Annotated in this window: 56 protein-coding genes and 1 pseudogene (1 of these 57 cut by a window edge); 25 read left to right on the top strand and 32 right to left on the bottom strand. The window is 69.0% G+C overall.

The features are described 5' to 3' along the window. Positions 1-1,093 carry the start of an exodeoxyribonuclease V subunit gamma gene (gene recC / locus QAA18_RS00950; protein WP_279410311.1) on the bottom strand. It extends 2,228 nt beyond the left edge of the window, so the window shows 1,093 of its 3,321 coding nt (coding positions 1-1,093); the start codon lies at positions 1,091-1,093; the stop codon falls past the left edge of the window. Positions 1,094-1,165: 72 nt separating this feature from the next. Between recC and QAA18_RS00945 the strand changes: the two genes are divergently transcribed. The 6 genes from QAA18_RS00945 to QAA18_RS00920 are packed head-to-tail and all read left to right on the top strand — an operon-like array spanning position 1,166 to position 5,202. Further along, positions 1,166-1,954, top strand: coding sequence for an ATP-binding cassette domain-containing protein (locus QAA18_RS00945; RefSeq protein WP_279410310.1), 789 nt, complete (start codon positions 1,166-1,168; stop codon positions 1,952-1,954). Then, positions 1,954-2,700 carry an MlaE family lipid ABC transporter permease subunit gene (locus tag QAA18_RS00940; protein WP_279410309.1) on the top strand — a complete coding sequence of 249 codons (747 nt, stop codon included), beginning with the start codon at positions 1,954-1,956 and terminating at the stop codon, positions 2,698-2,700. Before QAA18_RS00945 ends, QAA18_RS00940 begins: the two co-directional genes overlap by 1 nt. Before the next feature lie 9 nt (positions 2,701-2,709). Next, the gene (mlaD, locus tag QAA18_RS00935) at positions 2,710-3,228 is read left to right on the top strand and encodes an outer membrane lipid asymmetry maintenance protein MlaD (protein WP_279410308.1); all 519 of its coding nucleotides are present in this window, start codon (positions 2,710-2,712) and stop codon (positions 3,226-3,228) included. A 5-nt stretch (positions 3,229-3,233) separates the two neighbouring features. Further along, on the top strand, positions 3,234-3,884 hold the full coding sequence (locus QAA18_RS00930) for an ABC transporter substrate-binding protein (protein ID WP_279410307.1): 651 nt from the start codon (positions 3,234-3,236) through the stop codon (positions 3,882-3,884). Continuing rightward, positions 3,871-4,170: an STAS domain-containing protein gene (locus QAA18_RS00925; protein WP_279410306.1), complete on the top strand. Its 300-nt coding sequence runs from the start codon at positions 3,871-3,873 to the stop codon at positions 4,168-4,170. The genes QAA18_RS00930 and QAA18_RS00925 overlap by 14 nt, the downstream gene beginning before the upstream one ends. 42 nt (positions 4,171-4,212) lie before the next feature. Further along, positions 4,213-5,202: an MlaA family lipoprotein gene (locus tag QAA18_RS00920; protein ID WP_279410305.1), complete on the top strand. Its 990-nt coding sequence runs from the start codon at positions 4,213-4,215 to the stop codon at positions 5,200-5,202. 91 nt (positions 5,203-5,293) lie between these two features. On the opposite strand, the gene rmuC is transcribed toward QAA18_RS00920, so the two are convergent. Continuing rightward, positions 5,294-6,601 (bottom strand): DNA recombination protein RmuC, encoded by a 1,308-nt coding sequence (rmuC, locus tag QAA18_RS00915; RefSeq protein ID WP_279410304.1) that lies wholly within the window; start codon positions 6,599-6,601, stop codon positions 5,294-5,296. Positions 6,602-6,684: 83 nt separating this feature from the next. Between rmuC and QAA18_RS00910 the strand changes: the two are divergent. Continuing rightward, positions 6,685-6,918, top strand: a pseudogene (locus QAA18_RS00910) (hypothetical protein); the annotation flags it as partial. Positions 6,919-6,989: 71 nt separating this feature from the next. Here QAA18_RS00910 and QAA18_RS00905 read toward each other — a convergent pair. Beyond that, a complete protein-coding gene (locus QAA18_RS00905) occupies positions 6,990-8,156 on the bottom strand; it encodes a class I SAM-dependent rRNA methyltransferase (RefSeq protein WP_279410303.1) in 1,167 nt (388 codons plus the stop codon). Positions 8,157-8,224: 68 nt separating this feature from the next. On the opposite strand from QAA18_RS00905, the gene QAA18_RS00900 reads away from it, so the two are divergent. Together QAA18_RS00900 and QAA18_RS00895 are read left to right on the top strand one after the other, a co-directional pair. Beyond that, positions 8,225-9,010 (top strand): rhomboid family intramembrane serine protease, encoded by a 786-nt coding sequence (locus QAA18_RS00900; RefSeq protein WP_279410301.1) that lies wholly within the window; start codon positions 8,225-8,227, stop codon positions 9,008-9,010. 35 nt (positions 9,011-9,045) lie between these two features. Beyond that, positions 9,046-10,734, top strand: a complete 1,689-nt coding sequence (locus QAA18_RS00895) for an amidohydrolase (protein ID WP_279410299.1) — start codon at positions 9,046-9,048, stop codon at positions 10,732-10,734. A gap of 3 nt (positions 10,735-10,737) precedes the next feature. Here QAA18_RS00895 and QAA18_RS00890 read toward each other — a convergent pair whose 3' ends face one another. Further along, entirely contained in the window at positions 10,738-11,199 is a 462-nt protein-coding gene (locus QAA18_RS00890; RefSeq protein WP_279410334.1) for an Lrp/AsnC family transcriptional regulator, read from the bottom strand. 127 nt (positions 11,200-11,326) lie between these two features. Here QAA18_RS00890 and phhA point away from each other — a divergent pair, with 127 nt between their 5' ends. The 3 genes from phhA to QAA18_RS00875 all read left to right on the top strand — a co-directional run bounded on the left by phhA (position 11,327) and on the right by QAA18_RS00875 (position 13,874). After that, positions 11,327-12,217, top strand: coding sequence for a phenylalanine 4-monooxygenase (phhA, locus tag QAA18_RS00885; protein WP_279410333.1), 891 nt, complete (start codon positions 11,327-11,329; stop codon positions 12,215-12,217). Positions 12,218-12,422: 205 nt separating this feature from the next. Next, the gene (locus QAA18_RS00880) at positions 12,423-12,737 is read left to right on the top strand and encodes a hypothetical protein (RefSeq protein ID WP_279410297.1); all 315 of its coding nucleotides are present in this window, start codon (positions 12,423-12,425) and stop codon (positions 12,735-12,737) included. Positions 12,738-12,830: 93 nt separating this feature from the next. Then, entirely contained in the window at positions 12,831-13,874 is a 1,044-nt protein-coding gene (locus tag QAA18_RS00875) for a class 1 fructose-bisphosphatase (protein ID WP_279410295.1), read from the top strand. A 175-nt stretch (positions 13,875-14,049) separates the two neighbouring features. Here QAA18_RS00875 and QAA18_RS00870 read toward each other — a convergent pair whose 3' ends face one another. Continuing rightward, a complete protein-coding gene (locus tag QAA18_RS00870; RefSeq protein ID WP_279410293.1) occupies positions 14,050-14,487 on the bottom strand; it encodes a response regulator in 438 nt (145 codons plus the stop codon). Next, positions 14,484-15,233 (bottom strand): ATP-binding protein, encoded by a 750-nt coding sequence (locus tag QAA18_RS00865; RefSeq protein WP_279410292.1) that lies wholly within the window; start codon positions 15,231-15,233, stop codon positions 14,484-14,486. The genes QAA18_RS00870 and QAA18_RS00865 overlap by 4 nt, the downstream gene beginning before the upstream one ends. 100 nt (positions 15,234-15,333) lie before the next feature. Here QAA18_RS00865 and QAA18_RS00860 point away from each other — a divergent pair, with 100 nt between their 5' ends. After that, positions 15,334-17,136 carry an SLC13 family permease gene (locus QAA18_RS00860; protein WP_279410290.1) on the top strand — a complete coding sequence of 601 codons (1,803 nt, stop codon included), beginning with the start codon at positions 15,334-15,336 and terminating at the stop codon, positions 17,134-17,136. Between the two features lie 139 nt (positions 17,137-17,275). Here QAA18_RS00860 and QAA18_RS00855 read toward each other — a convergent pair whose 3' ends face one another. Then, positions 17,276-18,355: a PA0069 family radical SAM protein gene (locus tag QAA18_RS00855; protein ID WP_279410289.1), complete on the bottom strand. Its 1,080-nt coding sequence runs from the start codon at positions 18,353-18,355 to the stop codon at positions 17,276-17,278. 65 nt (positions 18,356-18,420) lie between these two features. On the opposite strand from QAA18_RS00855, the gene cls reads away from it, so the two are divergent. Both cls and QAA18_RS00845 read left to right on the top strand, forming a co-directional pair. Continuing rightward, positions 18,421-19,872: a cardiolipin synthase gene (gene cls / locus QAA18_RS00850; protein WP_279410331.1), complete on the top strand. Its 1,452-nt coding sequence runs from the start codon at positions 18,421-18,423 to the stop codon at positions 19,870-19,872. A 25-nt stretch (positions 19,873-19,897) separates the two neighbouring features. Continuing rightward, entirely contained in the window at positions 19,898-20,650 is a 753-nt protein-coding gene (locus QAA18_RS00845; RefSeq protein ID WP_279410288.1) for a pyridoxine 5'-phosphate synthase, read from the top strand. A gap of 229 nt (positions 20,651-20,879) precedes the next feature. On the opposite strand, the gene QAA18_RS00840 is transcribed toward QAA18_RS00845, so the two are convergent. The 10 genes from QAA18_RS00840 to dnaA form a co-directional block, all read right to left on the bottom strand. Next, positions 20,880-21,293: a biopolymer transporter ExbD gene (locus tag QAA18_RS00840; protein WP_279410286.1), complete on the bottom strand. Its 414-nt coding sequence runs from the start codon at positions 21,291-21,293 to the stop codon at positions 20,880-20,882. Between the two features lie 12 nt (positions 21,294-21,305). Next, positions 21,306-21,731: a biopolymer transporter ExbD gene (locus tag QAA18_RS00835; RefSeq protein ID WP_279410284.1), complete on the bottom strand. Its 426-nt coding sequence runs from the start codon at positions 21,729-21,731 to the stop codon at positions 21,306-21,308. A gap of 26 nt (positions 21,732-21,757) precedes the next feature. Further along, a complete protein-coding gene (locus QAA18_RS00830; RefSeq protein ID WP_279410283.1) occupies positions 21,758-22,531 on the bottom strand; it encodes a MotA/TolQ/ExbB proton channel family protein in 774 nt (257 codons plus the stop codon). A 78-nt stretch (positions 22,532-22,609) separates the two neighbouring features. Beyond that, positions 22,610-23,269 carry an energy transducer TonB gene (locus tag QAA18_RS00825; protein WP_279410282.1) on the bottom strand — a complete coding sequence of 220 codons (660 nt, stop codon included), beginning with the start codon at positions 23,267-23,269 and terminating at the stop codon, positions 22,610-22,612. A gap of 138 nt (positions 23,270-23,407) precedes the next feature. Further along, positions 23,408-24,559, bottom strand: a complete 1,152-nt coding sequence (locus QAA18_RS00820) for a hypothetical protein (RefSeq protein ID WP_279410281.1) — start codon at positions 24,557-24,559, stop codon at positions 23,408-23,410. Positions 24,560-24,669: 110 nt separating this feature from the next. Beyond that, positions 24,670-25,476, bottom strand: a complete 807-nt coding sequence (locus QAA18_RS00815; RefSeq protein ID WP_279410279.1) for a M48 family metallopeptidase — start codon at positions 25,474-25,476, stop codon at positions 24,670-24,672. A gap of 60 nt (positions 25,477-25,536) precedes the next feature. Next, the gene (gene gyrB, locus QAA18_RS00810; protein WP_279410277.1) at positions 25,537-27,978 is read right to left on the bottom strand and encodes a DNA topoisomerase (ATP-hydrolyzing) subunit B; all 2,442 of its coding nucleotides are present in this window, start codon (positions 27,976-27,978) and stop codon (positions 25,537-25,539) included. A gap of 132 nt (positions 27,979-28,110) precedes the next feature. Continuing rightward, positions 28,111-29,202: a DNA replication/repair protein RecF gene (gene recF / locus QAA18_RS00805; protein WP_279410276.1), complete on the bottom strand. Its 1,092-nt coding sequence runs from the start codon at positions 29,200-29,202 to the stop codon at positions 28,111-28,113. A 91-nt stretch (positions 29,203-29,293) separates the two neighbouring features. Beyond that, entirely contained in the window at positions 29,294-30,394 is a 1,101-nt protein-coding gene (gene dnaN, locus QAA18_RS00800) for a DNA polymerase III subunit beta (RefSeq protein ID WP_279410275.1), read from the bottom strand. A 270-nt stretch (positions 30,395-30,664) separates the two neighbouring features. Next, positions 30,665-32,002: a chromosomal replication initiator protein DnaA gene (gene dnaA / locus QAA18_RS00795; RefSeq protein ID WP_279410274.1), complete on the bottom strand. Its 1,338-nt coding sequence runs from the start codon at positions 32,000-32,002 to the stop codon at positions 30,665-30,667. Positions 32,003-32,095: 93 nt separating this feature from the next. On the opposite strand from dnaA, the gene rpmH reads away from it, so the two are divergent. The 5 genes from rpmH to QAA18_RS00770 all read left to right on the top strand — a co-directional run bounded on the left by rpmH (position 32,096) and on the right by QAA18_RS00770 (position 36,874). Next, positions 32,096-32,236, top strand: a complete 141-nt coding sequence (rpmH, locus tag QAA18_RS00790; RefSeq protein WP_031374044.1) for a 50S ribosomal protein L34 — start codon at positions 32,096-32,098, stop codon at positions 32,234-32,236. Between the two features lie 28 nt (positions 32,237-32,264). Continuing rightward, positions 32,265-32,663, top strand: a complete 399-nt coding sequence (rnpA, locus tag QAA18_RS00785; RefSeq protein WP_279410269.1) for a ribonuclease P protein component — start codon at positions 32,265-32,267, stop codon at positions 32,661-32,663. 36 nt (positions 32,664-32,699) lie between these two features. Next, positions 32,700-34,409 carry a membrane protein insertase YidC gene (gene yidC, locus QAA18_RS00780; RefSeq protein ID WP_279410267.1) on the top strand — a complete coding sequence of 570 codons (1,710 nt, stop codon included), beginning with the start codon at positions 32,700-32,702 and terminating at the stop codon, positions 34,407-34,409. Next, positions 34,384-35,760 carry a tRNA uridine-5-carboxymethylaminomethyl(34) synthesis GTPase MnmE gene (gene mnmE / locus QAA18_RS00775; RefSeq protein ID WP_279410266.1) on the top strand — a complete coding sequence of 459 codons (1,377 nt, stop codon included), beginning with the start codon at positions 34,384-34,386 and terminating at the stop codon, positions 35,758-35,760. The genes yidC and mnmE overlap by 26 nt, the downstream gene beginning before the upstream one ends. 100 nt (positions 35,761-35,860) lie before the next feature. After that, positions 35,861-36,874, top strand: a complete 1,014-nt coding sequence (locus QAA18_RS00770; RefSeq protein WP_279410264.1) for an energy transducer TonB — start codon at positions 35,861-35,863, stop codon at positions 36,872-36,874. A 50-nt stretch (positions 36,875-36,924) separates the two neighbouring features. Here the strand turns inward: QAA18_RS00770 and QAA18_RS00765 are convergent, their stop codons facing one another. The 6 genes from QAA18_RS00765 to QAA18_RS00740 form a co-directional block, all read right to left on the bottom strand. Then, on the bottom strand, positions 36,925-38,115 hold the full coding sequence (locus QAA18_RS00765) for an ABC transporter permease (RefSeq protein ID WP_279410330.1): 1,191 nt from the start codon (positions 38,113-38,115) through the stop codon (positions 36,925-36,927). Next, a complete protein-coding gene (locus QAA18_RS00760) occupies positions 38,091-38,852 on the bottom strand; it encodes an ATP-binding cassette domain-containing protein (RefSeq protein WP_279410262.1) in 762 nt (253 codons plus the stop codon). The genes QAA18_RS00765 and QAA18_RS00760 overlap by 25 nt, the downstream gene beginning before the upstream one ends. Positions 38,853-38,856: 4 nt before the next feature. After that, on the bottom strand, positions 38,857-40,401 hold the full coding sequence (locus tag QAA18_RS00755) for an alpha/beta fold hydrolase (protein ID WP_279410261.1): 1,545 nt from the start codon (positions 40,399-40,401) through the stop codon (positions 38,857-38,859). Positions 40,402-40,440: 39 nt separating this feature from the next. Beyond that, entirely contained in the window at positions 40,441-40,638 is a 198-nt protein-coding gene (locus tag QAA18_RS00750; RefSeq protein WP_279410259.1) for a helix-turn-helix transcriptional regulator, read from the bottom strand. A gap of 5 nt (positions 40,639-40,643) precedes the next feature. Next, positions 40,644-41,066, bottom strand: a complete 423-nt coding sequence (locus tag QAA18_RS00745; protein WP_279410258.1) for a hypothetical protein — start codon at positions 41,064-41,066, stop codon at positions 40,644-40,646. A gap of 72 nt (positions 41,067-41,138) precedes the next feature. Further along, positions 41,139-41,831: a ferredoxin--NADP reductase gene (locus tag QAA18_RS00740; RefSeq protein WP_279410329.1), complete on the bottom strand. Its 693-nt coding sequence runs from the start codon at positions 41,829-41,831 to the stop codon at positions 41,139-41,141. 114 nt (positions 41,832-41,945) lie between these two features. Between QAA18_RS00740 and QAA18_RS00735 the strand changes: the two genes are divergently transcribed. Together QAA18_RS00735 and QAA18_RS00730 are read left to right on the top strand one after the other, a co-directional pair. Further along, a complete protein-coding gene (locus QAA18_RS00735) occupies positions 41,946-42,905 on the top strand; it encodes an ABC transporter ATP-binding protein (RefSeq protein ID WP_279410257.1) in 960 nt (319 codons plus the stop codon). Continuing rightward, the gene (locus QAA18_RS00730) at positions 42,902-43,708 is read left to right on the top strand and encodes an ABC transporter permease (RefSeq protein ID WP_279410256.1); all 807 of its coding nucleotides are present in this window, start codon (positions 42,902-42,904) and stop codon (positions 43,706-43,708) included. The genes QAA18_RS00735 and QAA18_RS00730 overlap by 4 nt, the downstream gene beginning before the upstream one ends. Before the next feature lie 27 nt (positions 43,709-43,735). Here the strand turns inward: QAA18_RS00730 and QAA18_RS00725 are convergent, their stop codons facing one another. Then, positions 43,736-44,524: a TatD family hydrolase gene (locus QAA18_RS00725; RefSeq protein WP_279410254.1), complete on the bottom strand. Its 789-nt coding sequence runs from the start codon at positions 44,522-44,524 to the stop codon at positions 43,736-43,738. 20 nt (positions 44,525-44,544) lie between these two features. Here QAA18_RS00725 and hrpB point away from each other — a divergent pair, with 20 nt between their 5' ends. Both hrpB and QAA18_RS00715 read left to right on the top strand, forming a co-directional pair. Beyond that, complete coding sequence (gene hrpB, locus QAA18_RS00720) at positions 44,545-47,049, top strand: ATP-dependent helicase HrpB (protein ID WP_279410252.1); 2,505 nt, start codon at positions 44,545-44,547, stop codon at positions 47,047-47,049. An 87-nt stretch (positions 47,050-47,136) separates the two neighbouring features. Further along, positions 47,137-47,421, top strand: coding sequence for a hypothetical protein (locus QAA18_RS00715; RefSeq protein WP_279410251.1), 285 nt, complete (start codon positions 47,137-47,139; stop codon positions 47,419-47,421). Here the strand turns inward: QAA18_RS00715 and QAA18_RS00710 are convergent. The 3 genes from QAA18_RS00710 to QAA18_RS00700 all read right to left on the bottom strand — a co-directional run bounded on the left by QAA18_RS00710 (position 47,381) and on the right by QAA18_RS00700 (position 50,032). Beyond that, positions 47,381-48,505, bottom strand: coding sequence for a hybrid sensor histidine kinase/response regulator (locus QAA18_RS00710; protein ID WP_279410250.1), 1,125 nt, complete (start codon positions 48,503-48,505; stop codon positions 47,381-47,383). The two genes, QAA18_RS00715 and QAA18_RS00710, sit on opposite strands and share 41 nt — an antisense overlap. A gap of 62 nt (positions 48,506-48,567) precedes the next feature. Next, on the bottom strand, positions 48,568-49,116 hold the full coding sequence (locus QAA18_RS00705; RefSeq protein WP_279410249.1) for a pseudouridine synthase: 549 nt from the start codon (positions 49,114-49,116) through the stop codon (positions 48,568-48,570). 7 nt (positions 49,117-49,123) lie between these two features. After that, positions 49,124-50,032, bottom strand: a complete 909-nt coding sequence (locus tag QAA18_RS00700; RefSeq protein WP_279410248.1) for a LysR substrate-binding domain-containing protein — start codon at positions 50,030-50,032, stop codon at positions 49,124-49,126. A gap of 108 nt (positions 50,033-50,140) precedes the next feature. Between QAA18_RS00700 and QAA18_RS00695 the strand changes: the two genes are divergently transcribed. Further along, complete coding sequence (locus tag QAA18_RS00695) at positions 50,141-50,347, top strand: hypothetical protein (RefSeq protein WP_279410246.1); 207 nt, start codon at positions 50,141-50,143, stop codon at positions 50,345-50,347. Between the two features lie 15 nt (positions 50,348-50,362). On the opposite strand, the gene QAA18_RS00690 is transcribed toward QAA18_RS00695, so the two are convergent. The 5 genes from QAA18_RS00690 to QAA18_RS00670 all read right to left on the bottom strand — a co-directional run. After that, positions 50,363-52,555 (bottom strand): NADP-dependent isocitrate dehydrogenase, encoded by a 2,193-nt coding sequence (locus QAA18_RS00690; RefSeq protein ID WP_279410245.1) that lies wholly within the window; start codon positions 52,553-52,555, stop codon positions 50,363-50,365. A gap of 52 nt (positions 52,556-52,607) precedes the next feature. Continuing rightward, positions 52,608-53,096 (bottom strand): hypothetical protein, encoded by a 489-nt coding sequence (locus QAA18_RS00685; RefSeq protein ID WP_279410243.1) that lies wholly within the window; start codon positions 53,094-53,096, stop codon positions 52,608-52,610. Between the two features lie 35 nt (positions 53,097-53,131). Continuing rightward, positions 53,132-53,377, bottom strand: a complete 246-nt coding sequence (locus QAA18_RS00680; RefSeq protein ID WP_279410242.1) for a LysM peptidoglycan-binding domain-containing protein — start codon at positions 53,375-53,377, stop codon at positions 53,132-53,134. Positions 53,378-53,454: 77 nt separating this feature from the next. After that, positions 53,455-54,270: an NADPH-dependent 7-cyano-7-deazaguanine reductase QueF gene (queF, locus tag QAA18_RS00675; RefSeq protein WP_279410239.1), complete on the bottom strand. Its 816-nt coding sequence runs from the start codon at positions 54,268-54,270 to the stop codon at positions 53,455-53,457. Beyond that, positions 54,267-54,673, bottom strand: a 407-nt coding sequence (locus QAA18_RS00670) for a hypothetical protein (RefSeq protein ID WP_279410238.1), incomplete at its 5' end; no start/stop codon positions are given. The genes queF and QAA18_RS00670, both read right to left, overlap by 4 nt.

Genomic DNA, 54,673 nt, shown 5'->3' with positions numbered 1-54,673 from the left:
CGGGCGCCAGCACCGCGATCTCGCGCGGCTGCAGCGGCGGATCGAAACGTTTGTCCTCGAGCAGCGCGCGCAGGCGGTCGTGCAGCACCTGCAGTTCGCGCAGGCGGGTGTGGCAGGCATGGAACTGCAGGCTGTTGTCGCCGGCGTCAACCGCGGCGCGCGGCATACCGGAGGGATATGGCCGGTTATGGAACAGGTCCGCCTGCATGCGGTGCAGCAGGCGATCCTGCTTGCCCGTGGCCGCTTCGGGATCCGCATAGGCCGGGATATCGCCCGACGGATGCACCACCTCGTAACTTCCGAGCAACGCCATGAAGTCGCGCCCGGCCGCGCCCCAATCGCGCAGCAAGGGATTCTGTCCCTGGTCGCCGAAGTCCTTCGTCGGCGTCGGCAGGTAGAAGTGCAACGTGCCGGCGCGCGCCTGCGTCGCCATCACGCGAAGCACGTCGGGCGACACGTTGAGCGTGGCGAACACGAACAGGCGCGGCGGCAGGCCGGCCGGGATGGGGCCGTCCACGCCGTCGAAGCGTGCCAGGTATTCCTGGATGCGGCGCGCGCGATGGTCATGGCCGCTCGCGACCGCGCGCCACAGGATCGCCTGCGGGTCGTCAAGGTCGGCGCCGCCCTCCCAGCGCAGCAGCCAGTCGCGGCGCCAGGCCTGGTACTTGCCGAACACGCCAGCAAGCTCGCCGGCCAGGGTCCAGGGCTTCAGGGGGTCGTCGCCGGCCAGATAGGCCGCCAGCTGGGCCATTGCCGGACGCGCGCGGAGGACGGGATCGCATAGGGTCGCGTACAGGTGCCAGTGCAGGCTGTCGGCATCGAGCTCGGGGCCGGCCGGCGCGCCCGGGTTGGCCTGCAACGCGCGGGCGACAAGTTCCCCCGGGGTCAGGAACTCCAGGTTGGCGGCGATGCCATGGCGTTCGGCCAGCGTGGCCTGCAGCCAGCGCCGCATCGACACCTGCGGGACCAGGACGGTGTCGGGCGCCAGCAGCGGCTGGCCAGGCGCGGGCGCGCGCAGTTCCTCCGCCAGCAGCCCGGCCAGCACGTCCAGCGCATTGGAGTGGTAGAGGCGGAAGTCGTGCGCCGTGGGCATCCATGAATGATGCCGCAGGCCCGTCGCAGCCGCTGGGATCGCGATCGAAGCCGGGAATGCGACAATCGCCCCATGAGCGACGCCACCCCCATCGTCCGCCTGTCCGGCCTGCGCCTGGAGCGCGGCGGCCGCGTGATCCTCGACGGCATCGACCTGACGGTGCCGCGCGGCAGCGTGACCGCGGTGCTGGGCCCTTCGGGCAGCGGCAAGTCGACCCTGCTGGCCGCACTGACCGGCGAGCTAGAGCCCGCGGCCGGTTCGGTCGAGGTGCTCGGCGCGCCGTTGCCCCGCTCGCGGCGCGCGCTGCTGGAAACACGCAAATCCATTGGCGTCCTGCTCCAGGGCAACGGCCTGCTCACCGACCTCACCGCGGCGGAGAACGTGGCGCTGCCGCTGCGCGCGCACACGAAACTGCCGGCGCCGGTGATCCGCCGCCTGGTCGAGATGAAGCTGCACGCCGTGGGCCTGCGCGCCGCCGCCGACCTCTATCCGCGCGAGCTGTCCGGCGGCATGGCCCGGCGCGTGGCGCTGGCGCGCGCGCTGGCGCTGGACCCGCCGATCGTGATCTACGACGAGCCGCTCACCGGCCTGGACCCGATCGCCAGCGGCGTGATCATGAACCTGGTCGCGCGCCTCAACGACAGCCTCGGCCTGACCAGCATCATCGTCAGCCACCACGTGCACGAAACCCTGCCGGTGGCCGACCGCGCGCTGGTGATCGCCAACGGCCGCATCGTGTTCAGCGGCACGCCGGCGGAACTGCAGGCCTCGACCGATCCGCTGGTGCAGCAGTTCCTGCGCGGCGAGCCGGACGGCCCCATTCCTTTCGACACCGCTTCCCGCCGGGTGGAGGCTGCCTGATGCCGTTCATTGCCGCAACCCGCTCGCTCGGCCGCGCCGGGATGTTCTCGCTGTCGGTGCTGCGCGCCTCGGTGCCGACCCGCGACTTCCTCGCCGAACTCGTCCGCGAGATCTACAAGATCGGCGCGCGCTCGCTGCCGATCATCGCCGTGGGCGGCGCCTTCGTTGGCCTGTCCGTGACGCTGCTGGGTTATCGCGCGCTGCAAACCTACGGCGCCGACAACCAGGTCAGCGCGCTGGTCGGGCTGGGCCTGTACCGCGAGCTGGCGCCGGTGCTGACCGCGCTGCTGTTCGTCGGCCGCGCCGGTTCGTCCATCGCCGCCGAACTCGGCCTGATGCGCGCGACCGACCAGATCACCGCGCTCGGGCTGATGGCGATCGATCCGGTGGCCAAGGTGGTCGCGCCGCGCTTCTGGGCGGCGATCATCTGCGTGCCGTTGCTGACCGCGATCTTCTGCTCGCTGGCGATCAGCGCCAGCTGGTTCGAGGCCGTGCGCGTGATCGGCATCGACGGCGGCTCATTCTGGCAGGTGATGAAGGACGCGGTCGACTTCCGCGCCGATTTCCTCGTCGCCTTCATCAAGGCCGCCGTGTTCGGCGGTACTGCCGCGCTGGTGGCCTCGTACGTCGGCTACCACGCCGAGCCGACCATCGAGGGCACCTCGGTGGCGACCACGCGGGCGGTGGTGAATGCATCGCTGCTGGTGCTGATGTTCAATTTCGTACTTTCCGCTTTCCTGTTCTGAGGTCGCCCGATGAGTATTCGCGGTCCACGTCTCGAGTTCGCCGTCGGCGCCTTCCTGCTGCTGGGGCTCGCCTCGCTGCTGGTGCTGGCGCTGGCGTCCAGCAACGGCAAGTTCGGCTTCGGCCAGTCCACCTACCCGCTGAAGGCGCGCTTCACCAACCTCGGCCAGTTGCGCCCCAACGCCCCGGTCAAGATCGGCGGCGTGACCATCGGCAGTGTGGCCGCGATTCAGCTTGATCCGGTCAAGCTGGATGCCGTCGTGACCCTGGAGATCGACGACCGTTACCAGGACCTGCCGGGCGACACCTCGGCCAGCATCCTGACCGGCGGCCTGCTCGGCGAGAGCTACGTCGGCCTGCAGCCGGGCGGCGATCCCGCGCCGTTGCAGCCGGGCGACGAGATCGCCTTCACCGCGCCGGCGGTCGACCTGATCCAGATGGTCGGCAAGTACATGTTCAGCGGTGGCGGCGACGACAAATCCGGCACCGACGCTACAGACAACGAATCCACTCCGCCCCCCACGGAATGATTGCCATGAAGATCCGCTCCGTTGCCATCAGGACCATTGCCAGCAAGGTGTTCGCCGTCGCGCTCGCCGCGCTGGTGCTGTTGCCCGGCGTCGCCGCCGCGCAGGAAGAATCGGCCAGCAAGGTCGTGCTCGAGAACAGCCAGCGCATCCTGTCCGCGCTGGAAAGCCGCCGTGCCGAGTTCAAGGCCGACCACGGCAAGCTCGAGGCCTTCGTCTCCCACGAGTTCAACGCCACCTTCGACCGCGACTACGCCGCGCGCCAGGTGCTGGGCCGCCATGCCCGTGGTGCGTCGGCCGACGACGTCAAGCTGTTCGCCGACGCGCTGGCCGACAGCCTGATGCGCCGCTACGGCTCCTCGCTGCTGGATTTCAACACCCAGCTCAAGGTGCGGATCAAGTCCGAGTCGGTGCTGCCGCGCGGCCTGGGCGTGAAGGTTTCCAGCGAACTGCTGCGCAAGGGCGGCGAGCCGATCCCGGTCGACTACTTCATGCGCAAGTCCGGCGACAACTGGAAGGTGTTCGACGTGATGGTCGAAGGCGTGTCCTTCGTGCAGACCTTCCGCCGCCAGTTCGACAGCGAACTGGCGCACAAGTCGATCAAGCAGGTCGCGGCCGAACTGGCCGCGGGCAAGGTCGCCGTCGATGCCGGCGGCTGACCGCGCCGCCGGCATCGTCCGCGAAGGCGATGCGCTGCGCATCTCCGGCGCATTGCTCGCCACCACCGTGCCGGGCGTCTGGCGCTTGGCGGGCGCGCAGGCACTGCAGGGCGTAACCCGATTCGACCTGCTTGGTGTCGACCGCGTCGACAGTGCGGGTGTCGCGCTGCTGGCCGAACTGGCCGCGCGCTGCGGTGGCGACGTGGCACTGGAAGGCGATCCCGCGGGACTGCCGGAGCTCCGCGCCGCCTATCGCCTTTCGCCGTCGCTGGCCTTTGCCGGTTGATTTCCGCGTATCGCACTGACGTCATCCGGTAAACTCCAGCCAATGCGTCGTCGCCTCCCCCGCGCCATCGCGCTCTCCATGCTGTCCCTCGCCCTGGCCGCCTGTGCCGGCGGCGGGCAGGCCACGCGCGCGGATGCGCCAGACGAAATCGTCGTCGAAGCTGCCGCCACCGAGGCCGAAGCCGGCGACACCGATGTCGCCATCGCCGACGATGCGGTCGTCTTCACCGAGCCGACCCAGGCCGAACTCGACTACGCCGCGATCTACGGCGGCCAGGTCTACAACCCGGTGGCCGATCCGACCCTGCCGGCGCCGGCCGAACTGCCGGCCAGCTACGATCCCGGGGAACCGTTCAACCGTCGCGTGCACGCCTTCAACGACGTGGTGGATCGCTATGTCGCCTCGCCGCTGGCGCATGCCTACGTCGACGTGGTGCCGCGGCCGGTGCGCCTGGGCGTGCGCAACTTCTTCTCCAACCTCGGCCAGCCGGTCAACGCGCTGAACGCGCTGCTGCAGGGCAAGCCGATGGAAGCCGGGCAGGCGCTGGCGCGCTTCCTGATGAACTCCACGCTCGGCATCGTCGGCATCTTCGATCCGGCCAGCGACGCCGGGCTGCGCTACAGCAGTGAGGACTTCGGCCAGACCCTGGGCACCTGGGGCTGGGAACGCTCGCGCTACGTCGAGCTTCCGCTGTTCGGCCCGCGCACCGTGCGCGACGTGTTCGGCCTGGTCGGCGACGCGCCGCTGGCGCCGCTGCGCCAGGTCGAGGAAGACACCGTGCGCGTATTCGCGCAAGGCCTGCAATTGGTCGATGTGCGCACCCAGCTGTTCGCGGTCGACAGCATGCGCGAGGGCGCGACCGACGACTACGCGCTGGTCCGCGATGCATGGCTGCAGCGCCGCACCTACCAGATCCAGGGCGATCGCGGCGAGGTCGACGAGTCGTTGCCGGAATACCTGCGCGACGACATCAGCAACCCGACGGTCCCCGTCGACGCACTGCCTGTCGTTCCCGCCGTCGGCGGCAACTGACGCCGGAGGAGCGCGCCTGGCGCGCGAAGGTATCTCGCGTGCTTACGCGGCGCCCCGCACGTAAGCGGGGGGCCGCGGATTTCGGTGGGGGTTACAGGTCGCCGAGGAGCTTGGTGGCTTCTTCGCCGGGCAGGGATTCGACGTCGCGCAGCTGGCGCTGGATCGCGCGCGTGCGCACCCCCGTCTGCTCGATCTTGTTGCTCGCCTCGGTGAGCTTCTTCTGCACCGCGTCGAGCACGTCGCCGAACTTGCCGAACTCGGTCTTCACCGCGCCCAGGGTCCGCCACACTTCGCTGGAGCGCTTCTCGATGGCCAGGGTGCGGAAGCCCATCTGGAAGCTGGTCATCAATGCCAGCAGCGTGGTCGGCCCGGCGACTGCGATCCTGCAGTCGCGCTGCAGCGTGTCGACCAGGCCAGGGCGACGCAGCACCTCGGCGTACAGGCCTTCCGTGGGAAGGAACAGGATCGCGAACTCGGTGGTGTGCGGCGCGGCGACGTACTTGTCGCAGATGCGTTGTGCTTCCAGCTTCACCCGCCGCTCCAGCGCGTCGCCGGCCAGGCGCGCCGCTTCGGCGTCGGCGTTCTCCTGCGCGTCGAGCAGGCGTTCGTAGTCCTCGCGCGGGAACTTCGCGTCGATGGGCAGCCATACCGGCGCGTCGCCATTGGTACCGGGGAAGCGCACCGCGAACTCGACCCGCTCGTTGCTGCCGGGGATGGTGGCCACGTTGGCGGCATACTGGTCCGGCGCGAACACCTGCTCCAGCAGGCCGGCGAGCTGCACCTCGCCGAAGATGCCGCGCGACTTGACGTTGCCGAGCACGCGCTTGAGGTCGCCGACCCCGGTGGCAAGCTGCTGCATCTCGCCCAACCCGCGTTGCACGTGTTCGAGCCGCTCCGACACCAGCCGGAACGATTCGCCCAGCCGCGTTTCCAGCGTGCTCTGCAGCTTCTCGTCGACGGTCGCGCGCATCTGCTCGAGCTTGGCCTCGTTGCCCTTCTGCAACTCCTGCAACTTGCGTTCCAGGGTCGCGCGCATCTCGCCCAGGCTTTGCTCGTTGCGCTGGGTCAACTCCTGCAAGCGCTGGCCGAGGGCGTCGGCGAAATGCTTTTGTTGCTCGGCGCCTTCCATGCGCGACTTGCGGGCGTCCTCGCCGAGGGTTTCGCGCAGCTTGTCCAGGCGCTGGTCGGTCGACGCGGACAAGGTCTGCAGCTGGCCCAGCATTTCCTTGCGGCCCGCGCGCTGTTCATCGCGCAAGACCGATTCCAGGCGCGCGTGCTCCTGCGCCAGGTCCACGCGCGGCGGCTTGCGCAACAACAGCACCACCAGAAGCACGATGGCGACCACGACTGCGGCGCCGACGGCGACCAGCAGGAACAGGAGCAGGGAGGATTCGGGCATGGCCCCAGTTTAGCCCCGTCCATCCCACGTGATGAGACGCGCCGTCATCGGCCGCACACCGGCGGTGTCGCAGTATCGGCGCCATGGGTACGGCGAGTCGTCCACCGCAGGCTCCCCTTTTCCGCCGTTACGGCAACCGCGACGGGCACTCGGGGGTCGTGTCCTACGCCATGCTCAGCGGCGGCATCGCCGTGCGGTTCGTCGACGGCGCGGTCTACCTGTACGACCAGGACTGCCCCGGCCCCGCCCACGTGGCACGGATGAAGACCCTGGCGCGTTCCGGACAGGGCCTGGCGACCTACATCAGCCGTCGGGTCGGACGACGCTACACAGCGCGCCTGGATGCGGACGAAGCCTCGAAACTGGCGGCTCCCACCGGTCGCGACACTCACTCGACCCGGCAGAACACCGCCTTGAGGTAACGCGATTCCGGTACCTGGGCCATGAACGGGTGGTCCGGACCGGCGCCGGCGATCTTCAGCACCTGCACTTCGCGCCCGGAGTAGAACGCCGCGCGGCGCAGCATGCCGAGGAACTCGTCCTCGCTGACCAGGCCGGTGCAGGAGAACGTGGCGAACATTCCGCCGGGCTTCACCACGCCGAGGGCGAGCTTGTTCATGTCCAGGTATTTCTTCAGCGCCGGGATCACTTGATCGCGGTCGCGGGTCATCTTGGCCGGATCGAGGATCACCACGTCGTACTGATCGCCGCGCGCACCGGCATCGCGCAGCCACGGGAAGATGTCGGCCTGGATGAAACGCGGGCGCACGCCATTGAGCTTGGCGTTGCCGCGCGCGATGTCCAGCACCGCTTCGTCGATGTCGATGCCGGTGACTTCGCCGGCGCCGCGCACCGCCGCGTACACGCCGAAACCGCCGGTGTTGCAGCACAGGTCGAGCACGCGCATGCCGGCGACATGCTGCGACAGCCATTGCCGGTTCTCGCGCTGGTCGGCGAAGAAGCCGGTCTTGTGCGCGCCGGCCGGATCGGCGCGGAAGCGGATGCCGTGCTCGGTGATGATCGCCGGCGCAGCCGGTTCCGAACCACGGAAGTCGAACGATTCCTGCTTCTGCACGTGCTCGTCGGCGAAGGCGTGGAAGCGGCACCCGGGGAACTGCGCGCGCAGCGCGTCGTAGATCCACTCGCGGTGGCGGAACATGCCGGCGCTGAAGAACTCGACCACCAGCAGGTCCGCGTAACGGTCCACCACCAGGCCCGACAGCCCGTCGCCTTCGGAATGGACCACGCGCCAGGCATCGGTTGTGTCGTCGAGCTTCAGCAGGTCGCGGCGCAGCGCGACCGCCGCGGCGATCCTGCGCTCGAACCAGGCCTGGTCGACGGCGACGTCGCGGTCGGTCTCCAGGATCCGCAGCGCGATCCGCGAATGCCCGTTGTAGAAGCCGCGGCCGATCCACTCGCCGTCCACACCGACGATCTCGACGATGCTCCCGGGGCGTGGCTTCTGCGCGGGTTTCTCCACGACCTTCTGGAACACCCATGGATGGGTGGAGCGCCAGGGATTGCGGAGGCGGACGGTGGGGTTCGGCTCGTTCATGGGCTCATTATCGCGGCTTCCGCCGCTCCCACGCTTGTGTTCGGGGGATTCGGCGCCATCCTGCGGGTATGCACCTGCCCGTCCACGAATCGCCGCCCGACGCGCCCGCCCATGGCCGCGCCGACGCGGCCCGGATCTGGCGCGCGTTCAACACCAGCCTGGCCTTCGTCCTGGCGATGCTGGCGATGTTCTCGGCCCAGCACTACTTCGACTGGCGGCCGCTGGCCGTGGCGCCCGGCACGCTGGAAGGCCTGTGGGGCCTGTTGTTCGCGCCGTTGCTGCACGGCTCGCCCGAGCACGTCGGTGCCAACGCCGTCTCGATCCTGATGCTCGGCACCCTGGCCGGCACCGTGTATCCGCGTGCCACGCTGCGCGCACTGCCGCTGCTGTGGCTGGGCTCGGGACTGGGCGCCTGGCTGCTCGGGGAGCCTGGCAGCGTCCACCTGGGCGCCAGCGGCGTCACCCACGGCCTGGGCTTCCTGCTGTTCGCGCTGGGCGTGCTGCGCCGCGATCGCGCCGCGGTGGCCGCGGGCATGATCGCCTTCATGTTCTACGGCGGCATGATCCTGACCGTGCTGCCGCGCGAGCCCGGCATTTCCTGGCAGGCCCACCTGGGCGGCGCCCTGGCTGGCCTGCTCGCGGCCTGGCTGTTCCGCCGCAGCGACCCGCAGCCGCCGCGCAAGCGATACAGCTGGGAGATCGAGGAAGAGCTGGAGGCCGAACTGGCGCGCCAGGAAGCCAGCCAGTTCGAACCGCCCTCGCCCGACGAGGTGCCGGTCCTCTGGCACCGCGACGAAGAGGACGAGCGCGGCACCGTGCTGCCGTTCCGTCCGCCCCGCAACCGCCTGCACTAGAGCGCGCGGCCCCGCGCTTGGCTATGCTCGGCGGCATGAACAGACTCCTGCTGCTATCGCTCTCGCTGGCCGGCATCGTGGCCGTCCTCTCCCCTTCCACCGCAAGCGCGCAGCGCCATGCCGACACCATCCTGGTCGGCGGCAAGGTCTGGACCGGCAATCCCGACCAGCCCGAGGCGCAGGCGCTGGCGATCGCCGACGGCAAGGTCGCCGCGGTCGGCAGCGATGCGGAAGTGCGGCGCTGGGCCGGGCCGTCGACCACCGTGATCGCGTTGCAGGGTCGCCGCGTCGTGCCCGGTTTCAACGACGCGCACGTGCATTTCTTCGACGGCGGCCAGGGGCTGGCATCGGTGCAGCTGCGCGACGCCTCGTCGCCGGAAATCTTCCGCGACCGCATCGGCGCCTACGCCGACACCCTGGAGAAGGGCCGCTGGGTGCTCAACGGCAACTGGGACCACGAGCGCTGGACGCCCGCCGAACTGCCCACGCGCCAGCTCATCGACGCGGTGACGCCCGACAACCCGGTGTTCATCAACCGCCTCGACGGCCACATGGCCCTGGCCAACACGCTGGCGCTGAAGCTGGCCGGCATCACCCGCGACACGCCGGATCCGCCGGGCGGCAGCATCGTGCGCGACGCAAGCGGCGAGCCCACCGGCGTGCTCAAGGATGCGGCGATGAACGCGGTGTACGCGGTGATCCCCGAAGCGGATGCGACCGAGATCTCCGACGCGCTGCATGCCGCGATGCGCTACGCCAACGAGAACGGCGTGACCAGCGTGCAGGACATGTCGGCCTCGCCCGCCATCCTGCGCGCCTACCAGCAGCTGCTCGCCGATGGCGAACTCACCGTACGCGTGTACGGCGCTCAGCCGCTGTCGCGTTGGGAGCGCCTGGCCGACGCCGGCATCGCCGCGGATTTCGGCGGCGACATGCTGCGCATCGGCGTGCTCAAGGGCTTCGCCGACGGCTCGCTGGGTTCGACCACCGCACTGTTCTTCGAACCCTACCTCGACGAGCCCGGTACCAGCGGCCTGCCCAGCGACGAGATGGTCGATGCCGAGGCGATGCTCGCAGACATGCTCGGTGCCGATGCGGCCGGACTGCAGCTGGCCGTCCATGCCATCGGCGACAAGGCCAACGCCGCGATCCTGGACATGTTCGCCGAGGTCGCGCGCCGCAACGGCCCGCGCGACCGCCGACTGCGCATCGAGCATGCGCAGCACTTCCGCATGTCCGACATCCCGCGCATGCACGCGCAGGGCGTGATCGCCTCGATGCAGCCCTACCACGCGATCGACGACGGCCGCTGGGCGGAGAAGCGCATCGGCGCCGAGCGGGCCAAGGGCACCTACGCGTTCCGCTCCCTGCTCGACGCCGGCGCGGTGCTGGCCTTCGGCTCGGACTGGTACGTCGCGCCGATGGAACCGCTGTTGGGCATCTACGGCGCGGTCACCCGGCGCACGCTCGACGGCGCGCATCCCGACGGCTGGGTGCCGGAACAGAAGAGCGGCGTCGCCGATGCCGTGCGCGCCTACCCCGCGGGCTCGGCGTACGCCGAAGGCCAGGAAGCGGTGAAGGGCACGCTCGAGCCGGGCAAGCTCGCCGACCTGATGGTGCTGTCGCAGGACATCTTCGCCATCGACCCGGCCACCATCGACAAGGTCAGGGTGGACACCACGATCCTCGGCGGCCGCGTCGTGTACCAGCGCGCGGCCGAGTAGCCGTCAGGCCGGCGGCAACGGCATGCCGCGCATCGGCTTGACGGTGCGCAGCACGAAGCTCGAGTTCACGTCGGCCACGCCCGCCTGCCCGAGCAGGCGGTCGAGCAGGAAACGCGAGAAGTGCTCCAGGTCCTGGACCGCGATCTGCAGCAGGTAGTCCATGTCGCCGGTCAGCGCATGGCAGGCGACCACCTCGTCCCAGGCAGTGACGAAACTGGCGAAGGCGGCGACGGTGTCCGCGTCGTGCTGGCGCAGCTGCACGCGGACGAAGGCCTGCAGACCGAGCCCGACCTTCTCCGGCTCGACTTCGGCGCGGTAGCCGGCGATCACCCCGTCGCGCTCCAGCCGCTGCACCCGGCGCAGGCAGGCCGAGGGCGACAGGTGCACGCGCTCGGCAAGGTCGGCGTTGGTCAGGCGGCCGTTGCGCTGGAGTTCGCCCAGAAGCAACAGATCGATGCGATCCATTGTGTTCACGCATGAATCTTGCGCCTAATCCCTCAGACCTTGCAACTTTGCAACCCTGTTGCGCCCCGGGGCGTCTACGATCAAGAGTCTGGCCAAGGGGATACGGGAGGTCTCCGCCATGAACGACATCGCCGCCCAGCCGCGCCGGCTGGAGAACCTGCATACCGACAAGGGCAAGGTCCCGGTCTATGCCACCGGCGTGGTCGAGCAGCCGTGGGACAGCTACACCGCCACCGACCACGACGTCTGGCGCCGCCTCTACGCGCGCCAGTGCGAGCTCCTGGTCGGCCGCGCCAGCGAGGCCTTCCTGCGGGCCCAGGACGCCATGGGGATGACCCTGGACGCGATCCCGCGCTTCAGCGACATCAACGAGGTCCTGTCGGCGGCGACAGGCTGGACCCTGATCGGCGTCGAAGGCCTCCTGCCCGAACTCGACTTCTTCGACCACCTGGCCAACCGCCGCTTCCCGGTGACCTGGTGGATCCGCAAGCCCGAGCAGTTCGACTACATCGAGGAACCCGATCTCTTCCACGACCTGTTCGGCCACGTGCCGCTGCTGATGAATCCGGTGTTCGCCGACTACATGGAGGCCTACGGCAAGGGCGGGGTGAAGGCGCACGGCATCGGCGCCGACGCGCTGCAGCACCTGACACGCCTGTACTGGTACACGGTGGAGTTCGGCCTCATCCGCGAACACGGCCAGCTGCGCATCTACGGCAGCGGCATCGTCTCCTCCAGCGGCGAGAGCATCCACTGCCTGGAGAGCGCCGCGCCCAACCGCATCGGTTTCGACCTCGAGCGGATCATGCGCACGCGCTACCGCATCGACACCTACCAGAAAACGTATTTCGTCATCGACAGCTTCGAGCAGCTGATGGATGCCACGCGGCCGGATTTCACGCCGGTGTATGCGCGCCTGGCGACGCAGCCGTCATTGCCCGCCGGCACGGTGCTTGCGTCCGATCACGTGTTCCAGCGCGGCAGCGGCGAGGGCTGGGCTTCGGACGGGGACGTCTGAATCGGAGCAGGGAATAGGGAGTGAGGGGAATGAAGGGAATGGTGGGCGCGAGGCGGCTCCCATTCCCTTCATTCCCTTCATTCCCTTCATTCCCCTCATTCCCTTCACTCCCCAGCCCCGCCCATTCCCGTCTCCTTCACACTCTCCACCGCATCATGCGCGCGCCCTCTCAACCGGTGCGACGACGTCGCCCCAAAGTGGACGCATGGAAATTGCCGCCGACGAGCTCCTTGCCGAGCTGACCCGCATCGAGGCCACGCTGGACGAAGCCGCGCAGCGCGCCGGCGAAGGCAGCTGCCCCCCGGATTTCGAACGCCGCCTGGAAGCGCACCTGCGCAGCCTGCGCTCCATGCTCGGGCCGGACGACATGACCGTTGCCGGCGATGCCATGGAGGCCGCCGAACGGGCGATGAGCGCCGCCGACCCGGCCGCGCCGCTGATGATGCTGGCAATGGCGCGCGAGAACCTCGCCGGAGTAATCCGCCGCCGCGCTGCCGCAGCCCTGCGTACCGCCGCCTGAGATTCCCCGGCGGCGCCCGCAACTGAACCGCGCGCCTGAATTGGCGCGCCCTTTCGGCGACAATGGCCGGGTCTTCCACCAAGCCCCGTGGCCATGACCGACGCGCACCGCAACGACCCCGTCTCCCTGACCCGCTACCTGATCGAGGAGCAGCGCGCCGGCCGCATCGGCCCGGACCTGCGCCTGCTGATCGAAGTGGTGGCGCGCGCCTGCAAGCGCATCTCGATCGCCGTCGGCAAGGGTGCGCTGGGTGGCGTGCTCGGCGACGCCGGCAGCGCCGGCCAGGCCAGCATCAACGTGCAGGGCGAGGCGCAGAAGAAGCTCGACGTGCTCAGCAACGAGATCCTGATGGAAGCCAACGCCTGGGGCGGCCACCTTGCCGGGCTGGCGTCGGAGGAGATGGATCACAGCCAGCCGATTTCCGGCGATTATCCGCGCGGCAGCTACCTGCTGTTGTTCGATCCGCTCGACGGCTCGTCGAACATCGACGTCAACGTCTCGGTCGGCACCATCTTTTCGGTACTGCGCTGCCCGGAAGGCGTGGTCACGCCGACCGACGCGGACTACCTGCAGCCGGGCACCGCCCAGGTCGCCGCCGGCTACTGCGTGTACGGCCCGCAGACCACGCTGGTGCTGACCGTCGGCAACGGTACGCATGCGTTCACCCTGGACCGCGAGATCGGCAGCTTCACCCTGACCACGCGCGGCATGCGCATTCCGGAGGAAACGAAGGAGTTCGCGGTCAACATGTCCAACCAGCGCTTCTGGGAACCGCCGATGCAGGCCTACGTCGGTGATTTGCTGAAGGGCAAGGAAGGACCGCGCGGCAAGGATTTCAACATGCGCTGGATCGCGAGCATGGTCGCCGACGTGCACCGCCTGCTCACCCGCGGCGGGATCTTCAGCTATCCGCTGGACAGCAAGTGCGCGCCCAAGGGCGGCAAGCTGCGCTTGATGTACGAGGCCAATCCGATGAGCTTCCTGGTCGAGCAGGCCGGCGGCGCCGCCAGCACCGGCCGCCAGCGCATGCTCGAAGTCCAGCCCACCGCCCTGCACCAGCGCGTCCCCGTCTTCCTCGGCTCCAGACACGAAGTCGAAACCGCCGTGAAGTACCACGCAGACCACGACGCGGCGTGAGAGGTCTTTTTGACGCGGATCAACGCAGATCAGGAAGAGCGATCAACGCGGATAAAGCAGTAGTGGTTTCTCGCGACCTGTCGCAACTCGCGTAAATCCATTCCTGCTTGCTCTATCCGCGTTGATCCGCTCTTTTATCCGCGTTGATCCGCGTCAAAAATAATCAGCCCGAAGCTCAGGCCTCGCGGGGATGGTTGAGGACGAGCCAGTAGAGGCCGACCTGCTTGACGGCCCAGACGAAGCGTTCGAAGTCGACCGGTTTCTGGATGTAGCTGTTCACGCCCAACGCATAGCTGGCTTCGACGTCGAAGGGTTCGGCGCTGGTGGTGAGCACGACGACGGGCAGGCTGCGGGTACGCTCGTCCTCGCGGATCGCCTGCAGCACTTCGCGGCCGTCGATCTTCGGCAGGTTGAGGTCCAGCAGCACGATCGAGGGCAGGTCATCGGGATCGCGGTCGGCGTACGCGCCGCGGGCGAAGATGTAGTCCAGCGCCTCGGCGCCGTCGCGCACCACCATCAGGCGGTTGGCGACCTTGGCTTCCTCGAACGCGATCCTGGTCAGCTCGACGTCGTCGGGATTGTCCTCGACGAGCAGGATTTCCTGGTGGGTCATGTGCGCTCCGCGTCCGCTGCCGGCAGTGCGAGGTGGATGGTGGTGCCCGCGCCGGGCCGCGATTCCGCATCGATCCGGCCGCCGTGCCGTTCCACGATGCGCCTGGCGATGGCCAGGCCCATGCCGTTGCCGGCGCCTTCCTCCGCGCCGTGCAGGCGCTGGAAGGGTTCGAACAGCTTGGACGCGTACTGCATGTCGAAGCCGCGGCCGTGGTCGCGGACGGTGATCTCCAGCATGTCGCCGACACGCTCGCCATGGATCTCCAGCACCAGCTCGCCGTCGGAGAAATTCCAGGCATTGCGGACGAGCTGGGTGACCAGCATGCGCAGCTGGCGCTCGTCACCCTGCACGGCCAGGTCCGGGGACGCGCTGGCGCGCACCTCGCGCGGGGGCGAGCCGGCCGGCAACGCCTCCTGCAGTTCGGCAAGGGCCAGGTGGGCGAGCAGGGCCAGGTCGACCGGCATCGGCTGCAGCTGGCCGCGGTCGACGCCGGCGTAGTCGAGCAGGGACTCGATCAGGCCGCCCATGCGGGCGGCGGCGTCGCGGATGCGTTGCAGGTAGTCCTGGCCGGTCGGGTCCAGGCTGTCGCCGGCATGCCGGGCCAGCATCCCGGAAAAGGTCTCGATGCTGCGCAGGGGCGCCCGCAGGTCGTGGGAGATCCCGTGCGCGAAGACTTCCTGCTGGCGCTGCAGTGCGCGCAGGCGGGCCTCCTGGTCGTCTGGAGCCTGGCGGGGATCATCCGGCATTGTCGGATTATGCCCACACCGCCCCGCGACCCGGGTGCACGTTGCATGAACGGCGTGCGCCCGACGATGCACAATGGCCCCAGTTCATGCGGACCCGTTCATGGCACTGCCCCAGATCACCTTCCTGCTGATCCTTGCCGCCGGGCTATACCTGTTCGTCAGCGAACGGCTGCGGATCGACGTGACCGCGATGCTGCTGTTGCTGGCCATGGTCGTCACCGGCGTGCTCGACCCGGCCCAGGCGCTGTCGGGGTTCGCCAGCGAGCCGGCGATCATCGTCGCCGCGGTGTTCGTGATTTCCGGTGGCCTGGCCGCGACCGGCATCACCGAACGCATCGGCCAGTGGATCGGCCGCGCCGCCGGACGCAGCGAAGCGCGTGCGATCGCGGTGGTGATGCCCGCGGTCGCGGCGCTGGCCGCGTTCACCCACCACGTGATGGTCACCGCGATGATGCTGCCGATCCTGCAGCGGCATGCGCGCGAACGTCAGCTGCCGGCGTCGCGGTTGCTGATGCCGATGTCGCTGGCCGCCTCACTGGGCACCACTTTGACCCTGGTCAGCGCACCGGCCTTCCTGCTGGCCAGCGACATGCTCGACCGCACCGCCGGCAGCGACGGCCTGGGCATCTTCGAGATCACCCCGATCGGCATCGCCCTGCTGGTGGTCGGCGTGGGCTACATGCTGCTGGCGCGCTGGCTGCTGCCGCGCCGCACCGGCGCCCAGGCCGAGGACAACTACCTGCGCCTGGAGCGTTACCGCACCGAGTTGCTGGTGGTCGAGGGCTCGCGCTGGAACACCCGGCCATTGGCCGAGCTGCAGAAGGCGCTTGGCGAGAAGTTCCAGCTGCATGGGTGGCTGCGCGACGGCCGGCGCCGCGACGACCTTGGCCCGAACAGTCCACTGCTTGCCGGCGACCTGCTGCTGGTCGAAGCGGCCGCCGACGAACTTCTGTCGCTGCACGACGATGCCGGCCTCGACCTCAACGCGATCTCGCGCTACGGCGGCAAGCTCGGCGAAGGCGAGCTGCAGCTGGTCCAGGCGGTGGTGGCGCCGGGTTCGGAGTTCCTCGGCCGCTCGATCCGCGAGCTGGATTTCTCGCGCCAGTTCGAGGCGGTGATCGTCGGGCTGTGGCGACGCGAGGGCACGGTAGCCGAACGCCTGTCCGACGCGCGCCTGCGCGAAGGCGACGTGCTGGTGCTGTGGGGCAAGCCGTCCCACTTCAGCGACCTGGCCGCGCACCACGGCTTCCTGATGCTGGTGCCGTTCGCCGGCGAGGCCAAGCGCCGCCTGCTCGCACCGCTGGCGCTGACCATCCTCGGCGTCACCGTGCTCGCCGCGACCATGGAATGGCTGCCCGCGGCGCTGGCGTTCCTCCTCGGCGCGGTGGCGATGGTGGCCAGCGGCTGCGTCGACATCAACCGCGCCTACCGCGAGATCGACGTGCGCATCTTCGTGATGATCGCCGGCGTGATTCCGCTGGGCATCGCGATGGAACAGACTGGCACCGCCGACCTGCTCGCGCGCGGCTTGCTGCACGTGGTCTCCGACTGGCCGGTACTGGGCGTGCTGTTGATGGTCTTCGCCGCGGCGGCGCTGCTGACCCAGATCCTGTCGGACTCGGCGACCACGGTGCTGCTGGCGCCGATCGCGATTTCGCTGGCCGGTTCGCTCGGCCTGCCGCCAACGCCGTTCGTGGTGTGCACGGCGCTGGGCGCGGTGGTCGCGTTCCTGACGCCGATCGGGCACCACGGCAACCTGCTGATCCTGGGGCCGGGGCAATACCGCTTCGCCGACTTCCTCCGCGTCGGCCTCCCCCTCACCGCCGTCATCGCCCTCGTCAGCGCCTGGATGGCCCGCTGGCTATGGCTCGGCGGCCCCTTCTTCCCCACCTTCGGAGGGTAAAGCGAAAAGCATTGGCCACGGATCACACGGATAAACACGGATAGAGCAGAAAAGGTGATTTGGCTCAACGCGGCCGAAGACGTTTGGCACCACTATTTTTGCTGTTGCTGTATCCGTGTTTCATCCGTGTCATCCGTGGCTAAAAGAGCTCTTGCTGCGGCGACGGTTTGCGGGGGGCGACGAACTTGGTGGTGTCGTGTTCGGGGAGGCGGCCGAAGCCGAGGCGGGCGTGGGCCTTGGCGAAGCGGGTGCGGATGAGCTGGGCGAAGGGGCCTTCGCCGCGCATGCGCTTGCCGAAGGTGCTGTCGTAGTCCTTGCCGCCATGCATCTGGTTGAGCAGGCTCATCACGTGCGTCGCACGCTCGGGGTAGTGCAGTTCCAGCCATTCGCGCCAGACCTGCTTGAGTTCGTGGGGCAGGCGCAGCAGCACGTAACCCGCGGAGGCGGCACCGTGCTCGCGTGCGGCCTCGAGGATGTGCTCGAGCTCGCGGTCGGTGATCATCGGCACTACCGGCGCCACCATCACCCCGACCGGCACGCCGGCCTCGTGCAGTGCGCGCATCGCCCGCAGCTTGCCGTGCGGCGCGGTCGCGCGCGGCTCCATCTTCGACGCCAGGCGGTTGTCGAGCGTGGTGATGGAGAAGTGCACCGTGACCAGGTTGTCGCGTGCCATGTCCGCGAGCAGGTCGATGTCGCGTTCGATCAGACCGCCCTTGGTGACGAAGCCGACCGGGTGCCTGGTTTCGGCCAGCACCTCGAGCACCTCGCGGGTCACGCGGTAGCGGCGCTCGATCGGCTGGTAGGCATCGGTGTTGATGCCCAGCGCGATGGTCTTCGGCACGTAGCCCGGTTTCGCCAGCTCGGCGCGCAGGCGCTCGGCGGCATTGGTCTTGGCGTACAGCTCGGTCTCGAAGTCGAGGCCCGGCGACAGGTCCAGGTAGGCGTGCGAGGGCCGGGCGAAGCAGTACACGCAGCCGTGCTCGCAGCCGCGGTACGGATTCACCGACTGGTCGAAGCCGACGTCCGGCGAATTGTTGCGGCTGACGATGCTGCGCGCGCGCTCTTCGGTGACCCGGGTCGCCGGGTGCGGCGCGGGCTCCTCGTACACCGAGCCCCAGCCGTCGTCCTCGCTGCGGGCGGTGGTCTTCTCGAATCGGCCCGCGACCCGCGAGGCCGCGCCGCGGCCCTTGATGGCCTGCGGACGGGATGCATCTTCCATGCCGACAGCCTACGCTGGGACCGTCGCAATGCCAGAGACGCGCGCGTGAACCGTTCATGTCCTCCATGACCCTGCCCGACGCACTGGCCGACACCTGGCACTGGCTGCTTTCGGTGCCGCACCTGGGGCTGTACCTGGGCGCCGGCTGGGTCGTCTACCTGCTGGGCCTGGGCGGCTGGATCCTGCTGCAGAAGCGCCCGCCGGTAGCCACGCTGAGCTGGCTGCTCGGGCTGGCTGCCCTGCCCTACATCGGTTTCCTGGTCTACCTCGTGTTCGGCCCGCAGCGGATCAAGCGCCACCGCCTGCGGCGCGCCAGGGCGAGGGTGTCGCTGCCCGAGCCGGCGGCCTGGGCGCATGCCGGGGCCGCGGCCGAACTGGCCACCCTGGCCAAGGCGACGACCGGCATCGCACCGGACACCGCGACCTCGGTACGCCTGCTGGTCGACGGCGGCGCCACCTACGACGCGCTGCTCGAGGCGATCGCCGGTGCCCGGCACCACGTGCATCTTGAGTACTACATCTTCGCCGCAGACCGCAGCGGCACGATGCTGCGCGATGCCCTGGTCGAACGCGCGCGTGCCGGCGTGGCGGTGCGGCTGCTGATGGATGCGGTCGGTTCGGCGCAATGTCCGCGCACTTTCCTTGCACCGCTGCTGGAGGCCGGGGGCGAGGTCGCCTGGTTCCACCCGATGCGCTTCGGACGCATCTGGCAGCGCACCTGGGTCAACCTGCGCTCGCACCGCAAGATCGTCGTCGTCGACAGTCGCATCGGTTTCACCGGCGGCATCAACGTCACCGACGAGGAGAACGACCACCTGCGCCGCGATGCCTACCGCGACCTGCACCTGCGCGTGGAAGGCGATGTCGTGCGCGGGCTGCAGCTGCTGTTCGTCGAGGACTGGGCCTACGCCAGCGGCCAGCGCGACTTCATTTCCTCCGTGGCGCAGTCGCTCCCGGAACGCAGCCCCGGACCGATCGCCGCGCAGGTGCTGGGCTCCGGTCCGGATTCGGCCTGGGAGTCGATCCACCGGTTGCATGTCGGGGCGATCCACGAGGCGCGCAGGCGCGTATGGCTGGCCACCCCTTACTTCGTTCCCGGCGAGGCGGCGCTGATGGCGCTGACCTCGGCCGCGCTCGGCGGCCTCGACGTGCGCGTGCTGGTGCCGCGGCGCAGCGACTCGCTGGTGGTCACGCTGGCCGCGCGCTCGTACTTCGACACGTTGCTCGATGCCGGCGTGCGCGTCTACGAGTACGGTCCGCGCATGCTCCATACCAAGGCGCTGCTCGTGGACGACGAGGTCTCGCTGGTGGGCAGCGCAAACTTCGACGCGCGCAGCTTCAGCCTCAACTTCGAGGTATGCATGCTGTTCCGCGACCGCGGCGTGGCCGCCGGCCTGGAGCAGCTGTTCGAGGCCGACCTGGCCAAGGCCCCGCGGGTCCGCGCCGACCGGCCGCAGCCCCTGTGGTCGGTGCGCCTGCCGGAAGCGGCCGCGCGCCTGCTTTCGCCCCTGCTTTGACGGGTGCCGCGCTAAACTCGCGCCGATGACCGTCCTCAGCGTCAACGTCAACAAGGTCGCGGTGCTGCGCAATTCTCGCGGCGGCAACGCGCCCGACGTCGTCCGTGCCGCGCGCGCCTGCCTGGATGCCGGCGCCCACGGCATCACCGTGCATCCGCGCCCCGACGCGCGCCACATCCGCGCCGACGACGTGCTTGCCTTGGCGAAGCTGTGCCAGGAACGCGGCGTGGAGTTCAACATCGAGGGCAACCCCTTTGCCCCGCCGCGGGAAGGCTATCCGGGCTTCCACGCGCTGTGCGCGCAGGCGATGCCGGCGCAAGCCACGCTGGTGCCCGATGGTGATGCGCAGCTGACCTCGGACCACGGCTTCGACTTCGCCGCCGAAGCCGGCCGGCTGCGCCCGCACGTGGCCGCGCTCAAGCAACTCGGCTGCCGGGTCAGCCTGTTCGCCGACGCGGGCGCCGGCTTCGACGCGCAAGCAGCCGCGGGCACCGGCGCCGATCGCATCGAGATCTACACCGGTCCATTCGCCGAAGCCTTCGAGGCTGGCGACGCCGGCGCCGCGCTCACCGCCTGCGCCGACACCGCGCGCCGCGCCCAGGCCGCCGGCCTCGGGGTCAATGCCGGGCACGACCTCAGCCAGGCCAACCTCGCCGCCTTCCTCGCCGGCGTCCCCGGCGTGCAGGAAGTCTCCATCGGCCACGCCCTCATCGACGAATCCCTCTACGCCGGCCTCGACGCCACCGTCCGCGCGTACCTGCGCATCCTTGCGAACTGATCGTTCTTTCTGACGCGGATCAACGCGGATAGAAGAGCGGATTCACGCGGATAAGGCGATAGTGGGTCCTAGCGACACGGGAACATGTCGCCAGGCCCAGTTCCTGTTTGGCTTGATCCGTGTTGATCCGCTTCTTCATCCGCGTTGATCCGCGTCAAAAAAAAAACCGCCCCGGAAGGGACGGTTTCGAAGGTTGGAGCTTAGGTAGGTAAGCGTTGTTGCGTGTGGCTTATTTCTTGACGAAGCCGATCTTCTGCATCTGCGCGTTGCGGGCCGCTGCGAGGACCTTGGCGAGGATGCCGTAATCGGCGTCGTCATTGGTGTCGATCTGCAGCGTCGGCTGGTTGTTCGGATCGCGCTCGACCTCGGCTTCCATCATGTTCTGCAATGCAGACAGCGGAACCGGGCTGGCGTTCCAGTAGACCTGGCCGGCGGCGTCGATGCGCAGCTCGATGGGCTCCGGCGGATCGCGGGGCTGCTCGGGCGGCGTCAACGACTTCTGCGGAAGATCGATGTCGATCGGGTAGGACAGGATCGGCGCGGTCACCATGAAGATGATCAGCAGCACCAGCATCACGTCGACGAGCGGCGTGACGTTGATGTCGGCCATCGGGCCGCCGCCGGAGTTGGAAGCGAATGCCATCTTGGTTACTCCTCAGCGCGGCCGGACTTTGGTGGCGACGAACCCGACCTTGCGGATGCCCTGTGCCTGCGCGATGTTGACCACCTCGGCGATCGCCCGGTACTTGGTGGTCTCGTCGCCGCGGATGTTGACCGCGGGCTGCGGGGTCTTCTGCGCCTCGACCGAGAGCTGGCTCTCGAGGAGGTTGGTCGTCACCGGCTGGTCGTTCCAGTAGATGGCGCCGCTCTCGGTCACCGTGACCGTGATCGGCGGTGCCGGCGGCACCTTCTCGTCGCGGTGATCGAGGTTGGCCTGCGGCAGCTCCACCTTGATCTTGTGCGACATCAGCGGCGCCGTGATCATGAAGATGATCAGGAGGACCAGCATCACGTCCACGAGGGGCGTGACGTTGATCTCCGACATCGGGGCACCGCTTTCGTTACCAGTACTGAAGGCCATGGGCCGGGCTCCGTGTTGCTATCGACTTAGTGCTTGGCGCCGAACTCGCCGACGCGCGCGCCGGTGGCGAAGAAGTCGTGCAGGTCGTGCGCGAAGGTGTCGAACTTGTTGTAGGTCACGCGGTTCAGGCGGACGAAGAAGTTGTACGCCAGCACCGCCGGGATCGCCACGAACAGGCCGAGGGCGGTCATGATCAGCGCCTCGCCGACCGGGCCGGCGACCGCGTCGATGGACGCCTGGCCGGTGGCACCGATGCGGATCAGGGCGCCGTAGATGCCCCACACCGTACCCAGCAGACCGACGAACGGGGCGGTCGAACCGACCGTCGCCAGCACCGTCAGGCCGGACTCGAGGCGCATCGACTCGCGGGTCACGGCCTGGCGCAGGGCGCGGTCCACGAACTCGGAGCGGTTCAGCGACTCGACCAGGCGCGAACCTTCGTGGCGCTGGTGGTGCGCGGCGGCCTGGGCGGCGTCGAGCGCGATCTTGGAGAACGGCTCGCTACGGCCCTGTTCTTCCATGAAGCGGATCGCGTCCTGCGCGTTCTCGGTCTCCCAGAACGTGCTGACCACGCGGTCGGCGCTGCGGCGCAGGCTGACGTTCTTGAACGCGTTGATCACGATCCAGTAGATCGAGCCCGCGGACATCGCGAGCAGGGTCAGGAGGACTGCCCAGGAGACCGCATAGGCACCCGGGTCGGAAGTCATTTCCTGGAGCAGATGGTCGACGCCCATCTGCGTCAGGGCAGAGGCGGCATTGCCTCCGGCAGCAGCGGCGGCTTGAGTGGTTTCCTGCAGCATGACGCTTACCTTTAGGTTTTGTGGTTTGGGGTGGTGACAGCGGTGGAACGGGGGTCGGGAGGGGCTGGGTTGCGGCCCTTACCTGAGTACGAAGTCGACCGGAACGCGGACGCGCCCGCCGACCCTCTGGCCATTGCGCATGGCCGGTGAGAAGCGCCAACGCCTGGCCGCCCTGACCGCCTCGCGATCCAGGTTGCGGTTGCCGCTGGTGGTTTCGACCTCGATGTCGGTCGGGGTGCCGTTGGCGTCGACCGTGATCACGAGGATGACCCGGCCTTCGATACCGCGGCGGCGCTCGTCCGGCGGGTAGTTCGGGGGGTTCATGTTGCGCGAGGCGATGTCGACGCTGGCGCCGATGTCCTGGACCGGGGCCGGCGGCGCGGGCGGTGCCGGCGGCGGCGCCGGGGTGTCGACCGGCGACGGCTCGTCGAAGACCACCGGCGGCTCTTCCGGCGGCGGCGGCAGCGGCGTCGGACGCGGCGGGGCCAGCTGCTTGATCTCCTGCGGCTTCGGCGGCTCCGGCGGCGGCGGCGGCGGCGGCGGCGGCTCGATGATCACCACGCGGGTGACGTCTTCCTCGACCTGGTCCTGGCCCGGAGGTGCCACCGGGGCCAGCAGCAGCAGCAGGGCCGCCGCGTGGACGGCGACCACGAGGGTCATGCCGGCGATGCGCGGCCAGTTCAGGCCTTCGCCATCGCGCTCGTCGTGGTGTTCGCTCGTCGGCTGCTCTTGCGTCATGCGGGGGAAACTCGGTCGTGGGCCGGGCGCAGGGCGCCGCGGGGAATGTCGAACCGCAGCCGTTTCAGGCTGCGGAATCTCTAATCGTATACCAATCCGTTACGGTGTTACCAACGTCCGGAAGCGCAATGGTAACGGTTACTTGCCGGCTGCCAGGCGCTTTGCCTGTGCCGTGTCCTTGACGCCCTTGCTCAGCGCCAGCTCCGCTGCCGCCTTCGCCTTGGCCTTGTTTCCGGCCTCGACGTAGAGCTTCGCAAGGTTCAGGGCAGCCTCTCCGTCGTCCGCCATCGGGGCTGCACGCTCGTACATCGCCAGTGCGGTCGCCTCGTCCTCGATGAAGTAGGCGTTCTGGCCGATGATCATGAAGGCGCGGGCCAGCTCGGGACCCTCCTTCAGGATGCCCTTGGCCAGGCCTTCCTCGATGACCGCCAGGGCGTCCTTGTCGCGCTCGGAGTTCAGGTAGCTGACGTACAGGGCGCGATACTCGTTGGCGTCGCCGAGCTGGCCCTTGGCCTGGGCGTCGGCGAGCAGGGCCACGGCCTTGTCGTCCTGCTTGGCCTGCTGGTAGGCGGCCACGGCGTTCATCCGCGCCACCTTGTCCTCGGGATTGGCGGCGACCTGGGCGGCGTAGACCTCGGCCGCCTCGGCGTAGCGCTCCAGGCCCATCAACGCACCGCCGCGCAGGTTCAGCGCCTCGGGCTTGTCGGACCTGGTCTCGGTAAGGAAGCGCTCGATGGTCGCCAGCGCGTCCTCGTACTTGTCCAGCGTGTACTGGACCACGGCCAGGTTGAGCATGGCGGTGTAGTGGTCGTTGTTGCCCAGGCCGTTGGCCTCGATCGCTTTGGTGAAGTATTCGGCCGCGGCGGCATCGTCGCCGGTGCCGGACACGGCGGTGCCCGCGATCTGGTAGGCGAACGCCTGCTCGTAGGCGTTGGAATCGGCGTCGGTCGCGATCTCGAGCGCGGCGGCCACGGTCGCGGCGTCGTCACCGGCGTTGTAGGTCTCGACCAGGTCCTGCAGCTTCTTCGCACCGCGGCGGCTGGCGTTGGCCTCGGGCTCTTCGCGGGTCGCCTGCGGGTACTGCGCGGGAGTCGCGGCCTTCTGGCCGGTGGCCTTCCCTTCCTTGGCCCGGCGCGCGGCTTCGCGCTTCTGCTTCGGGCTCATGCTCGGCTGGCCGGTGGCCGGCCCGACGCTCTGCGCCATGGCCACGGGAGCCGCGACCGGCAGGGCCAGCGCCAAGGCAAAAGCGAGCAGCGTGGGACGGGCAATCCGGGTGGAGAGAGTCGTCATTGGGGAAGCCTCTTCTTGCTTGGGGGCGACCGGGCGCAGCGAGGCAACCGGGCCGAGCCGGACACGCTAGCAGAAAATGCAGACCCCGCGCACCTGCCGGGACCGTGACGTCATCCGCAGTTTGGGCGCCGGCCACCGGCCCGCGCTCGTTCATAGACCGGCACGAGGCCGGCGGCGCGCGTGCGCAATTCGGCGATGCGGCTCTGCGGATCCGGGTGCGTCGACAGCCACTCCGGCGGCCGGCCACCGCCTGCGGCGATCATGTTTTCCCACAGGTTGACGGCTGCACGCGGATCGAAACCGGCGTTGGCCATCAGCTGCTGGCCGACGACGTCGGCTTCGGATTCCTGCGCGCGCGAGCCGGGCAGCAGGAAGCCGGTCTGGGCGAGGATGCCGCCGCCCTGCACCGCCGCGTTCGCGGCGCCTTCGCCGTAGCGCGAGCCCAGCAACGCGCCGATCAGTTGCAGCACGCCCTGCGCGCCGGACTGGCGGGTGATGCGCTCGTCGTGGTGCCTGGAAACGACGTGGCCGATTTCATGCGCGACGACCGCGGCCAGCTGGTCCTGGTTGCGTGCGACCTTGAACAGTCCGGTGTACACGCCGACCTTGCCGCCGGGCAGCGCGAAGGCGTTGGCCGCGTCGTCGGCGAACACCGCCGATTCCCAACCGCTGCCGCGCACCTGCGCCGGCAGCGCGGCGACCAGGTCGTTGACGACGCAGCGCACGTACGCGGCCTGGTGCGCGTCGCTGGTCTGCTTCTTCTGCGCCTTGAGTTCGGCGAAGGACTTCGCGCCGAGTTCGTCGAGTTGCGCCTTCGACACCGCACCGACGTACTGGGTGCGTCCGGTCGGCGAGGTGGTGGTGGCGCAGCCCGCCACCAGCGTGGCGATTGCCAGGGACAGCATCAGGCGCTTCATGGGCCGCTCCATTCGGGGTCATGGCCCTTGTAATAGGGCCGCCCTGAAGAAGGCGTCAAGCTAGACGTCGAGGTTGGCGACCTTCAGTGCGTTGTCCTCGATGAACTCCCGGCGCGGCTCGACCACGTCGCCCATCAGGGTGCTGAAGATCTGGTCCGCGGCAACCGCGTCCTCGATCTTCACCTGCAGCAGACGCCGGGTGTCCGGATTGACCGTGGTGTCCCACAGCTGCTCGGGATTCATCTCGCCAAGGCCCTTGAAGCGCTGGATCTGGCGGCCCTTCTTCGCTTCGTCCAGCAACCAGGCCTGCGCCTCCGCGAAGCTGCCCACGGACTGGGTGCGATTGCCGCGCACGATGTGCGCGCCTTCGCGGATCAGGCCGTGCAGCTGCATCGCCGCTTCGCGCAGCGGGCGCAGGTCGCCGCCGACGAACGCGAACTGCGGCAGCACCTGGATGGTTTCCACGCCCATGTGCAGGCGGTGCACGACCAATGCCGGCTGCCGGGTGTCGTCGCCGGCCTGGTACTCCAGGCGGTAGCGCGGCTTGCCGGCGCCGCTGCGGTTGAGCCGTGCTTCCAGCGCCGCGAGCTCGTGGCTTTCGTCGACGTTGCGGCCGACGTGTTCGGCGTCGAGCGGGGTGAAGTCGATCAGCGACTGCAGCACGTGCGGATCGAAGCGGTGCGCATTGCGGGCGATCGCTTCGCGCGCGCCGGCGTAGGCCAGCAGCAGCTTCTCCAGCGCCTCGCCGGTGATCGGCGGCTCGCCTTCGGCCGGCACCAGCGCGGCGCCGTCGACGGCATTGCTGGCCAGGTAGGCGTCGAGCGCCGCGTCGTCCTTCAGGTACAGCTCGGTCTTGCCCTGCTTGATCTTGTACAGCGGCGGCATGCCGATGTAGACGTGGCCGCGCTCGATCAGCTCGCGCATCTGCCGGTAGAAGAACGTCAGCAGCAAGGTGCGGATGTGCGCGCCGTCGACGTCGGCGTCGGTCATGATGATGATCTTGTGGTACCGCAGCTTGTCCGGGTTGTACTCGTCGCGGCCGATGCCGGTGCCCAGCGCGGTGATCAGCGTGCCGACCTGGTCGGACGACAGCATGCGGTCGAAGCGCGCGCGCTCGACGTTGAGGATCTTGCCGCGCAGCGGGAGCACGGCCTGGTTCTTGCGGTTGCGGCCCTGCTTGGCCGAGCCGCCGGCCGAGTCGCCCTCGACGATGAACAGTTCGCTGAGCGCCGGGTCCTTTTCCTGGCAGTCGGCGAGCTTGCCGGGCAGGCCGGCAATGTCGAGCGCGCCCTTGCGGCGGGTCAGGTCCCGGGCCTTGCGCGCGGCTTCACGGGCACGCGCGGCGTCCACGATCTTGCCCGCGATGGCCTTGGCCTCGACCGGGTGTTCCTGGAGGAACTCCTCCAAACGTGCACCGAACGTGCTCTCAACGACCGGCCTGACCTCGGAACTGACCAGTTTCTCCTTGGTCTGGCTGGAGAAGCTCGGATCCGGCACCTTGACCGACAGCACCGCGATCATGCCCTCGCGCATGTCGTCGCCGGACAGCGTGATCTTGGCCTGCTTGGCGATGCCGTTCTGCTCGATGTAGTTGCTCAGCGTGCGCGTCAGCGCCGCGCGGAAGCCGATGAGGTGGGTACCGCCATCCTTCTGCGGGATGTTGTTGGTGTAGCAGAACATCGTTTCCTGGTACGCGTCGGTCCACTGCAGGGCGACGTCGACGGTGATGCCGTTCTGCTCGCCGGTCACCGAGATCACGTTCGGGTGCAGCGGCGTCTTGAGCTGGGCGAGGTGTTCGACGAAAGAGGCGATGCCGCCTTCGTACTGGAACACGTCGCGCCGCGGTTCGTCGCGCTCGTCGACCAGGGTGATCTTCACCCCGGAGTTGAGGAACGACAGTTCGCGCAGGCGGCGGGCCAGCACTTCGTAGTGGAATTCGGTGTTGGTGAACGTTTCCTCGGACGGCCAGAAACGCACCAGCGTGCCGCGCTTGTCCGTGGGCTCCAGGCGCTCCAGCGGCGCGACGGGCTCGCCCATCGCGTATTCCTGGTGGTGGTGGTAGCCGTCGCGCCAGATGTCGAGCGTGAGCTTGCTCGACAGCGCATTGACCACCGACACGCCCACGCCATGCAGGCCGCCGGAAACCTTGTAGCTGTTGTCGTCGAACTTACCGCCTGCATGCAGCTGGGTCATGATGACCTGCGCGGCGGAGACGCCCTCTTCCTTGTGGATGTCCACCGGAATGCCGCGGCCGTTGTCGAACACCGACACCGAGCCGTCCTCGTGGATCGTCACGACGATATCGTTGGCGTGGCCGGCGAGCGCTTCGTCGACGCCGTTGTCGACGACCTCGAACACCATGTGGTGCAGGCCGGTGCCGTCGTGCACGTCGCCGATGTACATGCCCGGCCGTTTGCGCACGGCTTCGAGGCCGCGCAACACGGTGATCCGGCTTGAGTCGTAGTTGTTTTCGGTGACGGGTACTTCGATTTCTTGCGACATTCGGCGACAGGCTCCGGCGACGCCAACGGGCGATCCTCCCCGTCGGGTCATAGACACATTAGCTATGGATGCTTGAAGTATACCAAGCGCGCCGTTTCCACGCCTGTCCGGGGGTGATCGGATGCTGCCTGTTCAGGCGGCTCGGATGCTGCCTTGGTCCACGTGGAACACCCTGGCGGTCGCCCGCCCTGCCCCGTCCGCTTCCATGCCGGCGGGCATGTCCGTACCGGTCACCAACACCTGGGTGCCGTACTGGCCGAGGCGCCGGAGCACCAGCTGTTGATGCGCCCGGTCCAGCTCCGAGGCAAGGTCGTCCAGGGCGACGACCGGCCAGTCCCCGCGGACGGCCGCCTGGTGCTCTGCCTGGGCCAGCAGGGCCGCCAGGGCCGTGAGCTTGGCCTGGCCTCGGGACAGGGCTTCCCGGCCCGGAATGGCGGCCTGGACGATCTTCCAGTCCGCGCGGTGGGGGCCGACGGAAGTGAAACCGGTCGCCAGGTCGCGGTCGCGGGCCAGGAGCAAGGCGTCGGCCAGAGGCAGCTCCTCGCGGCGCCAGCCGGGCTGGAACACCAGCTCGGTCGCGCCGGCTTCCGGTAGCAGGGCTTCCGTGGCAGCAGCCAGATAGGGCTGGAGCTGCGCCAGGTAGCGTTCGCGGTGCTGGGTGAGCAGGGTACCGGTCTGGTCCAGTTCCGCCTCCCAGGCGTCGAGCTGGCCGTCCCGCTGCCGGATCTTGAGCAGGGCGTTGCGCTGCTTCAGGGCCCGTGCGTGGCGCCGCCACAGCGAGAGGAAGGCTGGTTCCACGTGGAACAGCCCCCAGTCCATGACGCGCCGGCGGGATTCGGCGCCCCCCCTCACCAGGGAATGGCTGCCCGGTTCGAAGGTCACCACCGCCAGGGCGGCGCACAGATCCCCGAGCTGGCCCAACGGCTGCCCGTCCAGGCGACCTTCCCAGGATTGTCCGTTATGGCGCAGTCCGGCTTTGCGCAGGCGCCCGCCGGCCTCCTGCCATTCGACGAAGACCTCGACCGCCGCTGCCCCTGAGCGGACCAGGCCGTCGCGGACCCGCCCACGGAAGCTGCGCCCGTAGGCCATCAAATGCAGTGCTTCGAGGACGCTACTCTTGCCGCTGCCGTTGGGCCCCAGCAGCAGGTTGAGGCCGGGTCCGGGCACCAGCGAGCCGCTCTCGAAACAGCGCAGCCCGGAAAACTCGAGTCGCGTTACCTGCATGGGACTGCCTGGCGCCGTGCCAAAGCAGAACGCCCGGACCAGGCCGGGCGTTCGTGTTCCACGTGGAACCGGACAGGGCAGGTGGAGCCGGTCACAGCCTGAGCGGCATCACCACGTGCCGGCACCGCTCGCTGCCGGCCTCGCGGACCAGGGCAGACGAGTTGGCGTCGCGCAGCTGCAGGACCACGTGCTCCTCGCGCAGGGCGGAGAGGGCGTCGAGCAGGTAGTTGACGTTGAAGCCGATGGCCAGGCCATCGACCTTGGTGTCGGCCTCAACCTCTTCCTGGGCCTCTTCCTGGTCGGGGTTGTGGGCGCTGATCTTCAGCTGGCCCGGCGACACCTCGACGCGAACGCCGCGGTACTTCTCGTTGGAAAGGATCGCCGCGCGCTGCAGGGCAGCACGCAGGACCTCGCGGTCGATCTTGACCTCGCGGTCGGCGCCGATCGGTACCACGGCCTCGTAATCCGGGAAGCGCCCGTCGATCAGCTTGCTGGTGAAGGTGACATCGTCGCGCTTGACCCGGATGTGGTTGCGGCCGACTTCCAGTTCGAGCTCGCGATCGCTGCCTTCCAGCAGGCGCTGCAATTCGGTAACGCCCTTGCGCGGCACGATGATCTGGCGCTTCACGTTGGCGCCGGCATCCAGCGGGGCTTCGCACAGGGCCAGGCGGTGACCGTCGGTCGCCACGCAGCGCAGGCTCTGCTCGCGCAGGTCGAACAGCAGGCCGTTGAGGTAGTAGCGCACGTCCTGCTGGGCCATGGCGAACGCGGTGCGTTCGATCAGCTCCTTGAGCCCGGCCTCGGACACGGTCACGCGCTCGGTGGCCTCGACCTCGTCGACCGACGGGAAATCATTGGCCGGCAGGCTCGACAGGGTGAAGCGGCTGCGGCCGGCCTGCACCGTGACCTTGTCGCCGGACTGGGACACCGTGATCCGGCTGCCATCGGGCAGGGCGCGCACGATCTCGAACAGCTTGCGCGCCGGGATCGTGGTCTCGCCGTCCTGCGCCTCCTCGACCGCGTGGCGCGCGACCATCTCGACTTCGAGGTCGGTACCGGTCAGCGACAGTTGCCCGCCCTTGACCTGGACCAGCAGGTTGGCCAGTACCGGCAGGGTCTGTCGCCGCTCGACGACGTTGACCACCTGGGCCAGCGGTTTCAGGAAGACTTCGCGTTGCAGGCTGAAGCGCATGCGGACCCCTTGGTGAAATGAAGCTTGCCCAGCTCTTGAACGGATGGATAAATCAAGAACAGTGGTGGAGCTTGTGTCGCTAAAATCCGGTGATAACTAAAGCAAGCCATTGTTTACGTTGAACTTTTTGCGCCTGGCTGGCTGTGGGGCGGGGCCGGCGGAAACGTCTGGCAAGTTGTGGACAACTTTCGGCGCGCTGGTGCCCGGCCCGGTTTGTCCACAGCTTCTCCCCACACCTTCCACTGCCCTCCGTCCACCACCCTCATCCGTTCACTCGCTGAGCTTGCGGATGAGCTTTTCCCAATCCTCCCGCAACTTGCCGTCCGTCTCCAGCAGGTGCTTCACCTGGCGACAGGCGTGCAGCACCGTGGTGTGGTCGCGGCCGGCAAAGGCGTCGCCGATTTCGGGCAGGCTGTGTTCGGTCAGCTCCTTGGCCAGCGCCATCGCCATCTGGCGCGGCCGGGCCAGCGAACGGGTCCGCCGCTTCGACAACAAGTCCTTGATCTGCAGGCCGTAGTAGTCTGCCACGACCTTCTGGATATTGGCGATGCCGATCGACTGCTGCTGTGCCCGCAGCAGGTCGCGCAGGGTTTCCTGGGCGAACTCCTGGGTGATGGCCCGACCGGTGAAGTTGGCCCGTGCCGCCAGCGTGTTGAGGGCGCCTTCCAGGTCGCGCACGTTCGAGCGCATCTTCTTGGCGATCAGGAACGCCACGTCCTCCGGGATCACCGTGCCGCGCTCGCTGGCCTTGGACAGCACGATCTGCGCGCGCGTCTCGAAGTCCGGCGGATCGATGGCGACCGAAAGGCCCCATCCCAGGCGCGATTTCAGCCGCGGCTCCAGGCCTTCGACCTCGCGCGGGTAGCGGTCGCAGGTCAGGATGATCTGCTGCTTGCCGTCGAACAGCGCGTTGAAGGTGTGGAAGAACTCTTCCTGGGTGCGATCCTTGCCGGCGAAAAATTGAATGTCGTCGATCAACAGCGCATCGATGCCCTGGAACTGGCGCTTGAACGCCTCCATGCCGCCACTGGTCTTGTCGTACAACGCCTTGGTGAAAGCGCTCATGAACTGCTCCGAGCGCATGTACATCACCCGCATGCCCGGCTTGTTGGCGCGCATGGCGTTGCCGGCGGCGAACATCAGGTGGGTCTTGCCAAGGCCGGTGCCGCCGTACAGCAGCAGCGGGTTGTGGGCGCGGTCGCCGGGCTGCTGCGCGGCCTGCCAGGCGGCGGCACGGCCGAGCTGGTTGCTGCGGCCCTCGACGAAGTTCTCGAAGGTGTAGTGGCTGTCCAGGTGGCCCTGGAAGCTGTCGTCGGCCTGGGCGATCGCGGCCGCCGCGGCGCTGGCCGAGGAGGGCACGGGGGCAGGGGCCCGGCGCAGGGCGCCGATCTCCAGGCTGACCTCGCCGCTGCCGGCAAAATGGGCCAGCAGCTCGCGGATCCGGCCCAGGTAACGGGCCCGGACCTCGTCCATCACGAAGGCATTTGGCGCGTACAGCACGTAGCCGTCGTCGCGCAGGCTGGCTTGCAGCGGTTTGAGCCAGGTATGCACCTCTTCGGCCGGAAATTCGGCTTCGAGGCGCTCGAGACAGCGGGGCCAGGCATCCATGTGGATAAGTATAGCCGCGCGGTTGACCCGAGCGGGGGGCGGCCGCTATCATTTCCAGTTCTTTCCGCCCCTGCTTGACCGCACGAGTCCGTCATGGCCACCAAGCGCACCTACCAGCCCAGCAACCTCAAGCGCAAGCGCGACCACGGCTTCCGTGCCCGCATGGCGACCGCCGATGGCCGCAAGATCCTTGCCCGTCGTCGCGCCAAGGGTCGCAAGCGCCTCTGCGCCTGATCATCGCCGGCCGCATAGCCGGCCAGTGATGACTGCTGCTGCCGTCACGGCAACCCCAAGCAAGTTTCCCCGCGCTGCCCGGATCCGGGCGAGCGCGGATTTCGGCCGCGTGTTCGATGGCGGCCGGCGCACGTCCAGCCCGGTCATGAGCCTGCACTGGTTGCGCGACGCGCAGCCGCCGCGCCTGGGCCTGGCGGTTTCGCGCAAGGTCGACCCGCATGCGGTCGGCCGCAACCGCATCAAGCGCAACCTGCGCGAACAGTTCCGCCACCTGCGCGGCGAACTGGCCGGCGGCGCATACGTCGTGGTCGCGCGTCGGCCCGCCGCCGACCTGCCGAATGCGGAACTTCGCGCGGCGTTCGTCGCACTGTTGCAGCGCGCCGGCGCGTTGCCCCCCCATGATGAGCCCGGCACAATGACCGGCTGACTTCGCGTCGACTCCCCTTATTCCGTACGGCATTCCATGAACCAGACCCGCACCTTCCTGATCTTCGCCTGGCTGGCGGTGGCGACCATGTTGTTCATGGCGTGGTCGCGCGACAACGCCGCACCCGCCAACCCCGTCGTCGAAGGTGCCGTTCCCGCCGCGGTCGATGGTGGCGACAGCACCGTCCCCACCATCGCCAGGGAAAGCGTTCCGGATGTCGCGTCGGCATCCGCCACGCCGGTCGCCGGCATGTCGGCGCCGACGCAGGCCGTCGCCGAGAGGCCGACGGTCACGGTCACCACCGACGTGCTGCGCGTCGTGCTGGACGGCGGCAACGTCCGCCAGGCGGACCTGCTCGCCTATCCGCAGACCACCGAACCGGGCAGCGAACCGATGCGCCTGTTCGCGTCCGACGCAGCCAACTTCTTCCAGGCGCAGAGCGGCTGGGTCAGCAACACCGGTGCCGCGCCGAGCCATGACGCCAGCTTCCTGCCCGTTGGCACGCAGCGGAACCTGACGCTGGCCGATGGCGCCGAGGCCGTGGAGGTGCCGTTCCAGTGGACGGGTGCCGACGGCATCACCATCCGTCGCACCTACACCTTCACCCGCGGCCACTACGCGGTGCAGGTGCGCGACGAGGTCGCCAACGGCGGCAGCCAGCCCTGGGTGGGTTACGTCTACCGCCAGCTCGTGCGCGTGCCGCCGGTGATCGAGACCGGCTTCACCAAGCCGGAGTCGTACAGCTTCCATGGCGCGGCGTGGTTCACCGCGACCGACAAGTTCGAGAAGCGCAAGTTCGACGACTTCATCGACGACGGCCCGATGGAAAAGGCCGCGACAGGCGGCTGGATCGCGATGCTGCAGCATCATTTCTTCGCCGCGTGGATTCCCGGCGCGACCGACGAAAGCCGGTTCTCGATCTCCTCGCCGCGTGGTGCGGGCGGCCAGCAGCAGGCGCTGGTACGCGAAGTGGGCCCGGGCGTGCACGTCGCGCCTGGCGGAACCGCCGCCACCAGTGCGCGTCTCTGGGTTGGCCCCAAGCTGGTCGGACAGATCGAATCGCAGCAGGTCCCCGGTCTGGAGCGCGCGGTCGACTTCAGCAGCTACAACGTGATGGCCTGGCTCGCCGGGTTACTGTTCTGGGTGCTGTCGTTCCTGCACGGCGTGTTCGGCAACTGGGGCTGGGCGATCATCGGCCTTGTCGTGATCATCAAGGCGCTGATGTTCCCGCTGTCGGCGGCGCAGTACAAATCCGCGGCGAAGATGCGCAAGTTCCAGCCGCGCATCGAACAGCTCAAGGAACGCTACGGGGACGACAAGCAGAAGTTCCAGATGGCGATGATGGAGCTGTACAAGAAGGAGAAGGTCAATCCGGTCGGCGGCTGCCTGCCGCTGCTGGTGCAGATGCCGGTCTTCCTCGCCCTGTACTGGACGCTGCTGGAAGCGGTGGAACTGCGCCACGCGCCGTGGATCGGCTGGATCCAGAACCTCACCGCCCCGGACCCGTACTTCATCCTGCCGGCGATCAACATCGTGGTGATGTTCGCGACCCAGAAGCTGACGCCGACGCCGATCGCCGATCCGATGCAGCGCAAGATGATGCAGTACATGCCGGTGGCGATGGGCGTGATGTTCGCCTTCTTCCCGGCGGGCCTGGTCCTGTACTGGGTCACCAACGGCAGCCTCGGCCTGCTGCAGCAGTGGTGGATGCTGCGCAAGTATGGCGAGTCGCCCGCCAAGTCCTGACGCCATCGCGGCGGGCGACACCATCGCCGCGATCGCCACGCCGGCCGGCCACGGCGGCGTCGGCATCGTGCGCCTGTCCGGACCGCGCAGCCATGACGTCGCGCACGCGCTGTGCGCCACCGGGCTGCGCGCGCGCCACGCCCACCATGTACGGTTCCGCGATGCTTCCGGCCAGACCATCGACGACGGCATCGCGCTGCGTTTCGACGCCCCGCGCAGCTACACCGGCGAGGACGTGGTCGAACTGCAGGCGCACGGCAGCCCCGTGGTGTTGCGCGAACTCCTCGCGCGCTGTTGCGAACTCGGCGCACGTTTGGCGCGCCCCGGCGAGTTCAGCGAGCGTGCCTTCCGCAACGGCCGCCTCGACCTGGCCCAGGCCGAAGCCGTTGCCGACCTGATCGCCGCCGGCGACGAGCGCGCCGCCCGCGCAGCGCGGCGTTCCCTCGACGGCGAGTTCTCGCGCCGCGTGGACACGCTCGCCGACGCGCTCCTGCGCGTGCGCGTGCAGGTGGAAGCCGCCATCGACTTCGCCGACGAACCGCTGGACACGCTGGGTGCGGAAGCCGTCGCCGCCGCACTCGCCGGCATCGGCGGATCGCTGGATGCACTGGTCGCCGACGCCGAGCGCGGCCGCAAGCTGCGCGACGGCTTGCACGCGGTGATCGTCGGCCCGCCCAACGCCGGCAAGAGTTCGCTGCTGAATGCATTGGCCGGCAGCGATCGCGCCATCGTCACCGACGTTGCCGGCACCACCCGCGACCTGCTCACCGAAACCATCCGCAGCGACGGCGTCGAACTGGTGCTCGTGGACACGGCGGGCCTGCGCGAAGGCGGCGACGCGATCGAGCGCGAAGGCATGCGCCGCGCCCGCGCCGAGCTGGCGCGTGCCGACCTGGCCATCGTCGTCCTCGACGCCCGCGAGCCGGCCGCCGGCCGTGCCGGCCAGGCCGACGCCGTGGCGGCGGTGCCGCGGATCCTGTGGCTGCACAACAAGATCGACCTGGCCGGGGACGGCCAGGGGGCCGGAATCGGCACCGGGGCGGATCCCCTCCGGGTGTCGGCCCTGACCGGGGCGGGACTGGACCGGCTGCACGCCGCCCTGCGCGACCTCGCCGGGGCGGACGCGGGCAGCGGGGAGGGCACCTTCAGCGCCCGGGCCCGCCAGGTCGAGGCCCTGGGGCGGGCGGCCGGGCACCTGGCCGAGGCGCGCCAGGCCTTGGCCGGCGGCACCCTGGACCTGGCCGCGGAGGGGCTGCGTTGCGCACACGACGCCCTCGGGGAGGTGACCGGCCGTGTCGTTCCGGATGCGCTACTGGGTCACATTTTCTCTACTTTCTGCATCGGAAAGTAGTTTCCGGGGCCATTCACCCTTCACAAGGAGTTGACAAATCGGCCACCATGTCGCGTCCTAGAGGGACGTGCGCGCACAGCACGGCAAGGGGAGCTTTCCGATGTATTTTGCGACAGCCTTCACGGCACGCCCGGCCCTGATCCGGGTCGCGGCCCTGGTAGTGGTCACCCTCGCATTCGCGGGGTGCAAGAAAGAACAGGGCGCCGACGCGCCCGAGGCGGCCGCGGGGGCGGCGCCAACCACGGAGCAGGCAGCGCCCCAGGCCGCTGCCGCGGAAAAGGTCGGGGCGATGAACGTCGACCAGCTGCGCGAAGCCGCCGGCCAGGCGCTGCGCCAGCAACGGCTGTACGCGCCCGAAGGCGACAACGCCATGGAGTACTACCTGGCGCTGCGCGAGAAGGAACCCAGTGATCCGGCGGTCTCCAGCGCGCTTACCGACCTGATGCCCTACATCCTCATCGCCACCGAGCAGAGCATCGGCCGCGAGGACATCGTCGAGGCCAAGCGCCTTTACGCGTTGATGGAGAAGACCGACGACAAGGCGCCGGCGCTGCCGCGCCTCAAGACCGCCATCGCCAATGCCGAGACCGCGGTTGCCAAGCGCGCCGAGGAAGAGAAGGCCGACGCCGCCGCGGCTGCGTTGCGCCAGGCGGAGCTGGAGAAGCAGCGCATCGCCGACCAGCAGGCGCAGCAGAAGGCCGCCGCTGAAGCTTTCGCGCAGCAGCAGGAAGCCGAGCGCCGCGCCGCCGCCGCCCGCCAGGCCGCCGCCCAGCAGGCCGCCGCGCAGCGTCCGGCCCCGGCAACGACCCAGCCTGCCGCGCCGGCACCGGTCACTCCGCCGCCCGCACCGCGCGTGACCACACAGTTGCGTCCGATCAGCACCCCGGGCCCGGACTATCCGCGTGAAGCGCAGCGCCGCCGCCGCGCCGGCAGCGTCGAGGTCGAGTTCACGGTCGACGTCGACGGCACCGTGTCCAACGCCCGCGTGGTCAATGCCGATCCGCCGCGCGTGTTCGACCGCGAAGCGCTGCAGGCGGTGAACCGCTGGCGTTTCCAGCCGGTCTCCTCGCCGGTCACCACCCGCCGCACCTTCCAGTTCCGTCCGACGGACTGAGCAGCGGCACCCGGAAAGCAAAAGGCCCGGCAATCGCCGGGCCTTTTTTGTCAGCTGGACACCGCCAGCCTCTCCTGCCGGTACCTCCCCACCGCCGCCACCCACAGCAGCGCCGCAAGTCCGAACCCGGCCAGCAGGTACACCGTCCACTGCTCGGCGCTGATCGCCTCGCTGCGGATCACCTTCAGCAGCATCTGGTTCTGCGCCAGGAACGGCACCGCGAACATCCACAGCTGGTTCTTCACCGGGCTGATCATCAGCAGCATGGTCGGGATCATCGGCAACAGCACCAGCACGCTGGTGTAGCTCTGCGCTTCCTTCACCGACTTGGCCGCCGACGCGATCCAGGTCAGCAGGGTCGCGCCGAGGAACACCATCGGCAACAGCACCAGCATCAGCAGCGCCATCGCGTTCCAGTCCACCGCCATCTGCCCGCCGATGCCGGGCGAGAACCGCGCACCGACCTTGAACGCGAGCAGGGTCAGCAGCAACGCGACCATGCCGACCAGGCAGCAGGCGGCGAACTTGCCGCTGACGATCGCGCCGCGCCGTGCCGGCGTGGCCAGCAGCGGTTCCAGCGACTGGCGCTCGCGTTCGCCGGCGGTAGCGTCGACCACCAGAGGCATGCTGCCGAGGAAGGCGAACATGATCAGCAGGTACGGCAGCATCATTGCCGCGAGGCCTGCACCGCGGGCCTCGGGCGTGGAGATGTCCTTGCGCGACACCGCCATCGGCGAAGCCACCGACGGGTTGATCCCGCGCGCGAGCAGGCGCAACGCACCCATCTGCTGGCCGTAGAGCTCCAGCGCCCGTTCCAGGCGCCGCACCGGGATGCCGGAATCGCGCCGGGTCGAGTCGTGCACGATCTCCACCACCGCCGGCTTGCCCGCACGCCAGTCCTCGGCGAAGTCGCCATCGATGCTCAGGTAGGCATCGTCTTCCTGCGCGCGCACGGCGGCCTCGGGGTCGGCCACTTCCTTGCGCTCGATGCCCTGTCCGGCCAGCCACGTCACCAGGTTCGGCGCATGCTCGGCGCCGACGATGGCGACCTGCAGCGGCTTCTCCATCTGCTCCCTGGCCTTGCTTTCGCCCAGGCTGGTCAGGCCCATGAACAGCAGCGGTGCGAGCAGCGGGCCAAACAGCAGCGTCAGCGCGAACGTGCGCCGGTCGCGCACGAACTCGGTCAGTTCCTTCTTCCACACGATCAACAGCGCGCTCAGGCCTGCAGTCCTTCTTCCGATCCGATGAGCTGGACGAATGCGTCCTCGAGGTGGGCCATTCCGGCCTGCTCGCGCAGCGCGTCGGCGCGGCCCTGGGCGACCACGCGGCCGTGGGCGACCACGACGATGCGATCGCAGAGGGCGGCGACCTCCTGCATGATGTGGCTGGAGAAGATCACGCAGCGTCCTTCGCCGCGCAGCTGGCGCAGGAACTCGCGCAACCCGCGGGTGGTCATCACGTCCAGGCCGTTGGTCGGCTCGTCGAGGATGACGTTGCGCGGGTCGTGCACCAGGGCGCGCGCGATCGCGGTCTTGGTGCGCTGGCCTTGGCTGAAGCCCTCGGTCTGGCGATCGAGGAAATCCTCCATCTGCAGCGCGGCGGCCAGCCGTTGCGTGCGTTCCTCGATGAGTTGCGGCGACATGCCGTGCAGTTCGCCGAAGTAGCGGATGTTCTCGCGCGCGGTCAGGCGCTTGTACACGCCGCGCGCATCGGGCAGCACGCCCAGGGCGCGCCGGGCCGCTTCCGGTTCGCTGGCCACGTCCTTGCCGTCGACCAGCACGCGCCCGCTCTCGGGCCGCATCAGGGTGTACAGCATCCGCAGCGTGGTGGTCTTGCCGGCGCCATTGGGGCCGAGCAGTCCCGTGATCTCGCCGTCGCGGGCCTCGAAGCCGACATCGTCGACGGCGACCACGCGGGTCTTGTCCTTGCCCTTGCCCTTGCCGGGGAAGGTCTTGCGCAGGTGTTCTGCAATGATCATGAGTTCAGGGCTCCCAGCCGTTGAACGAGGTGAACGGCGGCACGTAGCCCAGGTCGTCCAGGCATTCGCCGTCGAGCGCGGCCGCGTCGGTGGTGTCGAGGAACTGCGCCACCAGCGTCGGCATGCAGCCGGCGCCGACCACGTTGTGGCCCTGGCCGCGCAGCACGAAGAGGCGCGCGGTGGGCAGCGTTTCCACGACCTCCTCGCCGTAGCGCGGGGGCGTGACCGGGTCGAGTTCACCCTGCAGGACGATCGCCGGCACGTCGCTGCGCAGCGGCTCGTGGAAGTCGTCCGGCATTCCGCCCCTGGGCCACAGCTCGCACTGCGCGCCGATGAAGTCGGAGAACTGGTTGCCCAGCAGCGTGCCCTCCTGGGCCGGGTCGGCCTGCAATCCGAAGGCGTCCTCGCTGCAGACCACCGACAGCTGCATGCCCATCGCCATCTGCCCGGCGACGCTGTCGCCGAGCATGCGGGCCAGCGCCATCAGGCCGTCGTAGCGGCCCTGCGCGGCTTCATGCAGCTGCAGCGGCAGCACCGAGGACATCAGCGGCATGTAGGCGTACATGCGCATCACGCCGGCCACGGCATCGGCGGTGAGCGGCTCCTCCTTCGATTCGCCGGTGGCGGCGTCGCGATAACGCACCATCGGCGGCTCGCTGCGCAGCCTGGCCATCAGCGCATCGAGCTGCGCCCGCGGATGGCCGACGGCCTCGACGCACTGCGGGGACTGTTCGCAGCGATCGAACTGCAGGTCGAGCGCATGTTCCAGGTTGGCCGCGAACTCGTTGCCCAGGATCAACGTGTTGGGCGCCACCGAGTCGAGCACGAGCGCGCGGGTGGAGTCGGGATGGCGCATCGCGTACTGCTGGGCGACGCGCGTGCCGTAGGAGACGCCCAGCAGGTTGAGCTGCGCCACGCCGAGCGCCTCGCGCACTTCATCGAGGTCGCGCACCGCGTCGGTGGTCGTGTAGAAACGCAGGTCGGCGGACTTCGACAGCGTGTCGCGGCAACGTGCGGTTTCGGCGCGCACCGCCTCGAGTCCCGCGTCGAACGGCAGGTCCTCGCCGCCCTCGCACTTCAGAGGGTTGGACTTGCCGGTGCCGCGCTGGTCCAGCAGCACCACGTTGCGGTGCCTGAGCACTTCGCGGAACGCGGGTGCGAGCTGCGGATACACCTCGGTCGCGGACTGGCCGGGGCCGCCGGCGAGCAGGAACACGGGGTCGGGCGCCACTTCGGCGTCCTCGTCCGGCGCGATCCAGGCGATGTTGAGCGTGATCCTGCGGCCGTCCGGACGCGCCGGGTCCTCGGCCACCTCGTAGCTGCCGCATTGCGCCTCGACGCTGGCCGCACCGAACTGCGGCGCGAGCGTGCACGGGGTGAAGGCGATGCGACCGTACATGCGCGGTGGCGCCGCCGGCACTTCCGCGGCGGGCGTGGATGCCGCGGGCTCCGCGGCGGCGGCTGGCGCCCGGTGGTCGCGCCAGTAGCGATAGCCGAGCAGGCCGGCAAGCACTACTAGCGCGAGGATGAACCTGGTTTTGCGGGACATCGGCAGGATCCTTTCTGCGGTTGGACGGGAGAGGCGGGTTTACGCCTCGTCGGGAAGGAAGATCGCCTCGATCGGTTCGCCGAACAGGCGCGCCAGGCGGAAGGCGAGCGGCAGGCTGGGGTCGTACTTGCCGGTCTCGATCGCATTGACGGTCTGGCGCGAGACGTCCAGGCGCTCGGCCAGCTCGCCCTGCGACCAGCCGAAGCGCTCGCGCAGTTCGCGGACGCGGCTATGCACGGCGCCTACCGGAACCGGCGGGCGACCACGGCCTTGAGCAGGCCATAGGTCGCGCACAGCAGCGGGAACACCCAGATCATGGCCACGCCCGAGGGAATGTCGATGACCTTGGCCAGCTGCAGGAAGCCGCCAGCCATGTAAACCAGCGAGACCAGTGCAGTCGCCAGGCTCACTGCCTCCAGCTCGATCCGGCGCTGCAGTTCGTCCGCATCGCGGATGTAGCGGACGATGGCGCGCAGCGTCAGCGCGATCGGCACTACCGGCAGCAGCGCGATCACCGCCCGCAGTGCGTGGTCCTCGACGTGCTTGAGCAGCAGCATCGACACGATCAGCAACACCACGTAGCCGACCATCGCCGGCACGAACTCGCGCAGGTAGCGGCGGCGCAGGCCCGGGGTGGCGGAATCGCAACTCATCTTGCGGAACATCGGTCGAGACCTGTCAAGTAAGCTTGACAGGAGTCTGGGGCAGCCGTGGCCGCCTGTCAAGCGTGCTTGACACTACTTGCTGCTGACGTACTTCTCCCGGCGGATCTGGCGGACTTCCAGCCCGGCGTCCTTGAGCGCCTCGAAACTGGCGTCGACCATGTTCGGGTTTCCGCACAGGTAGGCGATGTCGGAGGCCGGATCCGGCGCGCACTCGGCCAGGAACTGCTGCACGTAACCGCGGCGCACGTCCGGGTGCGGCTGCGGCGGCAGCTCCCGCGACAGGCAGGGCAGGTAGCGGAAATTCCCGGGATGGGCGTCGGCGAAGGCGCGGAACTCCTCGCCGTACAGCAGCTCGGCGGGCGATCGTGCGCCCTGCAGGAGCGCCACCTGCACGTCCCGTTCGGCGATCAGCGCCTCGATCTGCGGCAGCATCGCGCGGTACGGGGTGACGCCGGTGCCGGTGGCCACCAGCAGGTAACGGCGGTTTTCATCGCCGGGCAACAGGCAGAACCGGCCGTACGGACCGCTGGCGTCGATGGTGTCGCCGATCTCCAGGCCTTCGAACAGCGCGGTGGCGGCGCCGCCGGCAACGTAGCTGACCGCGATCTCGATCGTCCCCGCCGGCCCTGCCAGCGAGTACGAGCGCTTGGTCGGCGTGCCGTCGCCGTAGTGGAAATGGACCTGCAGGAACTGCCCCGGGACGAACGCGAACGGCTGGCCATCGGCGCGGGCGAAGCCCAGGTGGGCGACGGTCGGCGCCAGCATGCGGCGCGACACGAGCTTGAGCGGGAACTGGACGATGGCCAAGGCGGGATTTGGGACAGAGAGTTTCAGGGGGAGGCGGCCGGAGCCCGGACGCGGGTTGCCTATACTACCGGCATGCTTCCCCCGACCCCCCGCGACGCACCCGCCTTGCAGGTGCGCGACCTGCGCAAGACCTACGACAACGGCGTGGAGGCGCTCAAGGGCGTTTCCCTGGAAGTGGCCCCTGGCGACTTTTTCGCCATGCTCGGGCCCAACGGCGCCGGCAAGTCGACCCTGATCGGCATCGTCACCTCGCTGGTGAACAAGAGCGCCGGCGACGTGCGCGTGTTCGGCGTCGACATCGCCCGCGAGCGCGACGCGGCGATGCGCCTGCTCGGCCTGGTGCCGCAGGAACTCAACTTCAACATGTTCGAGAACCCGCGCGACATCCTGGTCAACTACGCCGGGTTCTACGGCATCCCGCGGCGCGAGGCGCAGGCGCGCGCCGAGCAGGAACTCAAGGCCGCGCAGCTGTGGGACAAGGCCGACAAGATGGCGCGCACGCTGTCGGGCGGCATGAAGCGCAGGCTCATGATCGCGCGGGCGATGATGACCAGGCCGCGCCTGCTGATCCTCGACGAGCCAACCGCCGGCGTCGACATCGAGATCCGCCGCGGCATGTGGAAGACGCTGCGCGAGATCAACGCCGCCGGGACCACCATCATCCTTACCACGCACTACCTCGAGGAAGCGGAGAACCTGTGCCGCAACCTCGCGATCATCGACAAGGGCACCATCGTCGAGCAGGGGCCGATGCGCTCGCTGCTGGCCAAGCTCGACGTGGAAGGCTTCCTGCTCGACGTCGAAGGCGAGCTGCCGGCGCAACTGCCGCGGATCGAGGGCGCGGAACTGTCGGCGCACGACGGCCACACCATCGACCTGGAGATGCCGCGAGCGCACGACCTGACCCACGTGTTCGCGCAGCTCGGCGACGCGGGGATCCGGGTCCGCTCGATGCGCAACAAGTCCAACCGCCTCGAGGAACTGTTCGTGCGCCTGACCGGCGACGGCGCACGGCCGGGAGCCACGCCATGAGCGCCGCCGCCACCGAACTGGCCAGCCGCACCGTCGCCAGCCGCAACTGGACCGCCCTGGGCACCATCGCCCGGCGCGAAGTCGCGCGCATCCTGCGCATCTGGACGCAGACGCTGATTCCGCCTGCGATCACGATGACGCTGTACTTCCTGATCTTCGGCGGCCTGATCGGTTCGCGCGTGGGCAAGATGGACGGCATCAGCTACATGGATTTCATCGTCCCCGGCCTGGTGATGATGAGCGTGATCCAGAACAGCTACGGCAACATCTCGTCGAGCTTCTTCGGGGCCAAGTTCGGCCGCCATGTCGAGGAGCTGCTGGTCAGCCCGATGCCGCACTGGGTGATCCTCGGCGGCTACGTCGCCGGCGCCGTGCTGCGCGGCCTGATGGTGGGCGTGATCGTGCTGCTGATCGCGATGCTGTTCACGGAGGTGCGCATTCCGCATCCACTGGTGACCGCATCCACGGTGCTGCTGGGCGCGACGATCTTTTCCCTGGCCGGCTTCGTCAACGCCGTGTTCGCCAAGAAGTTCGACGACGTGGCGATCGTGCCGGTGTTCATCCTGACCCCGCTGACCTACCTGGGCGGCGTGTTCTACTCGATCCGGCTGCTGCCCGGCTGGGCCGAGGCCGCGACCCACGCCAATCCGATCTTCTACATGGTCAACGCGTTCCGTTACGGCCTGCTCGGTGTCAGCGACGTGCCGTTGTGGGTAGCCTACGCACTGATGCTGGCCTTCGTCCTGGCACTGACCGTGCTGAGCCTGTGGTTGCTGCGCCGCGGCGTGGGCCTGCGCTCGTAGGAGCGGCGGAAGCCGCGATCGGGCGCCTCAGCGCAACCGGAAGAAATCAATCGCCGTGGCCGTGGTCGTGGCCGCCGTCGTCGCCACGTCCTCGCCGCGGTCCCGGGCCAGCTCCTCGACGATGTGCGCCAGGTACATCGGCTCGTTGCGCCGGTGCGAAGGCTGCGGCCGCACCGTTCGCGGCAGCAGGTAGGGCGCGTCGGTTTCCACCATCAGCCGGTTGGCGGGGATGCTGCGCACGAGTTCGCGCAGGTGCTGGCCGCGGCGCTCGTCGCACAGCCAGCCGGTGATGCCGATGTGCCAGTCCTGGTCGAGGTAGTCGAACAGTTCCTCGCGGGTGCCGGTGAAGCAGTGCACCACCGCCGGCCCAAGCCTGCCTTCGAACTGGCGCATCACCGCCATGAAGTCGTCGTGCGCGTCGCGCTGGTGCAGGAACAGCGGCTTGCCGGTCGCCGCGCCGATCTCCAGCTGGCGCTCGAAGGCACGGCGCTGCGCGGGACGCGGCGAGAAGTCGCGGAAGTAGTCCAGGCCGGTTTCGCCCACCGCCACCACTTCCGGATGCGCGTGCAGCGCGCGCATCTCCGCATCGCATTCCTCGGTGTACTCCACGGCGTGGTGCGGGTGCACGCCGGCGGTGGCGTACAGCACGCCCGGATGCGCCCGGGCCAGGGCCAGCGCCTTCGGCGAATGCTCGCGGCTGGCGCCGGTGACCACCATCCTCGCCACGCCGGCCTCGCGTGCGCGCTGGAGCACTGCGTCGCGGTCGTGGTCGAAGCTGTCGTGGGTGAGGTTGGCGCCGATATCGATGAGGTCCATCCGGCGATTATCCTTCGTGGATGGATTCGATGCCCATTGCGGAACTGCTGCCGGAGATCAGGGCCTCGCTGGCGCGGCATCCGCGGCTGGTCCTGGAGGCGCCGCCGGGCGCGGGCAAGACCACGCAGGTGCCGCTGGCGCTGCTGGACGCGCCGTGGCTGCAGGGCCGCCGGATCGTGATGCTGGAGCCGCGCCGGGTGGCGGCGCGCGCCGCCGCAGGCTTCATGGCGCGGCAGCTTGGCGAGGAAGCGGGCGAAACGGTCGGATACCGCATCCGTTTCGAGAGCCGGGTGTCCGCGCGCACCCGGATCGAGGTCGTCACCGAAGGCATCCTGACGCGCATGCTGCAGGACGACCCCTCGCTGGAAGGCGTCGGGGCGCTGCTGTTCGACGAGTTCCACGAACGCCACCTGGCCGCCGACCTCGGCCTGGCGCTGGCGCTGGACGTGCAGGCCTCGCTGCGCGAGGACCTGCGCATCGTGTTGATGTCGGCCACGCTGGATGGCGAGCGCCTGGCACGCTTCCTGGATGCGCCGCGGTTGTCGAGCGCGGGGCGAAGTTTCCACGTGGAAACCGTGCACTTCCCGGCACGCCGCGACGAGGCGTTGGAGCCGCAGGTGAAGCGCGCAGTGGTGCACGCACTGGAACGCCACCCCGGCGACGTGCTGGTGTTCCTGCCGGGGCAGCGCGAGATCGCGCGCGTGCAAGCCGGACTGGAGGCCATGGATGGCGTCGAGGTGCTCGCGTTGCACGGCGAGCTGCCGGTGGAGCAGCAGGCGCGCGTGCTGCAACCTGCCGGGGATGGCCGCCGCCGCGTGGTCCTGGCGACCAACGTCGCCGAGTCCAGCGTGACCCTGCCCGGCGTGCGCGTGGTGGTCGACAGCGGACTGGCGCGAGAACCGCGCTTCGATCCGAACTCGGGTTTTTCCCGCCTCGACATCGTGGCCATTTCGCAGGCCTCCGCCGACCAGCGTTCCGGCCGCGCCGGTCGTGTTGCCGAAGGTTGGGCCTACCGCCTGTGGCCGCAGTCGCAACGCCTGGAACCGCAGCGGCGCGCCGAAATCATGCAGGTCGAACTTTCGGCCCTGGCGCTGGAACTGGCCGCCTGGGGCAACGACGACCTGCGCTTCGTCGATCCGCCGCCGCCTGGCGCGTTCGCCGCCGCGCACGACCTGCTGCACCGGCTCGGCGCCCTGCAGGACGGCAGGATCACGCCACTGGGCCAGCGCATGCTCGCGCTCGGCACCCATCCGCGCATCGGCGCATTGCTGCTCGCGCCGAACGAAGCAGGCGAACGCGCGCTGGCCTGCGACCTGGCGGCGCTGCTGGAAGCGCGCGATCCGCTGCAGGCGCGGGGCGGAGCACGTTCTGACGCCGTCGCCCATCGCTGGCAGGCCCTGGCCGCATTCCGTGCGGGGCGCACGGACGCCAATGCATCGCGCGCGGCGCTGGCCGCGATCGATGCCGCGGCGAAGCAATGGCGACGACGGCTGCGCGTCGAAACGCCGCCGCCGGCATCGGCGCCGCCGCACCTGCTCGGCGATCTTTTGCTGCACGCCTTTCCCGATCGCATCGGCCACCGCCATGCCACCGATCCCAAGCGCTACCAGCTCGCCAACGGGCGCATGGCACGCCTGTTCGACGACAGCGCCCTGCATGGCGAACCGTGGATCGTCGCCAGCGAGCTGCGCTTCGAGGCGCGCGACGCGCTGGTGCTGCGCGGCGCGCCACTGGACGAAGTGCGGCTGCAGGCGGACTTCCCGCGGCGCTTCAGCGAAGCCGACCACGTGCGCTGGGATCCGGATCGGCGCGCGCTGGTGGCGCAGCGCGAACGCCGCTTCGATGGCATCGTGCTGGATGCACGCCCGGTCGGGCGCGTGGACCCGGACAAGGCTGCCGCGGCAGTGACCGATGCGATCCGCGACCTCGGCCTGGACGTGCTGCCGTGGAGCGAACCGCTGCGGCAGTGGCGCGCGCGCGTCGCCAGCCTGCGCGAGTGGATGCCGGAGATGGCGAACGGATTACCGGACCTGTCCGATGAAGCGTTGCTCTCCAGCCTCGACCAATGGCTGCGTCCCGCCTTCGCCGGCAAGAGCAGGCTCGATGCGCTCGATGCCGGAGAGCTTTCCGACGCATTGCACCACCTGCTCGACTGGAACCTGCGGCAACAGGTGGATCGCCTGGTCCCGGTGCGCATCATCGTGCCGTCGGGCATGGAACGGCGCATCGACTACGCGCTGGAAGCCGACGGCACGCCGCAGCCGCCGGTGCTTGCGGTCAAGCTGCAGGAGCTGTTCGGACTCGCCGACACCCCACGCATTGCCGACGGACGCGTGCCCCTGGTCCTGCACCTGCTGTCGCCGGCCGGTCGCCCGTTGCAGGTCACGCGCGACCTGCGCGGTTTCTGGGAACGGACCTGGCCGGAGGTGCGCAAGGAAATGAAGGGCCGCTATCCCAGGCACCCATGGCCGGAAGACCCGTGGTCGGCGACGGCGACGCACCGCGCCAAGCCACGCGGCACCTGAACCGCGGTCGTTCGCCGCTGCCCGCGTACACGCGCCGCAAACGCGGCGCCTCCGACACTTCCCCCGGAATCGGCAAGGAACACGACCATGAACAACCTGCTGGCCACGCTCCCTTCGCGCGCCGCGCAACTGAAGCAGCTCAAATGGGTGGAAACCGGCGCCGCGCTGGCCGCGCTGCAGACCGGCGGCAAGATCGCCACGCGTTTCGTGCGACGCAATCCCGCCGTCGCCGTCGCGGCGGTGGCCGGCGCGGGATTGCTCTACCTGGCCGCGCGCCACCACAGGAAAAAGCGGGAGGCAGAGGAAGCTGCGGACACCAAGACGCGTCGGGTCAGGGCGCGTCGGGCTCCGAAGCAGCCGGCAACTCGATGACGAAACGGGCACCGCCGCCCTCGCGATCCTCGTACCACAGGTTGCCTTCGTAGCCGGACAGGATCTGCTTGGCCAGCGACAGGCCCAGTCCGCTGGACAGCCCGTCGGCCGGATCGGTGTCGGTCAGGCGCGTGAACGGCTTGAACAGCTGGTGCTGGCGCACCGGGGAGACGCCCGGGCCGCGATCCTCCACCAACAGTTGCCAGAAGCCGGGCGCACTGCTGCGGATCGAAAGCTCGATGGCGCTGCCCGGCGCGTACTTCATCGCGTTGTTGACCAGGTTCTCCGCCACCTGGCGCAGCACGAGGCCATCGATGGCCACATGGCAGCGCACTGCAGGCATCGACAGCTGCATGCGCAGGCCGCGACTTTCCAGTTGCAGCTCGTAGCGCTGCACCAGCCACTCGAGCACTTCGTTGAGCGTGGTGGTGGCCGACGCCGGCTTCTGCCCGCTGGCCCGATGTGCCTGGGTTTCCAGGTAGCGGCGGATATAGCCCAGCGCGTCGCCGACGCTTTCGTGGATCATCTCCAGGTAGCGCGGCACGCGTTCGGGCTTGCAGCCGGCATTGCGCAGCACGTCGCTGGCGAACAGCACGCTGCTGAGCGGGTTCTTCAGGTCGTGTGCGACCAGGTTGACCAGTTCCTGGCGCTGGTGCGCGACGCGTTCGAGCCGGTCGCGGGTGAGCTTGAGGCCGATGTGCGCGGTCACCCGCGCCAGCAGCTCCTCGGGGATGAAGGGCTTGGTGACATAGTCGACCGCGCCGGCCTCGAACGCGCGCAGCAGCATGTCGCGGTCCTGCGCGGCAGTGAGGAAGATGGCCGGGAGCTTGCGCAGTTCGGCATGCTCCTTGACGTGGGCGAGCAGCTCGAAGCCGTCCATGCCCGGCATCATCATGTCCAGCAGCAGCAGGTCCGGAACCTGCGCCGTCGCCATCTGCAGCGCTTCCTCGCCATGCCCCGCGGTGCGCACGTCGTAGCCGTGCCGGGTGAGCAAGGCACTGACTGCGCGCAGGTTGGCGGGCTGGTCGTCGACGACCAGGATCGAGCCTTGCGGGGTGGCGCCAGCGAGCGTCGCGGGAGGCATCCGGGCAAGTTAGCAGAATCGTGTGGACGCCTGTTCACATCTGCAAAAACGGCGTGAACGGTTCAGTCTGGCCCCGTCCCCGCGTGCCGCCATTGGCCGGGCGCCATGCCGTCGAGGCCATGTGCACCGACCGCGACCCGCACCAGGCGCAGGGTGGGCAGGCCCACCGCTGCGGTCATGCGCCGCACCTGGCGGTTGCGCCCTTCGCTGATCGCGAGCTCGAGCCAGGCATCGGGCACCGTCTTGCGGAACCGCACCGGCTGGTCGCGCGGCCATAGTGCCGGTGCATCGATGCGCCTGGCCCGGGCCCGACGTGTCATTCCGTCGCGCAGTTCGACGCCGCCGCGCAGTGCGGCCAATTGCTCCTCACCCGGATCGCCCTCGACCTGCACCCAGTAGGTCTTCTCCAGCTTGTGGCGCGGGTCGGTGAGCCGGTGCGCGAGCGCGCCGTCGTCGGTGAGCAGCAACAGGCCTTCGGAATCGAAATCCAGGCGACCGGCGGGATACACACTCGGCGGCAGGCCGAAGCCGGCCAGCGTCGGGCGCGGCGTCGCGCTGCGATCGGTGAACTGGCAAAGCACGCCGTAGGGTTTGTTGAAGGCGATCAGCATGGCGGACCTAGGCGGTGGCGCCGGCTTCCTGCCGGGTGTGGCTGGCGTGTTCGGCGGCCTGCGCCAGCAGCCAGGTACGGAAGGCCTGCAGGCCGCGGTGCGTGGCCGCGCCCTGCGGATAGACCAGCCAGTGCGAGTACATCGCCTTCATGCGCTGGCTGGTCAGTGCCACCAGTTGCCCGGAGTCGAGCAGCAGTCGCGCGCGCGTGACCCGGCCCAGGGCGACGCCAACGCCGTCGAGCGCGGCGCGATGGTGCGATTCGGAGTCGTCGAACACCGCCACGTAGCGTGCCGGCGGCCTCCCGCCGAAAGCGTCGAACCAACGGTCCCACTGGCCGTCCGGATCGCCGAGCAATGGCCACTCGTGGAGCGCCGGCGCGTTCGTGCCGCCCATGCGCGCGACCAGCGCCGGGCTCGCCATCGGCACCAGGAGTTCGTCGAACAGGTGCTCGGACATCACCCCGGGCCACTGCCCGAGGCCGATCCGCAGCGCGGCGACGACCTGGGTCTCGCGGCTGAAATCGACCAGCGCCTCGGTCGACTGCAGGCTGATCTCGATGCTCGGATGCGCAGCCAGGAAGCCGGCCAGCCGCGGCACCAGCCAGGCCGAGGCCATCGACGGCGTCACGCTGATCGCCAGGCGGTCGTCGTGGCGCGCGGCGAACGGCCGCAGGGCGCTGCCGATCGCATCCAGGTGCGGGGCGATGCGTTCCAGCAGCTGGCGCCCGTCCGGGGTGAGCTCGACGCCGCGGGGCTTGCGCACCAGCAGCTGCTGGCCGAGCCGCGACTCGAGCGTGCGCATCTGGTGGCTGAGCGCGCTGGTGGTCAGGTTCAGCGATTCGGCCGCGCGCGACAGGCTGCCCAGCCGGGCGGCGGTGACGAAGCCTTCGAGGGCGTGCAGGGGCGGGCGGCTCATGCCTGGGTGATATGAAATCAGTTCAAGTCAATGTTGAGAAAGTGTCGCTTTTTCAGCGCTGACTATGCGCCTAAGTTGTACGTCCCTCAAGTCGTTCGGGAGCCGGACATGAGCATCTACACCGAATTGCTGTTCCTCCACGGCCACGTCGTGCAGCCGGAACTCGCCCGCTCGCTGGCAGGCGCGCCGGAGCCCTCCGGGCAGGAGCGGGAGCCGGGGCGTGGACCCCGGCAGCGTGGCGAAGCGGCTGCGGTCTGCCGCCGCGGCGCGATCGCCACGGTCTGCGGGGCGACGGCGCTGTCGCCCTTCCGCTGACCGCGGCCGCGCCGGTCAGAGTGCGGCGAGGGCGGCGTTGAAGGTCGCGCTGGGACGCATCGCCGCTGCCATCTTCGCCTCGTCGGGGCGGTAGTAGCCGCCGATGTCCACCGGCTTGCCCTGCACGGCGACGAGTTCGGCGACGATCTTCTCCTCGTTCGCCGCCAACGTCTCCGCCAGCGGGGCGAAGCGTGCCTTCAACGCGGCATCCTCGTCCTGCGCGGCCAGCGCCTGCGCCCAGTACATGGCCAGGTAGAAATGGCTGCCGCGATTGTCGATGCCGCCGAGCTTGCGGCTGGGGGACTTGTCGTTGTCCAGGAACATGGCGTTGGCCCGGTCCAGGGCATCGGCCAGCACCCGCGCGCGCGTATTGCCGGTGGTGTCGGCCAGGTGCTCGAGCGAGGCGGCCAGGGCCAGGAATTCTCCCAGCGAATCCCAGCGCAGGTAGTTCTCCTGCACGAACTGCTGCACGTGCTTGGGCGCGCTGCCGCCGGCGCCGGTTTCGAACAGGCCGCCGCCTGCCATCAGCGGCACGATCGACAGCATCTTGGCGCTGGTGCCCAGCTCCATGATCGGGAACAGGTCGGTGAGGTAATCGCGCAACACGTTGCCGGTCACCGAGATCGTGTCCTGGCCCTGGCGGATGCGCGCCAGCGAGAACTTCATCGCCTCGGCCGGCGACATGATCCTGATGTCGAGGCTGCTCGTGTCATGGTCCTTGAGATAACGCTCGACCTTGGCGACCAGCTGCGCGTCGTGCGCACGCGCCGGATCCAGCCAGAACACCGCCGGCGTATTCGACAGCCGCGCGCGATTGACCGCGAGCTTCACCCAGTCCTGGACGGGTGCGTCCTTGGTCTGGCACATGCGCCAGATGTCGCCGGCCGCGACCTGGTGTTCCATCAGCACCTTGCCGTCGGCGTCGACCACGCGCACGACGCCGTCGGCGGCGACGCGGAAGGTCTTGTCGTGCGAGCCGTATTCCTCGGCCTTCTGCGCCATCAGGCCGACGTTGGGCACGCTGCCCATGGTCGCCGGGTCGAACGCGCCGTTGGCCTTGCAGTCGTCGATCACCGCCTGGTAGATGCCTGCGTAGCAGCGGTCCGGGATCACCGCCTTGGTGTCCTGGAGCTCGCCGCGCGCGTTCCACATGCGCCCGCTGTCGCGGATCATCGCCGGCATCGAGGCGTCGACGATCACGTCGCTGGGCACGTGCAGGTTGGTGATGCCCTTGTCCGAATTGACCATCGCCACGCCCGGGCGCTGCGCGTACAGCGCGTCGATGTCCGCGCGGATCCGTGCGGCGTCGGCTTCCGGCAGCTTGTCGAGGTTGGCGTAGAGGTCGCCGATGCCGTTGTCGGCGTTGAAGCCGATGCTGCGCAGCGCGTCGGCGTGCCTGTCCAGCACCGGCCGGTAGAACTCGTTGACGGCGACACCGAACATGATCGGGTCGGAGACCTTCATCATCGTCGCCTTGAGGTGCAGCGAGAACAGCACGCCCTGTGCCTTCGCGTCCTCGATCTGGCCGGCGATGAACTTCGCCAGCGACGCGGTGCGCATCACCGCCGAATCGATCACCTCGCCGGCCTGCAGCGCGAGGTCGCCCTTGAGCATGGTCACCGAACCGTCGGCGGCGGCGAGCTCGATCCGCACCTTGCCGGCGGCGGGCATGGTCAGCGACTGCTCGCTGCCGTAGAAGTCGTCGCCGGCCATGTGCGCCACGTGCGACTTCGAATCGGCGCTCCACTTGCCCATGCGGTGCGGATGCTTGCGCGCATAGGCCTTGACCGAGGCCGGCGCGCGGCGGTCGGAGTTGCCCTCGCGCAGCACCGGGTTGACCGCACTGCCCTTGACCTTGCCGTAGCGCGGGTCGTCGGCGCCGGGCACCGGATAACCCTTCGCCTGCAACTCGGCGACCGCGGCCTCGAGCTGCGGCTGCGAGGCGCTGATGTTGGGCAGCTTGATGATGTTGGCTTCCGGCGTGGTCGCCAGGCGGCCAAGCTCGGCCAGGTCGTCCGGCACGCGGTGCGCTTCGTCCAGCAATTCGGGGACCTGCGCCAGCATCCGGCCCGACAGCGAGATGTCCCGCGTCTCCACCGCGATCCCGGCGGTGGCCGCGTAGGCCGACACGATCGGCAGCAGCGAACGGGTCGCCAGGGCGGGCGCTTCGTCGGTGAGGGTGTAGAGGATCGTCGGGGCGTCGGACATGGTGGGCTCGCCGGATTGCGGGCCCACCATTGTATTGCCTGCGGACGGATCCCTACTGGATGGTGAACTCGCGCGTCTGCACCACCATGCCGCCGGAGGAGATCTCCTGCTTGTACTGGCCGGCCGGCCCGCCGTCGGGCTTGCTGATGCTGAAGTCGGTGGTCTGGGCGCCGGCGGGGACGACCTTGTCCTGGGTGTCGACGACCTGGCCGTCCTCGTAGGTCCAGGTCGCGGTCAGGTTGCCGCCGACGTTGCCGTCGGTAGCGACCGAGGCGTGGATGGTGTCGGTGCCGGAAAAGCTGCGGGCCGGGACGGTAATGCGGGTGTCCTCGCCGACTTCGGTGCCCAGGTCGACGGTGGTGACGGTCATTGCCGCCGGGGCGACGGGTTCGGGCGTCGACGGGCCGGCCGGTTCGTTCATCGGCGGCGTGGTGCCGGCGTTCGGATCGAGCACCGGCTCGTCCTTCTTGCAGCCCGCCAGGGCGACGGCCGCGGCCAGGCCCGCGGCAAGCAGGGTCATGCTGGGGATGTTGCGCTTCATGGGGGTTTCTCCTTTGGGGGAAGGGAAGCGAAGGGTCAGTCGTCGAGCGAAGGCAGCTTCAGCACCTGGCCCGGCTTGATCAGGTCGGGGTCGTCGAGCTGGTCGCGATTGGCTTCGTAGATCGCGTTCCAGCGGCTGGCCTTGCCGTAGTGCTTCTGCGCGATCGCCGAAAGCGTGTCGCCCTTGAGCACCGTGTAGGTGCGGGCGTCGTCGCGGGTTCCGGCCGGAACGGTGTCGACGTTGCCCTGCACGTTGGAGAAGTCGGGCTTCTGTGTCGCCATGGTATGGGCTCCTGCGCCGTGGGGTGCAGGCAGGCTCGCATCGCATGCGTGAAGGCGGGATGTCGGAGCTGAATGGCCTATTGGCGCAGGTCGCGGAATGCCCGCGGCGGCGCGCGGTCGGCGGTGGTGCGCCACGGATTGATGTCCAGGCCGCCGCGCCGCGTGTAGCGCGCCTCGACCGCCAGCGATTCCACGCCGCAACGCGCGCGCAGGTCGGTGAAGATGCGCTCCACGCACTGCTCGTGGAACTCGGCGTGGTCGCGGAACGAGACCAGGTAGCGCAGCAACCCGGCGCGATCGATGCGCGGACCGCGATAGGCGATGCGCACGCTGGCCCAGTCCGGCTGGCCGGTGACCGGGCAGTTGGACTTGAGCAGGTGCGAACGCAGCACTTCGTCGGCGATGTCGCCGGCGTCGGCATGCAGGTGCGCCGGGTTGGGCGGGCCGTAGTCGTCGATGTCCACGTCGAGCGTATCGAGCAGGAAGCCCGCATCGTCGCCCGGTGCCGGTGGCGGCAGTCCGTCGGCCACCTCGACCTTGCCGCCCGCGGCCAGCGACAGGTCGACGGCGATGCGCGCGCGCACTTCGGCCGCGTCGGCGAAGCGCGTGGCGTTGAACGAGTTGAGGTAGAGCTTCAGCGACTTGGATTCCACCAGCCGCGGCGACTCGGCGGGCACACTGAAGGTCAGCGTCGCCACCACCGGCTTGCCGCGCGCATCGAGCCACGACACTTCATAGGCGTGCCAGCGGTCGGCGCCGGTGAAGGGCAGGGCATCGGTGTCGGACAGGCCCAGTTCCGCGCGGCCGTGCACGCGCGGAATCGGGAACAGCAACGAAGCGTCGTAGTCTCGGGGGTACTCGACGTGGCGCCCGAGGGGCAGGTCGCTGGTCATTGCACCTGGAAGTCGGCGATGCCGACCGGCACGTCGTCGATGTCGATCTGGACGTTGTAGGCGCCGGCGCGCATGCCGTCGGCCTGGGAGAAGCCGAAGCTGACCACGTCGCCGTCGACCGGCTTCTCCTCTTCCTTGTGCGAGGTGCCGTCCTGCCAGGTCCAGTAGACCCGGGCGATCGCGCCCGCGCGCCCGGCCGACGAGGCCGAGGCGTAGACCGTGTCGGCGGTGGTGTAGGAAGGTTTGGGGGCGGTGGCCGCCTGGTCCGGGCCCAGGGCGCTGCCGACGATGACCGCGTCGGCGGCGACCGTGGTCGGCTCGGCGATCTGTTCGACCGGCGGCTCGACCGGTTCGGCCGGCGCCTGCGCGGCGGCGGGGGCTTCCGCGGCGGGTTCGGGCGCGG

It is taken from the genome of Luteimonas sp. 8-5, from assembly GCF_029763755.1.
In the GTDB taxonomy this organism is placed as follows: domain Bacteria; phylum Pseudomonadota; class Gammaproteobacteria; order Xanthomonadales; family Xanthomonadaceae; genus Cognatiluteimonas.
Note: the sequence above shows the minus strand (reverse complement) of the source record. Positions and strands in the feature narration are given on the sequence as shown.

Coding starts and splice junctions, on each gene's coding strand:
- QAA18_RS00930 (WP_279410307.1), top strand. CDS start 3,234: ATGAAGATCCGCTCCGTTGCCATCAGGACCATTGCCAGCAAGGTGTTC.
- QAA18_RS00740 (WP_279410329.1), bottom strand. CDS start 41,831: ATGCTGGCGCCGACCGTCGCCCACCTGGGCTTCGCCCGCGCCGATGGC.
- QAA18_RS00760 (WP_279410262.1), bottom strand. CDS start 38,852: ATGATCATTGCAGAACACCTGCGCAAGACCTTCCCCGGCAAGGGCAAG.
- QAA18_RS00890 (WP_279410334.1), bottom strand. CDS start 11,199: ATGGATCGCATCGATCTGTTGCTTCTGGGCGAACTCCAGCGCAACGGC.
- QAA18_RS00895 (WP_279410299.1), top strand. CDS start 9,046: ATGAACAGACTCCTGCTGCTATCGCTCTCGCTGGCCGGCATCGTGGCC.
- QAA18_RS00770 (WP_279410264.1), top strand. CDS start 35,861: ATGTATTTTGCGACAGCCTTCACGGCACGCCCGGCCCTGATCCGGGTC.
- QAA18_RS00940 (WP_279410309.1), top strand. CDS start 1,954: ATGCCGTTCATTGCCGCAACCCGCTCGCTCGGCCGCGCCGGGATGTTC.
- rmuC (WP_279410304.1), bottom strand. CDS start 6,601: ATGCCCGAATCCTCCCTGCTCCTGTTCCTGCTGGTCGCCGTCGGCGCC.
- gyrB (WP_279410277.1), bottom strand. CDS start 27,978: ATGTCGCAAGAAATCGAAGTACCCGTCACCGAAAACAACTACGACTCA.
- QAA18_RS00690 (WP_279410245.1), bottom strand. CDS start 52,555: ATGTCCGACGCCCCGACGATCCTCTACACCCTCACCGACGAAGCGCCC.
- QAA18_RS00755 (WP_279410261.1), bottom strand. CDS start 40,401: ATGTCCCGCAAAACCAGGTTCATCCTCGCGCTAGTAGTGCTTGCCGGC.
- QAA18_RS00695 (WP_279410246.1), top strand. CDS start 50,141: ATGAGCATCTACACCGAATTGCTGTTCCTCCACGGCCACGTCGTGCAG.
- cls (WP_279410331.1), top strand. CDS start 18,421: ATGACCCTGCCCGACGCACTGGCCGACACCTGGCACTGGCTGCTTTCG.
- QAA18_RS00835 (WP_279410284.1), bottom strand. CDS start 21,731: ATGGCCTTCAGTACTGGTAACGAAAGCGGTGCCCCGATGTCGGAGATC.
- yidC (WP_279410267.1), top strand. CDS start 32,700: ATGAACCAGACCCGCACCTTCCTGATCTTCGCCTGGCTGGCGGTGGCG.
- recF (WP_279410276.1), bottom strand. CDS start 29,202: ATGCAGGTAACGCGACTCGAGTTTTCCGGGCTGCGCTGTTTCGAGAGC.
- dnaA (WP_279410274.1), bottom strand. CDS start 32,002: ATGGATGCCTGGCCCCGCTGTCTCGAGCGCCTCGAAGCCGAATTTCCG.
- QAA18_RS00845 (WP_279410288.1), top strand. CDS start 19,898: ATGACCGTCCTCAGCGTCAACGTCAACAAGGTCGCGGTGCTGCGCAAT.
- QAA18_RS00865 (WP_279410292.1), bottom strand. CDS start 15,233: ATGCCGGATGATCCCCGCCAGGCTCCAGACGACCAGGAGGCCCGCCTG.
- queF (WP_279410239.1), bottom strand. CDS start 54,270: ATGACCAGCGACCTGCCCCTCGGGCGCCACGTCGAGTACCCCCGAGAC.
- QAA18_RS00920 (WP_279410305.1), top strand. CDS start 4,213: ATGCGTCGTCGCCTCCCCCGCGCCATCGCGCTCTCCATGCTGTCCCTC.
- QAA18_RS00875 (WP_279410295.1), top strand. CDS start 12,831: ATGACCGACGCGCACCGCAACGACCCCGTCTCCCTGACCCGCTACCTG.
- QAA18_RS00710 (WP_279410250.1), bottom strand. CDS start 48,505: ATGCCTCCCGCGACGCTCGCTGGCGCCACCCCGCAAGGCTCGATCCTG.
- QAA18_RS00745 (WP_279410258.1), bottom strand. CDS start 41,066: ATGTTCCGCAAGATGAGTTGCGATTCCGCCACCCCGGGCCTGCGCCGC.
- QAA18_RS00700 (WP_279410248.1), bottom strand. CDS start 50,032: ATGAGCCGCCCGCCCCTGCACGCCCTCGAAGGCTTCGTCACCGCCGCC.
- QAA18_RS00725 (WP_279410254.1), bottom strand. CDS start 44,524: ATGGACCTCATCGATATCGGCGCCAACCTCACCCACGACAGCTTCGAC.
- QAA18_RS00705 (WP_279410249.1), bottom strand. CDS start 49,116: ATGCTGATCGCCTTCAACAAACCCTACGGCGTGCTTTGCCAGTTCACC.
- QAA18_RS00685 (WP_279410243.1), bottom strand. CDS start 53,096: ATGAAGCGCAACATCCCCAGCATGACCCTGCTTGCCGCGGGCCTGGCC.
- QAA18_RS00715 (WP_279410251.1), top strand. CDS start 47,137: ATGAACAACCTGCTGGCCACGCTCCCTTCGCGCGCCGCGCAACTGAAG.
- QAA18_RS00900 (WP_279410301.1), top strand. CDS start 8,225: ATGCACCTGCCCGTCCACGAATCGCCGCCCGACGCGCCCGCCCATGGC.
- hrpB (WP_279410252.1), top strand. CDS start 44,545: ATGGATTCGATGCCCATTGCGGAACTGCTGCCGGAGATCAGGGCCTCG.
- QAA18_RS00825 (WP_279410282.1), bottom strand. CDS start 23,269: ATGACGCAAGAGCAGCCGACGAGCGAACACCACGACGAGCGCGATGGC.
- QAA18_RS00830 (WP_279410283.1), bottom strand. CDS start 22,531: ATGCTGCAGGAAACCACTCAAGCCGCCGCTGCTGCCGGAGGCAATGCC.
- mnmE (WP_279410266.1), top strand. CDS start 34,384: ATGGCGAGTCGCCCGCCAAGTCCTGACGCCATCGCGGCGGGCGACACC.
- QAA18_RS00880 (WP_279410297.1), top strand. CDS start 12,423: ATGGAAATTGCCGCCGACGAGCTCCTTGCCGAGCTGACCCGCATCGAG.
- QAA18_RS00840 (WP_279410286.1), bottom strand. CDS start 21,293: ATGGCATTCGCTTCCAACTCCGGCGGCGGCCCGATGGCCGACATCAAC.
- QAA18_RS00680 (WP_279410242.1), bottom strand. CDS start 53,377: ATGGCGACACAGAAGCCCGACTTCTCCAACGTGCAGGGCAACGTCGAC.
- QAA18_RS00870 (WP_279410293.1), bottom strand. CDS start 14,487: ATGACCCACCAGGAAATCCTGCTCGTCGAGGACAATCCCGACGACGTC.
- mlaD (WP_279410308.1), top strand. CDS start 2,710: ATGAGTATTCGCGGTCCACGTCTCGAGTTCGCCGTCGGCGCCTTCCTG.
- QAA18_RS00855 (WP_279410289.1), bottom strand. CDS start 18,355: ATGGAAGATGCATCCCGTCCGCAGGCCATCAAGGGCCGCGGCGCGGCC.
- QAA18_RS00860 (WP_279410290.1), top strand. CDS start 15,334: ATGGCACTGCCCCAGATCACCTTCCTGCTGATCCTTGCCGCCGGGCTA.
- dnaN (WP_279410275.1), bottom strand. CDS start 30,394: ATGCGCTTCAGCCTGCAACGCGAAGTCTTCCTGAAACCGCTGGCCCAG.
- QAA18_RS00905 (WP_279410303.1), bottom strand. CDS start 8,156: ATGAACGAGCCGAACCCCACCGTCCGCCTCCGCAATCCCTGGCGCTCC.
- QAA18_RS00815 (WP_279410279.1), bottom strand. CDS start 25,476: ATGAAGCGCCTGATGCTGTCCCTGGCAATCGCCACGCTGGTGGCGGGC.
- QAA18_RS00730 (WP_279410256.1), top strand. CDS start 42,902: ATGAGCGCCGCCGCCACCGAACTGGCCAGCCGCACCGTCGCCAGCCGC.
- QAA18_RS00820 (WP_279410281.1), bottom strand. CDS start 24,559: ATGACGACTCTCTCCACCCGGATTGCCCGTCCCACGCTGCTCGCTTTT.
- QAA18_RS00735 (WP_279410257.1), top strand. CDS start 41,946: ATGCTTCCCCCGACCCCCCGCGACGCACCCGCCTTGCAGGTGCGCGAC.
- QAA18_RS00925 (WP_279410306.1), top strand. CDS start 3,871: ATGCCGGCGGCTGACCGCGCCGCCGGCATCGTCCGCGAAGGCGATGCG.
- QAA18_RS00945 (WP_279410310.1), top strand. CDS start 1,166: ATGAGCGACGCCACCCCCATCGTCCGCCTGTCCGGCCTGCGCCTGGAG.
- rnpA (WP_279410269.1), top strand. CDS start 32,265: ATGACTGCTGCTGCCGTCACGGCAACCCCAAGCAAGTTTCCCCGCGCT.
- rpmH (WP_031374044.1), top strand. CDS start 32,096: ATGGCCACCAAGCGCACCTACCAGCCCAGCAACCTCAAGCGCAAGCGC.